Genomic DNA, 54,597 nt, shown 5'->3' on the forward strand with positions numbered 1-54,597 from the left:
GGGGGACTTGATGTCGTCGACGGGGATAGCGACCTTCTCCTTGACGCGGGGGTTGCGGATACAGCGGTGGGCCTCGTGGAGCACCAGGTGGTGGTCCACGTCCGACACCCACGTCAGGTCGACACGGTCGCCGAGTTGCTTCTCGATGGACTTGACCGCGCCTGCCCCGGCGTACCCCGAGCCGAGGACCACAACGTTCTCAGTCATGTCCACCTGTCCAACCCCATCGGATACAAAGGCTTTGGATAGAGAACGAGTCCCGAAGCCGACGCCTGCGGCCGGCCCGGTGGGGTCGGGAGCGACGTGGGGCCGCCACGGCCCCGTTCCGACCGGTCAGTGGTCGGGTTCTTCGGCGGGCGCGATCATCTCGGTCGTCGAGACGACGAGGACGTTCTTCGACTCGTCTTTCCCGTCGACGACGCCCTCGATGAGCAGTTTCGAGCGTGGCGTCGGGCCGACCCGGACGGTGTCGCCGTCGTGGAAGTCGGTGATAGAGCCGTGGAGTCGAATCTCCGCCCGGCAGAGTTCGGGGTGGTGGACGCTCGTCAGGTCGATCTCCTGGACGTTCGCGTCGGGGACGCGCTCACCGTTGTGGAACAGCGGGACCTCGGCGGGTTCGTCGAGATCCTGAATCTCCAGCGCCTCGTAGGCGTTGGCGGTCGGCTTGTAGCCTCCTTTCGGCCCCGGTACCCCTTCGACCAGTTGGAGCGCCTTCAGTGACTGCATCTGGTTGCGAATCGTTCCCGGATTGCGGTCGGTGCGGTCGGCGATATCCTCGCCTTTGACCGCACGCTCCGACGAGCCGTACAGGTTGATGAGTTCCTGCAGTATCTTCTTCTGGCTCGACGTAAGCTCGATTGATGACATGCAGTAGGCTTCGAAACTCCCGTTCATAAGTCCGACGGTGGTGCCACCGGTCGGCGGCGGGGTGGAGGGACCGACAAACCTTTGACACGGCATCGAGGCCTTCCGACATGGAAGACAGACGAGTCCTCGTCACTGGTGGGGCCGGGTTCATCGGCTCGAACCTCGCCAACACGCTCGCGGCGGACAACGACGTGGTCGCACTCGACGACCTCTATCTCGGCACCCCGGAGAACCTCTCCGACGACGTCGAGTTCGTCGAGGGGTCGGTCCTCGACGACGACCTGCCGACGGACGTCGACGTGGTCTACCACCTCGCCGCCCTCTCCTCCCGTCAGATGCTCGAAGAGAACCCCCGCGAGGGCGCACGCGTGAACGTCGAGGGGTTCGTCAACACCGTCGAGCAGGCACGACGCGACGGCTGTGGCACCGTCGTCTACGCCTCGACCTCCTCGGCGTACGGCAGTCGGACCGACCCCTCCCCCGAGGACCTCGACCTCGAAGCCTCGACGGGGTACGACGCCTCGATGCTCGGCCGCGAGCGCTACGCCGAGTACTACAGCGACTTCCACGGCCTCTCGCTCGCCGGGATGCGATTCTTCTCGGTCTATCAGGGCTACGGCGGCAACGAGGAGCACAAGGGAACCTACGCCAACACCGTCTCGCAGTTCGCCAGCAAGGTCGCCGAGGGCGTGGCTCCCGTCCTCTGGGGTGACGGGACCCAGACCCGCGACTTCACGCACGTCACCGACATCGTCCGCGGTCTAGAACTCGCCGCGGAACACCGTCTCGACGGCGTGTTCAACCTCGGCACCGGCGAGAGCTACACGTTCAACGAGACGGTCGCGCTCATCAACGACGCTCTCGGCACCGACGTCGAACCGGAGTACGAACCCGTCCCGCTGACGAACTACGTCTACCACACCTGTGCGGACCCGACGAAGATGAAGGAGGCGACCGGCTGGGAACCGGAAATCGAGTTCGAGGAGGGCGTTCGACGCGTCTGCGCGGCGTATCAGTAAGCGAGTGAGCGAGCCATCGCCGGCGATGGAGCGTCGAACGTCCCCGCCAGCGACCCCGACGGCGTCGCACGCGAGCGGTCGTTGTACTGCACCTCGACGACGACCTGCTCTCCGGTCGTCTCCTCGATACGTGTCGCCAGTTCGTCGGCCAGGTCGGGGAACTGCTCGCCCGACGGCCGCGAGACGACGACGCTGACCGTCGGTGTCTCGTCGAGCAGCTGGAGCGTGCTGACCTCCGTCTGGACGCTCACGAGCGTGAGTTGGTCGTACTCGTCGCTCTCGACGGTGTCGGTGACGATGCCGTTGACGTCGTTCTCCAGTGCGACGGTCCCACCGACGAACCCACCTGCGAGCGCCAGGACACCGACGAGGACGACCAGCGCACCGGCGGTGGGAGCGTAGCGGCGAATCGCTCCCACTTCGGCGCGGTTCCACGAGTCGGGACGGTAGCCCAGATACCAGAGGACGAGGAACGCCGAGAGGTTGACCGCGACGGCGTTGACCGCCAGCAGCAGGAACGCGCCGATGGCGACGGCCGGCAGGCCCCACGCGATGCCGATACCGACCGCGGCCGCGGCGGGGACCAGTGCGGCGGCGATCATGACGCCGACGAGCGAGACCGGCAGGGCGGTCGCCAGACCGAACGCGCCGGCCGCCCCCGCACAGAACGCGACCGAGACCGACAGCAGTCCCGGCGAGATACGCTTCGATATCTGCCCGACGGTCGTCACGTCGAGCGCGTTCGGTACGAACCCGCCCGCTTTGAGGAGGAAGCCGAACCCGATGGCCCCGACGATGGCGATGGTGAAGCCGACGATCTGGGTCCGAATCCCCATCAGCAGCATCCGCCGGTCGTCGAGGACCATCCCGACGCTGGCGATGAGTGCGGACCCGACCTGCGGGGCGATGACCATCGCCCCCACGACGACGGCGGGCGAGTCGAGCATGAGGCCCGCCGCGGCGACGATGGCCGAGAACGCCGTCAGCGAGTAGTAGGTGAGCGCGTTGCGGTACATGTCGAGGGCCTTCGCGCGAATCTCCTCGGGGGCGACCGAGTCGTCCTCCTCGACGCCCGCGACGAACCGGTCTTCGAGTTCGTGGTAGTGTTCGGTCTTGGCCGTCTCCGCGCTCCCGATGATGGTGTACTCGTGGTCGTCGATACCGGCGTCACGGAGTTTCCCGAGGACGAACTCGACGGCCTGTGTCGGGAGCGGGAACTCGATGAGCGACCGGTTTCGCTGCTCCGTCGCGTCCTTCGTCACGACGAAGTCGATGTTCTCCCCGTCGAGGATGTCGAGAGCCGTGTCGAGTTGCTCCTCCGGGACGAGGAGCTTGATGACGCGCATACCGTCACGGCGGCGGCCTGTGGCTTAGCCTTGGTGCCCTCTCGTGTCGCTCGAAACGAAGCCGAGCGTGGCTCGGTCGGCGGGGGTCGAACCGGCGACACTTTACCGCCGGGTAGAGCACGTTCGAGCATGACCGGACCACTGCGAATCATCGGCGTGCCGATGGACCTCGGCGCTGACCGACGTGGTGTCGACATGGGTCCCTCCGCGATTCGGTACGCGGGACTCGGTGACGAACTGACCGCGCTCGACTACGACCCCTCGGACGTGGGTGACCTGCCCGTCACCCACCCCGAGGTCGGCGACCCGGACGCGGTCGAACCGGCGACCGGCCACGCGAAGTACGTCGCCGAGGTACGGGACGTCTGTACGCGACTCGCCGACGAGGTGAGCGAGACGCTCGCCGACGGCGCGTTCCCGCTCGTGCTCGGTGGCGACCACTCCATCGCCATCGGGTCGGTCAACGGGAGTGCCCGCGACGCCGATATCGGTGTCGTCTGGTTCGACGCGCACGCCGACTTCAACACGCCCGCGACGACGCCCTCGGGGAACGTCCACGGGATGCCCGTCGCCGCCTTCCTGGGCGAGGGGGAGTTCGCCGACAGCGACTGGGCACCGGCCGGTGTCGACCCGTCGAACGTCGCGCTCGTCGGCATCCGTAGCGTCGACGCGTCCGAGCGCGCAGCGCTCGCCGACAGCGACGTCACCGTGTTCACGATGAGCGACATCGACGAACGGGGTATCACCGACGTCACGGAGGACGCACTGGACGTGGCCAGTGACGGCACCGACGGTATCCACGTCAGTCTCGACCTGGACTGGCTCGACCCGAACGAGGCCCCCGGCGTCGGGACGCCCGTCCGTGGCGGCGTCACCTACCGCGAGGCCCACGCCGCACTCGAACGGACCGCCCAGCGCGACGTGCGCTCGATGGAGGTCGTCGAAGTCAACCCCATCCTCGACCGCTCGAACCGGACGGCCGAACTCGCCGTCGAACTCGCCGCCAGCGGCCTCGGAAAGCGTATCATCTGAGATGCCCGATGCCGACCCGGACGAACCGGAGGACTCGCTCCCCGGCGACGCTCCGTCTCCCGACCCGGACCGACGCGGCGTCCACGAGACCTACGACCGTATCGCGGACCACTTCGCGCGGACCCGCGCTCACCCGTGGCCCGAGGTGCGCGAGTTCTGTGAGACCGCCGACCGCTGCGGGACGGCACTCGACCTCGCGTGTGGCAACGGCCGACACGCCGAGTTGCTCGCCGCCCCCGCCGAGCGCGTCGTCGGCCTCGACGCCAGTCGTAAGCTCCTCCGGGTCGCCCACGAGCGAGCGGTCGAACGGGGGTACGCCGACAGCCTCTCGCTGGTCGCGGGCGACGCCGCGAGACTCCCCCTCGCGGCCGACAGCGTCGAACTGGGGGTGTACGTCGCCGCACTTCACCACCTCCCGACCCGCGAGACCCGCCGAGCGAGTCTCGACGACCTCGCACGCGTCCTCGCGCCGGGTGGCCGCGTGCTCGTCAGCGTCTGGGCGGTCACGCACTCGAAGTTCGACCGCGAGTCGGGGTTCGACACCACCGTCGACTGGACCTTGCCAGGGGGTGAGACGGTAGGCCGGTTCTACCACGTCTACGACCTCGCGGAGTTCGAGGCCGACCTGCGAGCGAGCACACTGACCCTCGAGACGGTCTACGAGAGCGAGGGCAACTGCTACGCCGTCGTCGGTGGCGCGTAGCACAAAGGGAAACGCACATAGGGAGCGGCGAGAAGTAACGAACGAACTTCGAGGGCACCGGTGTCTCACCGAGCGAAGCGAGGTGGGGCACGGGGCGCGAACGGAGTGAGCGCACCGGTGGTCTAGTGGCAGGACCTGAGCCTTCCAAGCTCATGGCCCGGGTTCGAATCCCGGCCGGTGCATTCTGTTCGGACCGAACACGACGAGCGAACGCTCTACGGAGGCCTCGACCCAGCGAGCACGCAGCACCGAGCGAAGTGCTGTGGTCGGTCACGTCGGAGACACCGGATCCGTCACAGGAGGCAGGTGGGACGGTCCGTGCGTCGGATCCCGGACTCGCCGGCCGTCCATCGCCGAGTTCGTGCCGGAACCGATAGCTCGTCGGTAACGACCTCCTGAACAGACTATATTGTCTGACAAACATTCATTACCCTGTGGTTGATGTTCTCGAAAGAGGCTCCAGATGAGCACTATCGAATCAGCAGACGGGCGGATGGAATCGCTACCCAGTTCCGAGTTCGACCACCGTGTCCGGTACGACCCGAGCGCCAGCGGCTCGCTCAGCGTGACGGTCGCCGCCGCAGTCGGTGAGGCGCTCGACACCGACCCGATGGCGGTCGCACCGCTCTACCGGAGCGTCGACCCGGACGCGCTCGACTCGCTGTTCGTCGAATCGAACGTCACGGCGGAGGCACAGCTCAGCTTCGTCCACGACGGCTGTTCCGTGACGGTCCGGGGTGACGGCGACGTGCTCGTCACCGTCCTCGACGACTGACCGATTCTCGCCACACAGTGGCTCAGGTCCGTGATATCAGCAGTCTCGCAACCGTTAATATCTGAGCAGTCCCTACTGTATCCTGTTCGATTATGACTACCCGACGAACCCCCTTCGACGAGATGGACCGCATGTTCGACCAGATGCGCCGGTCGATGCTCAGCCCGTGGCCGGGCAGCGTCGCCGAGTGGGACCGCCCTGCGATGGAGTCGTGGCGGAACCACAGCGACTCCAACATGACCGTCGAGCGCCGTGAGGGCGGTTACGTCGTCCTCGCCGACCTCCCCGGCTTCGAGAAGGAGGAACTCGACGTCCGCTTCGACGACGGCGTCCTGACCGTCCGCGGCGACCACGAGGTCAGCGAGGAGTCCGAGCACGGCCGCTCGATGCGCTCTCGGTCGGTGTTCGAGCAGGTCCACGTCCCCGGCGACGTCGTCGAGGGAGACATCGCCGCGACTTACCGCAACGGCGTCCTCGAAATCGACCTCCCCACGACGACCGAGGCCGAAGACGACGACGCTCACCGCATCGACATCGACTGACCGGCTTTCGTTCGCTCTTGATTCTACGAGAGAAACTCTCAGAACACGTAAAATGTATGGCTGTCTGTCGGTTCGGCCCCGTGTTCGGGGACACTTGCTAGTACACGACAACATTCATAAGCGGCACTTCCAATCTATCGTCAACGATGAGTAGAGACGCACCCGGAGCATCCACCCCATCGTGGTTGGAGCACGAACGGGAGTACGACGACGAGGTCATCGGTGACGACACGCTGGGCGAGATGTTCGAGGAGAGCGCCGAGCGACATCAGACGCGCACGGCACAGCGGTACAAGGGCGGCATCTACGACCGTTCGCTGGTCGCCGAGGGAATCGTCGATGCGGCACCGCGTGGTGACTACGCGTCGCTGTCGTACGGCGAGATGCGCGACATCGTCCACAGCCTCGCCGCGGGGTTCCGTGACCTCGGCCTGACCGCGGGCGAGCGCGTCGGCATCTTCGCCGACACCCGAATGGAGTGGGCACAGACCGACTTCGGCGTCCTCCAGGCGGGTGGCGTCGTGACGACCGTCTACGCCGAGTCCTCCCCCAGGCAGGTCGAGTACCTGCTCGACGACCCCGGCGCGTCCGGCGTCGTCGTCGAGAACGAGGAACTGCTCGAACGCGTGCTGGAGGTCGAAGACGACCTCGACCTCTCGTTCGTCGTCGTGATGGACGAGACGTCGTTCTACGACGGCCGGGACGACATCCTCACGCTCGGCGAACTCCACGACCGCGGAGCGGAGGCGTTCGACGCCGACGAACACGCCTCGTGGCTCGACGAGCAGTCGTCCGAGGACCTCGCCAGCCTCATCTACACGTCGGGGACGACCGGGCGACCGAAAGGGGTCGAACTCACCCACCGTAACCTCAGAGCGAACGTCAACCAGTGCCGTCGTCGGATGGGGCCACGCCCCGACAAGCCCGCCGACATGCCCGCACTGACCGCCGGCAGCGAGACGCTCTCGTTCCTCCCGCTGGCACACGTCTTCGAGCGCACGGCGGGGCACTTCCTCACGTTCGCCTCGGGGGCGACCGTCGGCTACGCGGAGTCGTCGGACACCGTCGCCGACGACATCCAGACGCTCGCGCCGACGACGGTCACCTCCGTCCCGCGTATCTACGAACGCATCTACGACTCGATGCGCGAGCAGGCCGGCGACGGCGCGAAAGAGCGCATCTTCGAGTGGGCCGTCGACGTCGCCCGCGAGTACGCCCGGACCGACTCGCCCGGCGCGGCGCTGAAGGCGAAACGCCGCGTCGCCGACCGTCTCGTCTACTCGAACGTCCGCGAGAAGATGGGCGGCAACGTCGAGTTCTTCGTCTCGGGCGGTGGTAGCCTCTCGAAGGACCTCGCCGAACTGTTCATGGGGATGGGCCTGACCATCCTCGAAGGCTACGGCCTGACCGAGACGGCACCCGTCCTCACCGTCAACCCGATGGAGGATATCCGTCCCGGAACCCTCGGCGTTCCGCTCGTCGACGTCGAGAGCCGCGTCGACGACTCACAACTGGACGACGACCAGAGACGTCGTGCCCGCCCCGGCAGCGACATCGGCGAACTCCAGGTCAAGGGGCCGAACGTCACGAGAGGCTACTGGGAGCGCCCCGACGCCACCGAAGCGGCGTTCACCGACGACGGGTTCCTCAAGACCGGCGACATCGTCGAGGTGACCGACGACGGCTACCTCGTCTTCCACGAACGTCTCAAGCAGATCCTCGTCCTCTCGACGGGCAAGAACGTCGCCCCCGGCCCCATCGAGGACCAGTTCGTCACCAGCGAGCGCATCGACCAGGTGATGGTCATCGGCGACTCCCGGAAGTTCGTCAGCGCGCTCATCGTCCCGAACTTCGAGGCCATCGAGAAGTGGGCCGACAAGTACGACGTCGACCTGCCCGAGGACAGAGCGGCCATCTGCGACCACGACCGCGTGAAGGCGTACATCCGAACGGTGGTCGAGTCGGTCAACGAGGGGCTAGAGAAAGAAGAGTCCATCAAGCAGTTCGAACTCGTCCCCGACGAGTGGACCGCCGAGAACGACCTGATGACGCCGTCGTTGAAGAAGAAACGCCGCAACATCCTCGAACGCTACCGCGGGGAGGTCGACCAGATCTACGCCGACGCCGAGAGGGAGAAAGCACAGGCGTAGAGCGACGACTAGCGGCCTTTTTATCCACGAGTCGAGGTCGCTACGCGACCCCGACAGGGTAAAAGCTCAACCATCACCAGAACGGCTCCACCGTTCTGGTTAGTAGCCAGAAATCGCCGATTTCTGGCGACAAGAGCATCTCCTCACCCCCTCAGTCGCTACGTCACCGGCGGCGAAGCCGCCGGTTCCGTGCGGGACCGGAGGTCCCGCTCTCGCTCCTTCGACGGTTCAGTTACCCCGCTTGCTCACTGCGTTCGCTCACGGCGCAGCGTCTCGACAGCACTGCACCTTGTTCGGCGGGACCCCTACGTCTTCACTTCACTCTACGAGAAAGTACTTGCATCGCGTCGCTTCAGTGCTACCATGAGACGCCGTCAGGTCCTCGCGGCACTCGGTACTACAACACTCGCGTCGATAGCGGGGTGTGCGACGATAGAAGCTGAACTCGGGGTGCGTCAGGAAACACTCGGTCCCGTCACAATAGAGAACACAGAGACGGAACCGTTCGACGTTCGTCTCGAAGTGCTCCGTGACGGAGAGCAGGTTCACACATCGATGCACGAACTCTCCGCAGTGTCGGCCTCGGAGTATTCTCCTGTGGTCGTCAATGACTGGGAAGACAATCCCGATGCTCGACGCTGGATTGTTCGAGCCAAAAACGATGGGCACGACTGGGTTTATGCCACGCTTGACGCTGCACGACCCGAGAACTGCCATACGGTCAACGTTCAGGTCGTTGATATCGGTCCGAATCCGATAGTCGTCCTTCCGATGATGTGCCCTTCAGGGTAGCGTCGACACCCCGCTCCCTGTTAGACTCGCGGCACGCGTCTACCACGAGCACGTGACGGAGGAGACGAGTGATGCCTCCGCCGAGTACTACAACCGCTCGTCTTGCAACTCGGAGTGACGCTGGTCGACGTCGATGACCGGTCGCGGGTAGTCGAGGCCCAACTCGACGCCGTACTCCGCTTGCTCGTCTGGCGAGAGCGTCCACGGTTCGTGGACCTGCGCTCCCGGAACCCCGTCCAGTTCCGGGAGCCAGTGACGGACGTACTCGCCGTCGCCGTCGTAGTCGGTGGCCTGCTTGACGACGTTGAAGTACATGTTCCGCGAGTCGTTGCCGACGCCCGCTTGATACGCCCAGTTCCCCCAGTTCGAGCAGACGTCGTAGTCCACGAGGCGTTCCTCGAAGTACGCCGCACCGCGTCGCCAGTCGACTTCCAGCCAGTCGGCGAGGAAGGAGGCGACGTTCTGGCGACCACGGTTACTCATGAAGCCCGTCTCGTTCAGTTCGCGCATGTTCGCGTCCACGAACGGGACGCCCGTCTCGCCGGCCGCCCAGCGCTCGAACCGATCGTCGCCGCCCGGCCACTCCCGTTCGACGTCGCGGATGCCGGTCGCCGAGAAGAACTCCGCGCCGTGTTTGACGAACTGGAACTGGAAGAAGTCACGCCACATGAGTTCGAACAGGAGCCAGTACGTCGACTCGTTGGAGACGTGCCGGTCCTCGTAGCGTCGCACCTCGTCGTGGAGGTAGCGTGGCGAGAGCGCACCGACCGCGAGCCACGGCGAGAACTTCGAGGAGTAGTCGCTTCCGAGCAGGCCGTTGCGCGTCTCCTTGTACTCCCGGAGGTAGTCGCCCGCCCAGACGTAGTCGTGGACGCGCGCTCTCCCGACGGACTCGCCGCCCTCGAAGGGCAGGACGGAACGGTCGTCCACCGTGGCGTCGGCCTCCGCCCACGGCCCGAACTCGTCGATAGCCGGGAGGTCCCCCGATTCGAGGGGCGCCGCCTCCTCGGCGAGCGTCAGCGAGTCCGGCGTCGGGACCTGGTTCCTGACCGGCCGTGACTCGGTGGCCTTCCGCCACGACGTGAACGTGTCGTCGATGGCCGTGACGTCGCTGGCGAGGTCGTCGAGGTGGTAGAGCGTGTGCGTCCAGTAGCGGTCCGTCTCGACGTCCGCGTCGTGGAGGGCCTCCCGCGTCGCGTTCTCCACCTCGAACTCCTCGGTAGCGGGCGTCGTCTGGAGGGTCACGGTGTCCGCCCCGACCGCCTCGGCCAGGTCGGGGAGCACGTCCTCGGGACTGCCGCGTCGGATCAGCAGGTCCGCGCCCTTCTCTCGGAGGGACTCGCGGTAGTCCGCCAGACTCTCGCGGAGGAATCGGGCGCGGTACGGGCCGACGCGCTGGGGACCGTAGCGAGTCTCGCCGACGAACCGCGGGTCGTGGACGTAGACGGGAACGACGTCACCGGTCGCGGCGCTGGCGAGCGTCGGGTTGTCGTGGACCCGCAGGTCACGGCGAACCCAGACGAGCGTGGTCATACCGGGGGTACGGCCGCCGCTGAAAAAGTGCTACAGGTGCCGGTGAGCGGTGCCGGTGGCTCAGAGCAGTCCGTCCTCGTCGTGCGGGTCCGCCATGAACGGGAGGCGGCCGTGCTGTGCCGTCGTCTGGACGACGGCCGAGACGCCGAGCAGGACGAAGAAGCCGACCGCCCAGACCGTCGGCCGGAGCGTCCCGACGAGCGGTGCGGAGAGGTCCGCGGCGACGGTCGCACACGCCCCCAGTGCGGCCAGCGAGACGTAGTACGCCCCCCAGTCGAGGTCGCGCGACGGCACCCCCATGTACGCCTCGATGTCCCGGATACGGTCCTCGAGACGGACCACCTTCTCCTCGGCGTCGTAGTCGACGATGCCCAACTCGTCGAGTTTCGGCAGATGGGTCTGATGCAGCGAGACGTACGCGCTCTGCCGTTTCTGTCGTGGCGGCGGCGTCTCTCCGGTCTCGGCGGCGGCGACCTGCTCGGACAGTTCGCCGACGCTCAGTCGCTTCCCGTCCGCCTCACGGAGACGCTCCAGCGCCAACCGACGTCGGTCGTTCCGCAGTACGTCGTATATCTCCCCCTCTTCGAGTGGTTGGTGTGCCTGTATTGCCATTCTCTCACCGGACCTGACAGGTCGTCAAACGAAACTATTCTTGCGGATGCAAAAACCTGTGGGATACCACCGTCGACCCGATAGGCTATCGTTACTCTATCACCGAAGAAAGAATAACTCGAATTCGGTTCTTTCGAGCGTTCCGGCCGCTCAGGCGAGCCACTCGTCGGGTTTCGTGTCGTAGTCGACGTCCGTCGCCGCGAGGTGCTCGACGGCCTCCCACGGGAGTTCCTCCGTGGTGATACGTTCGCCGTCGTAGCGGATGAGCAGTCCTACCTCCTCCGGGACCGGTTCGCGGTCACGGCGGCGGGCGACCTCGACGTCGTGGTCGTCTAGCTGCTTCGAGATGGTCTTGAGGTTCACCGGGCGGCCCCACAGCTCGAACACCCGCTTGAGGACCTGTTTCGCCTGTCGGGCGTCGACGATGACGCCGTTGTACTGGTGGGAGAGGAGCAGTTCGTTCCGGTTGTTGTAGTTCCCGTCCTCGACGACCACCGTGGGCTTCCCGAAGTTCGTGAACTGCAACATCAGCTTCTTCTTCACGTCCTCGACGTCGGTGCTGGTCGCGCGGTAGTCACGCGTCGAGTGGGTGAACTCGTAGGTGAAGTAGTGGTTCTGGTCGACGAACTCCTGACTGAGGAACTCGTCCAAGAACGTCACGTCGTTGTGGCTCTCGCGGATCTCTCGCATCCGGTCCCAGCCGGCACACCGGTCGACGTCCGCCAGCGCCTCCTCGACGTCCGCGTACCGCGCGTCGTCGAACATGTACCGGGCGATCCGTTCGAGGTCCGACTGCGAGAGGCGCTTGAGGAACCCACGGTGCTGTGGCTTGACGAGCGAGTAGTGGCGCTCACACAGCCCCTCGTAGGTCAGCACCTTCCACGGGTAGCGGTTCACGTCGACGTCGTCCGCCCGTGCTCGCGCCAGTTCCTCGGCGTCGACCCGCGGGTCGTCGGCGTCCAGCAGGTCCAGTCGGTCCGCGGCGATACGGTCGAGTGCCGGGTCGGGTTCGAGTGCGGTCTGTACCTCGTCCAGGTCGATACGCTCGTGGAAGTTCCGCCACGTCACGCCCTCGACGCGCAGGAGTCGTTCGGCTACCTCCCGGCGGTTGGTGGCGTTCTCGATGTACTCCCAGAGCTCCTTGCCGAGTTTGTAGGGGTTGAACCCTGGCGAGTTCAGCACCCGTGCCTGGTGGTCGGCGTAGTGGAGGAACTCGTCGGCCGCCGCGAACCCCTCCTCGCCCATCATCATCGACTCCCAGTAGGCGGCCCACCCCTCGTTCATCACCTTCGTCATCTTCTGAGGGGCGAAGTAGTACGACTCCCGGCGCAGGAGTTCGAGCGTCTCGCGTTGCCAGTCCTCGAACTCGACGGCACGCTCTGCGTCCTCGTCGTAGGCCATCCCGTGTCTCCGGAGGAAGGCAAGCACGTCGAGTTCCGGTTCCTCGGGGAACGACCCCGCCTCCTCCTCGGGACGCTGTGACTCCACCCACTCCTCGTCGAACACCTGCCGGCGCACCTCGTCGCTCAACCCGAGACTGTCGAGTTGGTCGGCGATGTCCGCCAGGTCGCGCTCTACGCCCTCGCCCTCCACGGTCGAGAACGGACTGTGCTGGTCGATGCAGTCCTCCAGACAGAGCACGTGGTCGATCCACCGCTCGACGGCCTCCCGGTCGACCTCCGGGTCGTCCATGAACGCCTCGATGGCGTCGGCGTGGTTCGACAGCATCGCGGCGGCGTTCGGGTCGTCGGCGAACAGACCGAACCACTGGTTGTTCTTGAAGAAATCGGCGTGGGCCTCGACGTGCGTGATGACCGCCTTCTGGTCGGCCAGCGCGTTCGACTCCTGCAAGAAGGCGTGGGAGGGGTTGTCGTTGTTGACGATCTCGAACGCCTTCCCGCCGAGGAACTGGGTCTGTTTCTGCTGGCGGTCGTAGGCCATCCCCCACCGCCAGTGGGGGTACCGCTCCTGGAACCCGCCGTAGGCGATGAGTTCGTTCATCTCGTCGTAGTCGATAATCCAGTACTTCACGGGGAACGGGTCGAGACCCAGCTTTCGCGCGAGGTGGTTCGCCTCCCGCACTGGCTCTTCTAACTCCCCGGCGATGCGCTGTTTCTGTCTGCGTTCGGTGTCCGAATCACTCATCGTTGCTCTCCGTGCTGAGGATGGTGTAGATGGCGTCGACCACGTCCTCCGGCCCGGTGACGTAGGCGACGGCCACGTCGTCACTTCCCTCGAAGTGACGTTCGACCTCCTCGGCGTGGGTCGCGTTGATGGCGTTGCCGCTGGGTTGGGTCTCCACGTACGCGTGGAGGTTGGCCGGAATCCGCTCCATCAGCGGGATGACGCGCTCCTCGGTGTCGTTCGAGGAGTTCTCCGAGTCACCCGCCGCGAAGACGTAGCGGTTCCACTCGTCCCAGGGGTACTCTTCGAGCAACTCCGCGGCGAGTTCGTACGCACTGGAGATGCGCGTCCCCCCACCGGAACGGATGCCGAAGAACTCGTCGCGTTCGACCGACCAGGCGTCGGCGTCGTGGGCGATGTAGACGAACTCCGCGTTGTCGTACTTACCCGTCAGATACCAGTCGAGCGGGGTGAACGTCCGCTCGACCAGTTCGCGTTTCTTTTCGCGCATGCTCCCCGAGACGTCGCGGATGTTGACCACGACGACGTTCTTCTCTTTCTCCTCGACGATTTCGGGGTAGCGGTAGCGCTCGTCCTCCCGTCGGAACGGGACCTGCTTCAGCCCCTTCCGTCGGATACGCTCGACGGGCGACTCGCGCTCGACGTGCTCGGTCATCTCGTCGATGCTCGTCCAGCGGTCGCGCTCGTCGTCGGGCAGGTTCGAGTCGGCGTCCACGATCCACGCGTGTGAGACGGGGATGTTCTGCTGGCGGGCCCACGCGTACACCTCGTCGGGGCCCCAGTCCTCCACTCTGAGGGCCTCCTCGATGTAGTTCTCGTCGAACTCCATCGCCAGTTTCCGCTTCAGGCCCTGCTTGAACAGGCGCTCGAAGTCGAGCGTGCTGGCCGGCCCCGTCCGGGTGATGTCGGTGTAGTCCCCTTCCGTCTCCTCGATGACTTTCTTCCCTTTCGGGTCCAGGTCGAGACCCAACTCCTCGTCGAGTTCCTGGGCGAACTCCTCGGGGTCCATCTCGTAGTACTCGTGTTCGCCGCCCTCCTCGCCGGGGTCGCCCTCTTCGTCGCCGTCGCCGGGCTGGGGCTGTGGCTGGCCGACGGGGTCGCCCGGTTGGGGGGTGCCGCCGTCGCCCTGGCCGACGCCGCCCTTGTCGAGTTGGTCGTACTCGAAGGCGGGGAGGTCGACGATCTTGATGGGAATCTTCACCTCGCCAGGGAGGCTCTGGCCCAGGTCGCCGTACTGGATGAACTCCGAGAGGTCCTGCCGGCGCTGTTCTCCGACGTCACGGTACCGTTCGAGGTCGTCTCTCAGTCCCATCGGTAGCTCACCTGGCTCATGACGTGTCTGCTGGTCAGTTCCGCCGACGCCTCGCTGTAGCCGAACAGTTCCTGCATGTTCCCCACCGTCCGTTCCTTGACGCTCGCCGTCTCCGTCCCGCTCGGCGGGTCGTCCCACAGGCGGGGGTCGAAGTCCTCGAACGCCCGGCGGACGTCGTCCCAGTCGTGACTCCCGAGGATGGTCGAGATGATGGGAATCTCCTTCAGGTCGACGTCGCCGACGCGGAACTCCTCGTCGCGGTTGCGCCACGCGTGGCGGTTGAGCGCCGTGATGACCTTCTCGGTCCGGAAGTCCGTCACGGCGGGGCCGGCGTCGGTGCCCTCGTAGTACGTCTCGTCGAACCGGCCGAGCTGTTCGATCTCGAACACCTTCATCTTCAGCGGGTCGGGCTCGACGCTCTCGCCGCGTTCGTTCTCTATCTGCTCGTTCTCGACCCACGCGTAGACGTGCTCGACGTACTCCTCGACCGTCTCCTCGTCGACGCGCTTCTCGCGCATGATGCCCGCCAGCACGTCCTCCTCCTGTCTGGCGAAGACGCGGTTTTTCACCTGCACGACCCGGTTCTCGTACTCGGTGCGTTCGGAGTCCGAGAAGACGGGCGCGTCGACGAACCCGCGTGCCATCGTGTTCAGCACGTCCCTGGGCATGATGACGTGCTCGACGGGGAGGTCCGGGTGGTGGCGTTCGGACTCCTCGTTGAGCAGGTCCGCCACGGTGTCGCGGGTGTAGGTGACGGGGATACCCTGCTCGCCGTCACGCGAGTTCGGCCCGAAGTCGAAGTCCTCCTTCTCGCGGCGCTCGTCGCCGTCGCGGATGAACCCCGCGTCGAACAGGAGCGCCTTGTCCACCAGGTCCAGCCCCGTCGGCAGGTCCTCGGTGTCCAGCCTGCTGACCACGTCGTACAGCGCCGCCGCCTCGATGGCGTGGGGGGCGAGTTCCTTCGTGTTCACCCGCCGGTCGCTGTCGCGGACGTCGAGGTGGACCGGCTCCCTGATCTTGGCCTCCAGTTCGCCGTAGCTGTCGGCGGTCCAGACGGACGTCTCGTTGGTCAACTCGCGGCGGAGTAGCTCCGCTTCGAGCGAGAGGTTCGTCAGGTAGTGGAACTCGTGTTTGTCCAGCCGACGCTTCAGGGCCTTCAGCGGGTCCTGTCCCGCCCGGTCGGCGTGCTGGTTGAGTTGGGCTTCGAGGTCCGGGTTCGAGATGATGATCATCTGGGTGTCGATGTCCATCCCGATCCCCTTGTCCAGTTTCACGTGTGCCTCGTCGGGCACGTTCAGCAGTTTCTGGAGCAGGTCGGCGTGCTGGGCGGCGTCCTCGACGAGCGTCAGCAGGCCGTTGCCCTGCGAGAGGACGCCGTCGTAGCTGAACGCCTGCGGGTTCTTCCGGCCCCGCGAGTCGAGCACCTGCAACATACCGTGCATCCACGACCCGACCAGTCGCTCCTTGGGCGACCCGTCGTCCTCCGAGTGGAGGACGCCGATACCCTGGCCCACGTCCATCACGACGTTCTTCACGCGGAGGTGCTGGGGGTCGGTGACCGCCGAGAACAGGTCTTCGCGGCCCTCTCGCCGGTACCGTTCTTCGAGGAAGTCGTACGCCTCCCGGCAGAACGGGTCGAGCGCCGTCTCGACGACGATCGGGATGTGGTCGTCGTGGCGCTCGTTCAACTCGTCGAGGAGGCGCTGGCGGACCTCGCGGGGGAAGACGCTGAGCGGGTGTGCCTGGACCGGACTCTCGTACCACTCGTCGTCGTTCGTGCGCGGCGCGTCGTCGTAGGTCAGACCACCGCCGCCGTCCGTACCGGAGACGTTCCACTCGACGGTGTAGCGCCGTCCCGCGTCGGTCTTCGAGAACTCCCGCAGACCGTTGATGAGACAGCGCTTGAGTTCGGACTTCCCCGTGGCGGTGGGGCCTTCGAGCCAGACGATTTTCTCTTCTTTCCCGCGTTTGGCGGCGATAGAGCGCAGGTCGTCGACGAACTCGTTGAGCACTTCGGTGTTGCCGAGGATGGCGTGTTCGCCGTCGTTGTACGGGTCGTCGAAGAACCGGTAGCGTTCTTTCTCCTCGCCCTCCTCGACGACGCTCCGGGTGCCGGAGGCCTCGATGGCTTCGAGGAGGTACTTCGAGGCGTGAGCCGCCAGTTGCGGGCGCTCGAAGAGGCGGTCGACGTACTCCGCGAGGCTCATCGGTTCCTCGTACGTGTCGGTCAGCGCGCGGTCGGCGTCGGTGATGAAATCGTGGGTCATGGTGGGTCTGTCGTGGCTGTCACCGGGCCATCAGTCCTCCATCTCCGTCTTGGCCACCTCCGCGCCGGCGAACTCCAGCACCTCGCGGGCACCCTCGGGGGAGTAGCCCTGGTCGACGAGCGCGTCGATCCAGGCGTTGCGCTCGTCGTCTTCCATCTCGCCGGAGGAGACCAGCGCCGAGAAGTTGATGTTGTGTTTCTTGTCCTCCCAGAGCTTGCGTTCCAGAGCACGCCGGAGTCGGTCGTTGTCCTGTGGGTTGAACGACGTCCCCTCGCGGGCACGACGGCTGACCCAGTTCGACACCTCCTGGCGGAAGTCGTTCTTGCGGTCCTCGGGGATGTTGAGGCGTTCCTCGACCGACCGGAGGAACTGCTCGTCCGGTTCGGTCTCCCGACCCGTTATCTCGTCTTCGATGGTGTCGTCGTCGATGTACGCCATGACGTGGTCCATGTACTTCTCGCCCTGGCGCTGTATCTCGTCGACGTCGTACGCGAGTGCGTGGCGGACGTCCTCGATGGCACGCTCCTTGTACTCCTCGCGGACCATCTCCAGGTAGCGGTAGTAGCGCTCGAAACGGTCCTCGGGGATGGAGCCGTGGTTCTCCAGGTTGCCTTCGAGGTGGTTGAACGTCGTCAGCGGCGAGAGGAAGTCGCGCCCCCGGTGCATCGAGTCCATGATGGCCTCGGCTATCTCGTCGCCGATGAACCGGGGGCTGACGCCCTCCATGCCCTCGCCGATCTCGGCGAGTTCGCCGGCCTCGTCGCGGAGTTTCTTCACGTCGATGTCGTCGGCGTCGTCGACCTCGCCGTTGTAGGCTTTCGCCTTCTGGACGATGTCGACGGTGCCACCCGACGGCTCCTCGATACGCGTGAGGACGCCGAACAGGCCCGCCATCTCCAGGGTATGGGGTTCGACGTTGATGTCGGGGACGTCGGCGTTCTTCAGCATCTTGCTGTAGATGCGCGACTCCTCCTCGTACTGGAGGACGTAGGGGAAGTCGATGCGTTTCGTCCGGTCGTTGAACGCCTCCATCTTCTCGTCGCCCTTCTTGTCCTTGTACTCGGGCATGTTGGTGCGTCCGACGATGACCTGGTCGATGTCGATACGGGGGTTGTTCTTCGGCTTGATCGTCTGTTCTTGGGTCGCGTGCAGGAAGTCGTAGAGGAACTCCCGCTGGAGTTTCAACAGCTCCTCGCCGGAGAACAGCCCCCGGTTGGCGTTACAGAACGCTCCGGAGTAGTCGAACGCGCGCGGGTCGGACTCGCCGTAGATGGCGATTTTCGAGTAGTTGACGTCGCCGGTGAGTTCGGTCTCGTCCTGGTTCTTCTTGTCCTTCGGCTCGAACGTCTCGACGCACTGCCGTTTGTTCTCGTCGGCGACCAGCCGGATGATCTCGACGTGGTTCTCGAGGACCTGCTGGAGGTCGTCGTCGTAGTGGTCGAGCAGGCGGTCCATGTAGAACTCGCTGGCGGGGTCGAGCGCCTGCTCGTTGCGGATGGTGTACGGTGCGTCGAGGTGGTCGTTGAGTTCGTCGATGATGCGGTCGCGCTGGGCCTGGGGTACCAACACGAGCGGGTCCTGGTTCATCGGACTGCGGACCACGTCGTCGGCCGGGTCCTGGTCTCTGATGACGTCACAGAGGTTCGTCCAGCGGAAGGTGTACATCCGACCCTCGTCGAGGGCGGTGTAGTCCTCGAAGTAGGTCCGGACCTGCCGGTCGAAGTCGGACTTCCCGGAGCCGACCGGCCCGAGGAGCAGTTTGATGCGTTTCTCGGGACCGAGCCCTCTCGCGCCGGATTTTACCTTGTTGACGAACTCGTGGATGGACTCGTGGATGTTGCGCCCGTAGAAGGTGTTCTCACCCTCGTTCAGGGGGTCCTCGCTGGCGAGGCGGTACTCGACGACGCCGAGGTCCTCGTCGTACTCGGTGCCGTAGTGATCGAACATGTCCGCCACGCGCTGGTGTGCGTTCCGCGCGATGTGCGGGTCCTCGAAGACCTCTTCGAGATACCAGTCGAACGTGTGTGTCTGACGGAGATCCGACGGTATCGAATCACGGTACTCCTGGCTGAGGTCTGCGAGCGTTTCCATGTCGCCTTTCATGCTATCACGGAGACGGATGTCTCAGTTCCCCCGGTGGGGGACCGGGCAGCGTCGCTGCTCGGTAGCGTCGACGACCCACCGTCCGTGACCGACATCGGCCACGACAGCACCGCCTCCCCCTGCGACACCCACGATCCGGTGGTTGGTGCGGGGGCGGGCAGAGAAAAGCGGCGAGCGGGTGGGACCACCGATACTGTGAATAGTGTGTTATCGCTTGTCATTGATAAGCCTTACCACACCGACAGGAATTCCGACACGTTCGGGTGGAGCTTCCGGTCGACAAATCGCTACGCGTAACCAGTTTCGGATAACCGTTCCGAGTTCGGAGGAGTCGTTCGTTTAAGAGTGGGAGCGTCGGGGGGACCGCACGACTCTTGGCTGCGTCGACAGAACGGACGGTATGGACGGTGACGCCAACCCGACGGACGACGGTCCGCCTGTAACCGTCGACGACGACTCGCTCGCCGAGGGATGGCGGGTCTGGAGCGACGCGGACAACCGCCTCGTCCTCGCGTACCGACCGGACGTGTTCGACGGCGACGAGTACCCCCCCGCCTGTCTCCCGACCATCTACGTCACCCACGGCCGGCGGAGCAAGCGTCCCGGAACGCCCCGGAACCCCGCACCGGGCGACCCCTGGGTCCTCACGCTCTTCCTCGAACCCGACGTGAAACGCGACCCGGAGTTCTTCGACGGACGGGAGGACGCCATCGAGCGGGCGCGCACCCTCGCCGCCGAGTTCGCCGCCGGCGAGGTGGACTACCGGGCGCTCTACCAGGTCCCCCGCGAGACGTACTTCGAGGCGCTCGACGAGTTGACCGGGCGGACCGACTGACCACCGGCGGACCGTCTCCCCTCCCTCCGCCCACGACGGACCGACACCTGCGGCCGGTCCCCGCGACGGGAGGCTTAACACCGCCGACGGCGCACTGTCGCGTATGGCCAAAGTCACCCTCATCGGTCCTCGTCTCGCCGAACCCGGAACGGAGTTCGTCTTCGAGGGCGAGTCGACGCGCTGTGAGGGCTGTCCGTACCGCGGACAGTGTCTCAACCTCACCGAGGGCGTCCGGTATCGCGTGACGGGCGTCCGGGACTCGGGGCTGCTCGACTGTGCCGTCCACGACCAGGGCGTCACCGCCGTCGAAGTCGAACCGGCCCCCGTCCGCGCGAACGTCGCCGCCACCGGCGCGTACGCCGGGTCGAGCGCGACGCTCGACGGCCCCTGTCCCTACACCGAGTGCCCGAGCCACGAGTACTGCGAACCGCTGGGCGTCGAGTTCGACGAGTCCCGGAAGATCCGAGAGGTGGTCGGCGAACCGCCACACGACCACTGTGCGCTCGACCGGGACCTGAAGCTCGTCGAGTTCGAACCGAGCAGCGACTGACCGGTCTGCCGCCCACGGCTATCGTCTCTCCACCCCCACGGATGCCCCTCCCCGACCCGACGACGCTCGACGACCGGACGCTTCGCTGTGCCGACGCCGACGTCCCAGACGTGCTGGTCGCACTGGTCCGCGCGCTCGCCCCCGACTGTGAGGAGGCGTTCGCTCTCCTCGAACGACCACCGGCGGCCGTCGACGAACCGGGCGTTCCGAACCCGCGAGCGGTGTGGGCCGACGTCCGGGCCGCGTGTGTCCCGACGTGGACCGGGTGGACGAACGAGGACGCCACGCGACGGTGGCACCGCCTCGCACTCCCCGACCACACCGAGGAACTCACAGCGCTCGCCGACCTCACGAGGACCGGCGTCGGCCAGTGGTTCGTCCACACGCTGGCGCTCGCCCGCGACGACGAGTGGGTACTGGTCGCCGTCCCACACTCGCAGTTCGTCGCACTCGCCGACGGGCGGACCGTTCGAGCGACGGTGAGCGAGGCGCTCGCCCCGTTCCACGCTGCGCTCGTCGACCCCGAGGTGAGCCTCCGGTGGACGGACGGCGACGAGACGTTCCGTCTCGAAACGGGCACCCTCCGCGTCCGGAACGGCCGCACACGGGGCTGGCCGCTCGCGCGTGTCGAAGGGGTCGAGCGCGTCGGTGAGCGCACGGTCCGCCTCCGGTGGACTCCGCCGGACCACGGCACGGTTCGCCGCGTGGCCGGGCGACTGCTCCGGACGCCCGACCCACCCGAGGGACTCGACTGCCCCGACGAGGCGACTCGTGAACGCGTCGCCGACGCTATCGAGTCGTACCTGTCCGCGTACCGACCGTCGACGTAGCGCTGCGCTATCCGGACGAAGAACGGGTCGCGCTGTCGCGCTGGACCGGGTCGCCACCCAGTTGGCCGGAGAGTTCGCCGGCGTAACCGAACTCCTCTTCGTAGCCGTAGGGTGACATCAACACGGGGTAGAACGGCTCGTCGGCGACGAGTTTCTCGCCGTCGATGGCCGCGAACGGTTCGCCCGCCGCGACGCGCTGGAAGTTGGCGGCGAAGACGGCGTACTCCTCGGCGGTCCGTTTCGGGACCAGTTTCCGAAGTCGGAACACCGGCACCTCCTCGGCAGGCGTCCGTTCGCTCGGGAGCGCACCGACCGCCGCGAGGAACTCGTAGGCGAGCGTGACCGCGTTCTCGGCGGCCTTCGAGGTGCCCTGGAGGCCACACTCGACTTCCACCACGTCGGCGTACTCGACGAGTCGGCCCTCGGTGAACCCCGTCGCCTCGACGACGGCGTCGACCGAGAGGTACGGACAGATGCTGTCGGCGAGCGCCCCGGCCTCGTCGACGACGGCGAACGGTTCGTCGTAGGACTGCGTCGAGTGCATCGAGAAGGTAGTCAGGCCGCGAAGTTCGTTCAGCAGGTAGTGTGCCAGTCGCTCCTCGTGAGAGTCGGCGTCGGGACTCCCCGGAAAGACGCGGTTGAGGTCGGACTCGGTGTAGCGCACCCCACGGGCCAGCGCCCGCTCGTTGGCGACGACGAACTTGACCGGTCGCTCGACGGCAGGGTCGTCGGCGAGGAGCCGTTCGACAGCGTGGACGCCACACGGTTCGTCGCCGTGGACGGCCGCGAGTATCGCAATTTCCGGTTCACCGTCGCCCAACTGCTCGATTCGCATTCGTCCGACTTAGACGAGGGGGCGTTATCAGTGGCGCGGTCTCTCTCGTCAACCGACCAATGCGTCCTCTCCGTCCCGCCCGCTTCGAGACGGCCGTTCAGTGCTCCAGCGACTCGGCGTACAGGACGTCCTCCTCGCGGGCCGTGGGGGTCCCACCGTCCAGCCGAATCCGCCAGTCGTGGAGCGCTTCGGGGTCGTTCAGCGCGTTCGTCAGGACGGTCCGCACGTCCAGCAGGTCGACGCCGTAGAAGTCGTTGGGGACGCCGTGGAAGTACTGGAGCGCCGTCTCGAACAGCGAGCGCATCCCGGCGTCGCCGCCGGACTCCGTCCGGCTTCCAGAGGCGCTCTGCGCCTCGCTGTCCTCGAAGTCGAAGTGCTTGTACGCGCCGGCGGCCACCTGCACCATCCCGTGGAGGAACTTCGACTCGGTGTTGCCACGCCCGTAGTTGTACCACTCGTCCTCGAAGCAGTCGTGTGACTCGTGGAACTCGCCGGAGTTGTAGAGGCGGACGCCGTGGACCGTCGCGCGCCTGAGAGTGGCGTGCTCCCACACGTCGCGGTCTGCGTGCCAGCCGGTCGGCGCACCGGCGAGTGGCGGGCCGACGCTCGGGTCGCGGGTGTGGTCGTCCATCGTCCGGGGTTCGAGAGCGAGGCGGTTGAATCTGCCGTCGAGTCCACGCGGAAGCCCCGATTTGTCGCACTCGGCGACTGACCGCCTGCCACGCCGATAGCCACCGGCCGGCGGACAGTCGGTCGACGGTGTACTCACGCCGTATTCGGTTCGGTCGCCTAACCGTGTGTCACGATGGCACGGACCACCGACTACCCCGAAGCGTGGCTGTTCGGCGAACACGACGGCGACCCGTACTGGTCACTCGACTCGCTCACCGTTCTCAAAGCGACCGCAGAGAACACCGACGGCCTGTTCTCGATGATCGAAGAACTCGTCCCCGCCGGTGTCTCACCCCCACGTTACCGTCACCGCGAGGAGCGGCGGCGATGGCCCTGTCGGCTGAACGACGGACCGACCCGCTCAGAGGTCGCGTACGATGTCGTTGAGCGACCCCACTTTCTCGGTGCGCCCGCGCAGTTCGTCGGGGTCGAGATACTCCGAGAGGCGCGTCCGTTCGACGTGTTCGCGGAGCGTATCGAGCGCCCGGTCCTCGACGGTCAGTCGTCGCAGGTAGGTCGCCAGTTCCCGCAGGTCGTCGTCGGTGGCGTCGCGGCCGCCGTCCGCACCTTTGATGGCCCACGTGGTCTCGCGGGCGTCGTTACCCTCCGGGAGGTGTGCGCCGCCGACGATGACCAGCGCCTTGGCGACAGTCCACGGGACGACGTCGGCCTTCTCGTACCCGCAGTCCCGCAGCAGGTTCTCCGCGCCGTCGGTGAGCCGAAAGCGTCGACGTCGATGTCCGATGCCGAGGTCGAGTTTCAGTTCGGCTTCGCTGGCTTCTCGGGACGTCCTCGACGTCCCACCCTCTTCGACGAGGTGCGGTGGGGTGGCCATGTGCCACGTTGGAGCGCCGGAAGCAAGTGCTCGGCGGTGTGTGACGCTCGACGGCGAGGAGTAGCCCGCCCTCAGGAGGAGTCCGCCGCCAGCGTCTCCTCGACGTTCTCGACGGGGATGACCGAGTAGTCGACGCTCAGCGTGTCGCGCGTGGCACGAATCTTCCCGACGAACGTCGAGATGTCCGCGAGCGTCCCTTCGAGGATGAACAGTTCCATGCAGTAGTGGTCGCCGACGTGGTTGTGGACGTTCGAGGCGACGAGGTCCTCGTGTTCGTGGCGGAGCTGCATCATCCGCTCTTCGACGCTCGTCGTCTCGTAGTTGAACAGTACCGTGACGACGCCGATGAGCTTCCGGTCTTCGAGCCGTTTGTCCTCGAACTCGCCCAGCAGGTTGCGAGCGGCCTCCCGGACCACCTCGCTCCGGCCGGTGTAACCGTGCTCGTCGGAGAACTCGTCGAGACGCTCCAGCAGGGAATCGGGCATCGAGACGCTGACGACTGCCATGTATTAACTCAACCGCGCTGAATTGATAAGGATTGATATTGTGGCCAGTGCCTCGGCGAAACCAGCGCGTTTAACACCCTCTCTTGCGTCGGTCCGACCGCGTGCGAGGGTAGCCAAGTCTGGAAACGGCGGCGGATTCAAGCTCCGCTCCTGTAGAGGTCCGTGGGTTCAAATCCTACCCCTCGCATGGCCGCGCTCACCGCGCGACACATGCGGAAGACCGCAGGGCGGTCTTCCCTCGCAAACTTCTCACGACGTCACGACCGAGTAGCCACACCCGGAAACGGCGGCGGATTCAAGCTCCGCTCTGGAGAGGTCCCGCGAGCGAAGCGAGTGGGAGCAGGGAAGACACAGCGGACGAGCGGAGCGCGTCCGACCGTGGTTCCACGTACCGCAACGCTCGTAGCGGCGCGTTCACTGTTCTACTGCATGACCGACGACACCCCGCGACTCGCGCGACTGACGACGTACCCCCTCAAGTCACTCGACCCGACAGACCACGAGTCGAGGGCCGTCGAGTACGGCACGCTCGCGGGCGACCGGGAGTACGCGATGGTCGCCAAGCCCGCCGACGCGGCCCACGACCCCGAGACGGCCTCCGTCGGCGGGCAGGGCGACTACGTCAACGGGAAGCGGACGGCGGCGGTCCACCGCCTGCGCTCGTCGGTCGACCGCGAGGCGAGTACCGTGACGCTCCGCGAGCAGGGCGGTGACGACGCTCGGACCTTCTCGCTCGACGCACCCGGAGAGCTGAACGCGTACCTGAGCGACTACTTCGACGAACCGGTCAGCCTGCGACACGAACCGCGTGGCGGCTACCCCGACGACCGGGAGTACGACGGGCCGACGCTCGTCTCGACGGCCACACTTCGGGAGGTGGCGTCGTGGTTCGGTATCACGGTCGACGGTGCCCGGCGACGGTTCCGCGCGAACCTCGAAGTCGACGGGGTTCCGGCGTTCTGGGAGGACCGCCTCTACGCCGACCGCGGCGAGGCCGTGGCGTTCCGGGTCGGCGAGGTCGAACTGCTCGGTCTCAACCCGTGTCGGCGCTGTGTCGTCCCGTCACGCGACCCCGACACCGGCGAGGAGACCCCCGGCTTCCGCGAGGCGTTCCTCCGCGAGCGTGAGCGGACGCTCCCGCCGTGGCTCGACAGCGACCGGTACGAGGGGAACTTCCGACTGATGGTCAACACGCGTATCCCCGAGTCGGAGTGGGGAGCGGGACTCTCCGTCGGTGACCGCGTCGAGGTGCTCGGAACGCGTCAGTGCTGAGTCCCCGAGCGAGAAGTCGCCAGTCGGTCGAACCGACGCCGCACCGACCGCGACCGCTGCCGTGTCGCGCTCGCGTCGTACTCGGCACTCGTGAGCGTGCCGTGCGCGAGACTTACCCGGAAGACGGCGTCGACGTGCCGGCCACGCTCCGGGAGTCGCGCTCGCTCGACGGTGACCTGCCGACCGTCGTCGGTGACGAGCACCGCGTCGTCGCCCTCGAACCGGTCGACGACGGCAGTGGTCAGTGGGTGGCCGAGCGGGGTGACGAGCGTCAGTACCAGGAGCAGGCCGAGCGCGTACGGGGGAGTGGACATACCGCAGGCTGGTCGCGTTCCGGTACAAGAAGCCTCGGCGTCGGTCGGGGGCCGTCGTGCTCCGCGGTCGCTACTCCCGGTCGTCCTCGGGGGCCGTCGTCTCGTCGCGCCGTCGGGCGAGTCGGTCGAACCGCGACTGCACGCGCTCACGTCGTCGCTCGGTCGCTCGCTCCTCGAAGCGCACCTCGGCCAGTCGCCCGTCCTCGACCGTGAGGTCCACCACCGCGTCCGCCTGTCGGGCACCGTCCGGAAGGGAGTCCGGAGGAATGTCGACCCGTCCGGTCGTCGTCTCGTCGTCGAGGATCAGGGTGGCGAGTCCGTCCTCGATGCGGTCGACGACCGCACGATACTCTCCGTCGGGGACGCCGTCACCGGCCCCGCACTCCGCCGGGTCGTCACTCATACTGTTCCTCCAGGACGCGCGTTCCGTTGGCCCTTTCGACGACGACGGTGTCGCCGTCGTTGTTCCACAGCGGGGCGTCGGCGTTCCAGTAGACGTCGGTCGCGGTGTCGTCGCCCCGTCCGGTGTGGAGCGTCAGGCGCTCGCCAGGGTCGAGCGTCACGTCGCCGAAGGTGTACTCGTGGGTCGCCGCGTCGCGCACGGTCCACCCCGAGAGGTCGAGCGGCCGGTCGCCGGCGTTCTCGAAGACGACGTACTCGTCGTTCAGGTTCTCGCCGTCGCGGCCGGCGGCGTCCGCGTTGACTGTGACGAGTCGCAGTTCGCCGGCCCCGTCGGCCGTGGCCGTCTCCACCGTCCCGCCGTCGGCCGCGACGGCCGACGTACCGGGGCCCCCGCCAGCGGCCGCTCCGAACCCGAGGCGCGGTTCGACGGGGTCGCTCGCGCTCGGAGCGACGGCCTCGCCGGACCGAAGCGTGGCCGCGTCGGTCGGTGCGGCCCGCTGACTGGCGACGACGACGCGCTGACCGTCGGTCCTGACGACGACGTCGCCGTGTGTGCCGGTCCAGAACGTCGGAATCGAGCGCGCTACGAGGCGGTCGAGCACCTCCTCGTGGGGGTGGCCGTACTCCGAGTCGAAGGCGCTGGAGACGACCGCGACACGCGGCGAGACGGCGTCGAGGAACGCCGCCGTACTCGACGAGGAACTCCCGTGGTGGCCGACTTTCAGCACCGTCGCGTCGAGGCCGTCGCCGTAGCGGTCGAGCAGCCACGACTCCGCGCCCGCCTCGACGTCGCCGGTCAGCAGGAACGACCGCTCGCCGTGTCCGAGTCGGAGGACGATGCTGTTCTCGTTGCGGTCACGGCCGTCGAGATACTCCTCGGGCGGGCCGAGGACCGCGAGTTCGACGCCCGCCAGCGGGACGTCGTCGCCCGCGTGTGTCTCGTAGAGCGGGACGTCGTAGCGTTCGACCGCGTCGAGATACTCCTCGTAGGTGCGCGTGCTGGCGACGATACCGGGGTCGTACACCGCTCCGACGCCGTCGCCTTCCGTCTCCAGGTACTCGATGACGGCGGCGTGCCCGCCGACGTGGTCCGCGTCGGCGTGGGTCGTCACGAGGTGGTCGATACGGTCGATACCGTGGGCGCGGAGGTAGTCGACGACGTGCTCACCGTCGTCTTCGTAGTCGCCCGTATCGACGAGCATCGTCTCGCCGGAGGGAGCGACGACGAGCGTCGCGTCGCCCTGCCCGACGGCGACGAAGTGGACCGCGAGCGCCCCGTCGGCGGGAGCGTCGAGCGTCCCGACGCTGTCACCGTCTCCGGTGCCGCCAGCGGCGTCGTCACCGCCCGGTGTCGGTGCGACCCCGGTCCCCGAACAGCCGGCGAGCACGACGAGGAGACAACAGCAGACCACTCGAAGCGCCGTCTTCATCGTCCCTCCTCCGACCGCTCGGGACAAGAGGCTACGGGTGGCGACGCGGGTCGCTCAGGCGGCCTCGACGGTCTCGACCTCACCGAGCATCTCCCACCCGGTGTCGGTCTCGCGGGCGACGACCAGCGGGTCGTCCTCGCCGTCGGTCACCATCCGGTAGGTCGTCCCGTCGGCCGTCCCCTCACCCTGGAACGACTCCTGGAAGAACTCCGCCGAGCGCATCTCCAGCGTGAGCGACTCGCCGCCGGCGAGCGTGAGTCGGACGGCTCTCGGCGTGATGTTGTGAATCCGCTTTGCGAGCGTGTGCATATCCTCGGGGTCGTCGCCGTCGCTCTTAATCGGTGGCACTTTGGGGACGCCAGACCCGCTCTCGGTATGAACGACGACACCAGCGTCCGTCTCGCGGTCGCCGAGCGAGCGGCCCGCGCGGGCGCTGCCGTCGCGGACGACCGCTTCCGGGACGGTATCGACGTGGAGACCAAAGACGGGAAGACCGACGTCGTCACCGAGGCCGACCGCCGGACCCAGCGGCGAGTGGTCGAGGTCGTCCGCGAGACGTTCCCGGACGACGCCATCGTGGGAGAGGAAGACGAGGAGTTGAAGCAGGTTCCGGAGTCGGGCCCGGTCTGGATAATCGACCCCATCGACGGCACGAACAACTTCGTCCGTGACTCGCGCATCTGGGCGACGAGCGTCGCGGCCGTCGTCGACGGTGAGGCCGTCGCCGCGGTCAACGTCTTCCCCGCCCTCGGCGACACCTACGTTGCGGGTCCCGGCGAGCGGCGCGAACAGGGAGCAGGGAGCGCCAGTGACCGTGACGCGACCGGCGTCACCCGAAACGGCCACCCCGTGACGGTCAACGACCAGTCCGACCCCGAGCAGTGTGCCGTCGTGCCGACCATCTGGTGGGAGTTCGACGCACGCGACGAGTACGCCGCCGCCTGCGAGGCCATCGTGACGCGCTTCGGCGACATGCGCCGGTACGGCTGTGCGCAGGCCGCCCTCTCGCTCCTCGCGGGCGGGAGCGTCGACGGCGTCCTGACGAACGTCGACCCGAACCCGTGGGACAGCGTCGCCGGCGCGTTCATGGTCGAGCAGGCCGGCGGGACCGTGACGGGCCTCGACGGCGAACCGTGGCGGCACGACTCGCCCGGCCTCGTCGCCTCCTCGGGGGCGTGTCACGACGCCGTCCTCGCGGCGGCCCGCGACGTCGACGACCGGACGTGGTGAGGCCGGCCGGGCGTGAGCCGCGACCGCACCGACAGTGCGGGGCGTCCGGGGCCGTGTCCTCGCGGCGCACGCGACCGGAACCCTGAACACATCGGGGAGTACCGTTTCCAGTATGAGCATCGAAGACCGCGCGACCGGCCTCACGCCGGCGCGCGCCTGGCTGGCGGCGTTCGCCGCGGCGCTGGCCGCCCTCGTCGGTGGGTCGCTGGTCCTCCGCAACCTCGTCTACGACCGTTTCGTCTGGCAGTACTTCTGGGGACCGGTGTACGCCGACGCCCACAACGCCGCCTGTGCCGTGAAACAGGGCGGGGAGACCCGACTGCTCGGGAGCGACGCCTGCGCCTCGGTGGCCGCGGACGCCGTCGTCGCCCGTCCCGGCTACACCGTCGTCTCCGAGATCGGCTACGCCGTCACGCTCATCTTCATGCTGGCCGGCGTGCTGTTCCTGCTCCGTGGACTCGAGTTGGGTGAAGACAGGACGTTCTTCTTCGCGCTCGTCCCGTTCATGTTCTTCGGGGGCGCACTGCGTGTCGTCGAGGACGCGAACAACGTCGCCGCCGCCACCGAGGGCGTCGAACAGGCCATCACCTACCCCCTGAACGCGCTCATCATCAGCCCGGTCATCTACTTCGTCGTCTTCGCCATCACGCTGGCGACGCTCGTGGTCGCCGTCTTCCTCGACCGGCGGGGCGTCGTCGACAGCTACGCTCCGCTCGTCTTCGGGGCGGGGACCGTCTACCTGCTGGCGACGGTCGGGTACATCTACGCCCTCGTCACCTCGGGGCTGGCCAGTCGGACCGACGCCGGCTTCTACCCGCAGGTCACCGTCGCCGTCGTCCTCCTCTCGTTGCTCATCGCGGTGGCCGTCTTCGGTGCGCTCCGACGGTACGAACCGGGCGTCGTCGCCGGAGTCGGTCTCATCGGGTTCGTCGTCCTGTTCGGCCACGCGCTGGACGGCGTCGCCAACGTGCTCGCCGCCGACTGGTGGCAGGTACTCGGCCTCCCGTTCCAGTACTACCCGAAACACCCGGTCAACTCGTTCATCATCGACGTCACCGACCGGGTGCTCCCCCCGAACGTCAGCGACACCATCGGCGACGCGTGGCCGTTCCTGCTCGTGAAGATACTCGCCGCGACGGCCGTCATCTGGCTGTTCGACGAGGAGATATTCGAGGAGAGTCCACGCTACGCCATCCTCCTGCTCGTCGCCATCCTCGCGGTGGGTCTCGGTCCCGGAACACGCGACATGCTGCGGGCGACGTTCGCTATCTAGCACCGTTTTCTTCGTCGAGTGTCCTCGCTCGCGCTTCGCGCTCGCTGTGGGCACCACTCCTCGAAAACCCTGCACGAAAAAGGCCGAGAGTTCGGCTTCGCCTCACTCTCGGTGAACCGCGCTTATTCGTTTCACTCACTCGCGCGGATGCTACGTCGTACTGTTCTCTCGCCCTATGTCGTCTCGTTCAGCCCGTCACCTGTCCCGAGAATCGACCCGTCGTAGGTGTCGGTCGCGGCGAACCGCTCGCCGTCGAGTTCGACCACGACCCGGTCGGGTGGGGCGTCGACGTCGACGGCCGCCCGGAACTCCCAGAGCTTCGCGCTGTCGCCACAGCCCCCGCCGATACCGGACGTGTCCGCTCCGGGCGTGACGCCGACGACGAGCGTGCCGTTCTCGCGGGCGGCGGCGACGTCCATGGTGAGACACGACTCGTCGCCGATTCCCGTGACACGACCGGTGACGACGACCCGTCCGTCGGCGTACTCGACGGCTGCGAGGTGGCTGTACTCGCTCCCGTTGTCGTCGAGGTAGTCGCCGGCGTACTCCAATGTGGCCGACCCGTTAGTCGTCACGTCCGAGTCACTCTCGGGGAGGCCGAGACAGCCAGCGAGAACCAGCAGAGCGACGAGCACCGCGACACCGCGTCCGATGGAGGGCATGACGTATCGAACGACGAGACTGTCAGGAATACCTCTTCCGGTGGTTCGACCCGCCGCTACGGGAACGGGTGGTGTTCTCGGTCCAGTCGTGGCTCGAACCCGAGCGACTCCGGGACGGTCGTCGCCCGCTCGCCGAAGTACGGACCGTCGATGAACAGGGGCTGGGCCTGCGGGACGAGCACGCGGACGGCCTCGAACCCGAGGACGTCGAGGTCGCGTGTCGTCAGCCGCGCGGCGTAGGCGTCGAGGTCGACCTTCCCCAGCGCCTCCAGCAGGGCGTCGAGTTCCTCCTCGGCGTCCGGCACGTCGCTGGCGACGCTCCCGATGGGGATGGTCGTCTCGGGGTCGGTGAACGCCCGCGCCGAGTCGGGCAGCGAGGCGAAGTGACCGATGCGACCACCGGCGTCCGTCGCCCCCGCCTTCCCCATCCGCCGGAGCTCCGTCCAGTTCTGGAGCGCCTCCGCGCAGGCGCTCTCGGCGGCGGCAACGGGGTCGAGTGCCGCGGCCGTCCCGAGTGCGAACTGCGGCCACTCCCTCTCGCGGTGGACCGCACACGCGACGACGGGCACGTCGACGTTCTGCGTCAGGAGCGTCGCACTCACCGTCAACCCCTCGGCACGGGCACGTCTTCGCAACGTCCCGAATCCGGGGTCCGAGCCGTCGCCGGCCTCCCCGGCCCCCGTCGCGCTCGACACCTCCTCGTCGTCGATTCGGAGACCGAGCGGGTCGAACGTCGAGTACCACGCCAGCATCGCGGCGTCGCGCTCGACGACCTCGGTGAGGCCGGCGACGAGCGCCTCGACGCCGGAGTTCCCGAGGCCGAGGCCCGTCGTGATGGTCGGACCGGCCCCGGCGAGCGGGAACTGGACGCGCGGAGCGGGGAGGTGGACCGACTCGCCGGTGTGGAGGCTCTCGCCGGGCACCCACGCGAGCGGACCGCCCGTGTCGGCGTCCTCGGGCAACACGAACGACGAGAGCGGGACGGCACCGTCGACCTGTTCGGCGGGAGCGCGGACGAGTTCCGCCTCGCGGAAGACGCCGGCGGCGTAGCGCTCGAACCCCTCGCCGACGGCCTTCATGTACGCCGCGTTCCAGTCCGCCGAGACGCCTGCGGCCTGCTGTGCGGCCTGCACGTCGCTGAACGCCTCCGTCCCGCTCAGGACCGAGAGGTAGTACGGGAGCGGAAACGACTCGACCTCACCCACCTCGGAGACGATACCGACCCGGTCGTCGACGGCCACCTCCGCACGGCCGAGCGACGCTTCGAGCGGCCGGTCGACGTGGTCACGTCGGATCTGCCGGTCGGGGGCATCGCTACACGAACAGTGCGGGAGCGGGAGCACCCGGCGGTCTGCGTACGGAACCTCGACGAGTCCACCGAAGACGTTCGACGTTCCCTCCAGGGCCCGGACGGCCTCGCGGCCGGCGAGCGCCCCCGCGAACCGGGCGGTCGAGGCCCCGACGCTCCCGTCGTCGGTCCCCTCCTCGCCGAGGTTCGCGGCGACCCGCCCCCGCAGGCAGTCGAGGCAGGCGGTGTCCGGCGAGAAGCCGGCGACACTGGCCTCGACTCCCGCGACGGCGTGGCCACCGACACCGCCGAGTTCGAGCGCCAGCCACGGCGTTTCCGACCGATTCGCGGCCGCGAACGCCTCGTCGCCGACGGCTCCGACGACGACGCCGAGCGTGCAGTCGCCCACCGTCTCACGCCACTCGACCTCCTCCTCGACGTCCTCCAGCGCGGCGGCGACGGCCTCCGCGGCCGGCCCCTCCCCGACGAGCGCGACAGTCATGGCTGGTGGAACGGCCGACCGAAGTAAAAACGATAGTGGTTACGCGGTGACGCGTGCCGGTTCGTGCGTACGAGCGAGGGCCGAATCAGCTGGCCATCAGCGACTGCGCGACGTTGGCGAGTTCGCCGCTGTCGGCTCCGCGCAGACGGTCGTCGCCGAGCACGAGGCGGAGACGCGGGCGGCCGACGTCGATGGGCACCTTCTCGGTGTCGATGAGACCGAGCTCCTCCAGACGGGTCTTCGTCCGGGAAAACGTCGCCTTCGAGGCGATACCGACGTCCTCGCCCCACTTCGAGATGTCGTAGAGCAGTTCCTCGTTCTTCGCGGCGACGAGCAGCGAGATGGTGACCTCGTCGAGGCCGTCACCGTCGCCACGGGCCGTCTCCATCGAGGCGAGCACGGTGTCGAAGTCCTCGGCGACGTCCGGACCGATGTCGTCCGAGAGCGACTGGCGGACGCGCGTGATAGCCGGCGTGCGGAGGTTGAACTGGGACGCTTCGTCCCACGCGGCGGCGTACTGCTCGGTCGCGCTCTCGACGAAGGCGTCGTCGTCGGTGGTCAGGCCGGCGACGTGGTCGCCGGTGTCGACGATGGCCATCACGTGCTCGCCGGTCACGAGGAGCGTGTTCGACGGTTCGTCGAGCACGCGCAGTTCGAGACGCCCCGCGTCCATCAGGTTCGCGGCGGTGCTCGCCACGATGAAGTCGTCGAGCACGTCCTTCAGCATCCGTTCGTCACCGAACAGACGAACGGAGACGTCGTCGTCCTCCTCGACGCCCTCGACGAGCGCCTCGAACGTCTCCGCGTCCGGATTGACGAGGTACGCCGTCCCGTCGACGTCCGCCAGTGCCGTGGTGAGCAACGACTCCACACTCGACTCCAGTACGTTGGAACTCATTGGTAAATCTATAGGGGAACCTGGTATTTAATTTCACCGCTCGTGCAAACCGCAAAACGTGTCTACCGTTTATTCAGACGATTCGGCCGCAGGATTACGGTTTCAGCGGCTCTCCCGCCATTTCTGTCCGTTTCGGCGAACTTCCCGTTCGTGAACTAGTTGGTGTTACCGGTTCGCACGCTCTCGTGGCGGACTACCGACCCGCACTGTCGAGGACCGGTGCGAGGTCCGTCGACCAGCGGAGGTCACCGTCGAAGATGACGGGTCGCTGGCGGTCCGCGAGGAGCGCTCGCGTGCCCTCGGCGTCGAGGGTGTCGCTCGCCGTCGTCCCACGGAGGCGGCGACAGGACTCGAACGGAGCGACGAACGTCCCGCCGACGCGTCCCTCCGCGGGCACCGAGTAACGGACCGCGTAGTCGCCGTCGCTCCTGGGGTCGACGTGGAGCAACGCGGGGTCGGTGTCCGGGGTGAGCGCGAACGTCCCGTCGCCGACGACGGCGTAGTCCGTACTCATCAGGACCTGTCGCCGTGCGAGGCGCATCGCCCGTTCGATGCCGAACCCTCGGACGAGCAGGCGGGCGAAGGCCGTGCCGACGGCCGCGGCCTGTTCGTCGAGCACCGTCCGGATGGTGACCGCGCCCGCGACGCTCCCGCGCTCGACGAGGGTCCGACCCTGGTGGTACGAGCCACAGGCGTTGAGGAAGAACGTCCGTGCCCCCGACTCCGAGAGGCTCGAACAGTCCAGTCCGCCGTCGGTACAGCGCAGTCCCGACACCTCACAGTGACCGATGTAGTGGACGAAGTCGTGGTCGGCCTCGAAGACCCGTGCGAGTTCGTCCGTCGAGAGCGACTCGTGGACGCTGACGCGGGCGGGAAACGAGTCGGCGTTCTCCCGGTAGGTCCGGGCGACGGCGTCGTGTTCGGCGCTCATCCGGTCGTCGTTGAGGACGACGGCGACGTCGAGGTGGTCGTCGGTGCGGTGGTCGCCCGAGGACGCCGCGAGTCGGTGTTCGTAGGCCGCCCGCGAGGGCGTGAACGCCGAGACGGGGACGCCCTCGGCCAGCCACGCGTGGAGGTCGCCGTCGTGGAGTTCCGGTGCGAGCACGTCGACCGACGCCACGTCGCCCTCGGGGCGTGCCCGATAGAAGTCGTCCAGTGAGTGTTTGAGTAGCCCCTGTGCGTCGATGGCCGAGGACTGCGGTAGGTAGACGAGACTCATCGCGTCGAGCAGGTACGGCAGACAGCGGACCTCCTCGTCGCCCTGGTCGGTGTAGGTCGCCAGGTGCCACTCCGGGCGCTCGTCGGCGACCCGGCCGCGGTCACAGTCGAGGTACTGCGCGACCCGTTCACCGGGGGTCGCCGAGGCGAGGGCGTACGGACAGCCACCGGTCGACGGGAGGAGGTCTTCGAGACACGCGTCGGCCTCGCTGGGGAGTTCACGGACCAGTCCGTCGAGGAAGAACGTGTCGCCGAGCAGCGTGGCAACCTCGTGTTGGAACGCCGGAAGCGGCGAGAACTCGTGCTCTCGGTCGGGAAGCACGAGCGTCGGTGGTCCGTCGTGGAGTTCGACGTGCGCACCGAGGTAGTAGACGAGCGGTGCCGCGACGAACAGCGTCGCACGGTCGGCCGGAAGCCGGGCGGTCACGTCGGTCTCCGGTCGACTCGTCGACACCTCGTCGGGAATCGACACCTCGCCGAACTCGACGAGCGGGGGGTGTGGTCTGCAGTCGGGGTGTGACCGGTCCGGACCGGTCACGGCGATGCCTGCCCCCGAGTACGTCAGTGCGGTGGCGAGACCGTCGACGGTCGCGGGGACAGTGAGCGCTGGCAGGGTGTCCGGTCCTGTCGGCGAAGCGTCACCAGCACGCTCACTCATCCAACGGCCATTCGACGGGAGTCGTAAAGACCTATCGCCACCGGACGAGGTTCCGAGCGCTCCGTGTCCCTCCGGAGAGGTAGATTATTGGCGTGGCCCTCCGCACCACCGCACATGGACTTCGAACACGTACGGGCGACGGACCCGGCCGTGGCCGACGCGCTGCTCGCCGAGCGCGACCGCCAGCGGGACTCCCTCGCCATGATCGCCAGCGAGAACCACGTCAGTCGGGCCGTCCTCGAAGCACAGGGGTCGGCGCTGACCAACAAGTACGCCGAGGGCTACCCCGGCGAGCGCTACTACGCCGGCTGTGAACACGCCGACGAGGTCGAGAACCTCGCCATCGACCGTGCGAAGGAGCTGTGGGGCGCGGAACACGTCAACGTCCAGCCACACTCCGGCACGCAGGCGAACATGGGCGTCTACCTCGCCATGCTCGACCCCGGCGACAGGATTCTCTCGCTCGACCTGACCCACGGCGGCCACCTGAGCCACGGTCACCCCGCGAACTTCACGGGCAAGACCTACGAGGTCGAACAGTACGAGGTCGACCCCGAGACGGGCTACATCGACTACGACGCTCTCCACGAACACGCCGAGGCGTTCGACCCCGACATCGTCGTCTCGGGCTACTCGGCGTACCCCCGCGAGGTCGACTTCGAGCGCGTCCAGGAGGCCGCCGAGGCCGCCGACGCCTACCACCTCGCGGACATCGCGCACATCACCGGTCTCGTCGCCGCGGGCGTCCACCCCTCGCCCGTCGGCGTCGCCGACTTCGTCACCGGGTCGACGCACAAGACCATCCGCGCCGGGCGGGGCGGCATCATCATGACGACCGAGGAGCACGCCGACGCCGTCGACTCGGCGGTGTTCCCCGGCGCACAGGGCGGTCCGCTGATGCACAACGTCGCGGGGAAGGCCGTCGGCTTCGAGGAGGCGCTCCAGCCCGAGTTCGGGGAGTACGCCCAGCAGGTCGTCGACAACGCGAAGGCGCTCGCCGGGCGGTTCCAGGAGCACGGTTTCGAGGTCGTCTCGGGGGGTACTGACACCCACCTCGTGCTCGTGGACCTGCGGGAGTCCCACCCGGAGACGACCGGCGGCGAGGCCGAGGAGGCCCTGGAGGAGGTCGGCATCGTCCTCAACAAGAACACCGTCCCCGGCGAGACGCGCTCGCCGTTCAACCCCTCGGGCATCCGCGTGGGCACGCCCGCCCTGACGACCCGCGGGTTCGACGAGGAGGCCTGCGAGCAGGTCGCGGACGTCATCTACCGCGTCGTCGACGCCCACGACGACGAGAGCGTGAAAGCCGAAGCCAGCGACGAGGTCGACGCGCTCTGCGAGGAGTATCCGCTGTACGAGTGAGCCAGCGGCCCCGTCGGCCGTTCGGCACTGACCGTCCCACCTCGACTGTCCCGCCCCGACCGTTCAGCGCCCCGACCGTTCAGCGACCCCGACCGTACCGCATGTCCTGCTGGACGCCGGTCCAGATTTCGACCACGACGACGAGTATCGTCCCGCCGACGAGGACGACCGGCCAGAGCCACGGGTCGACCAGCGCCAGCACGTCGAGGACGCCGACGGAGTCCCGTGCGACCACCGTCATCAGCGCCTCCTGTCTGAAGACGAGCAGGTACGCCCCGACGAGCATGACGATGCCCGTGACGACCTTCAGCCCCGTCCGGATGGGGTGTCCCAGCACCCGTCGCGTGTGGTACGACAGCGAGCGAACGAACGGTAATCGCCCCAGCGCCCCCGGCCCCGGTCCCCCTGGCAGCCCTCGTGACATGGTATCGTATCGCACTCAGTCGAGATAGTCGTATCCCTCCGGCGGAGTTTCCCCTCCGCAGGTCGTACACGGGGCATGGACCGACCGACGCGACGACGACTCCTCGGCAGTGTCGCGGCAGGCGTGACCGTGCTCGCCGGATGTGCCGACGGCGGGGAGAGTGGAGCGACCACCGCCGCCGACCCCACGGTGACCACGGACCCGTCGGTCGAGGGGCCGACGGTCACGGCGAGCGGTGAGGGAGAACAGTCCAGTGGCGGCGAGACACCGGCGGAGTCGTCGCGTACCGGGTCCGCGACGACCACGACGACCACCGACCTGGACCTCCGAGAGGCCAACGTCACGGCCGTCACCGTCGACCCGACCGAGGAGGGGAGCTACGAGTTCTCGGTGACACTCTACCACGACGACTCGGGGGAGGACGGCTACGCGAACTGGTGGCAGGTCGAGTCGCTCGACGGCGACCGACTGGGTCGCCGCGAGTTGCTCCACGCCCACGGGACCCAGGAGTTCACGCGCTCGGCGACCGTCGAGGTGCCCGACGGCGACTGTGTCGTCGTCCGCGGACACGACCAGACCCACGGCTACGGCGGACAGGCGATGACCGTGAACGTCGAGACGGGGGCGACGCGCGTCGTCGCACAGGGGAGCGAGCGGCGACCGGTCACGACCGAACGGTGCCCGTGACCGACTACACGAACGTGCATAGAATCTCTTTCTGCACGTTTCAGATAGACACGTACCCGAGGGTTGAAGGTCTCCGGCCTCGCCCCTTCGAGTGATGACGGACATCATCGACGGGAACGCGGTCGCGGCCGACGTACGCGACGGTCTCGGGGCGGCCATCGGGACGCTCACCGACGCGGGTCACACGCCGGGGCTGGCGACCGTGCTGATGAGCGACGACCCCGCCAGCGAGACCTACGTCTCGATGAAACAGCGCGACTGCGCGGAGGTCGGTATCGAGAGTCGCCACGTCGAACTCGCCCCCGACGCGCCCGCCGAGGACCTCTACGACACCGTCGACGATCTGAACGCCGACCCCGAGATACACGGTATCCTCGTCCAGATGCCGGTCCCCGACCACGTCGACACCCGCCGCGTGTTGCGCTCGGTCGACCCCGCGAAGGACGTCGACGGCTTCCACCCCGAGAACGTGGGGCGGATGGTCGCCGGCCACGCCCGGTTCAAGCCCTGTACCCCGCACGGCATCCAGAAACTGCTGGAAGCGTACGACGTCGAGACGGCGGGGGCGGAGGCCGTCGTCGTCGGCCGCTCGGACATCGTCGGGAAGCCGATGGCGAACCTGCTCATCCAGAAAGCGCCCCTCGGGAACGCGACGACGACGATCTGCCACTCCCGTACCGAGGACCTCGCGGCACACACGCGAGCGGCGGACGTCGTCGTCGCCGCCGCCGGCGTCCCGGAGTTCATCACCGGCGACATGCTCTCCGAGGGCACCACCGTCGTCGACGTGGGTGTCAACCGAGTCGAGGCGGACACCGAGAAGGGCTACGAACTCGTCGGCGACGTGGCGTTCGAGAGCGCCGAGGCGGTGGCCGGAGCCATCACACCCGTCCCCGGCGGCGTCGGGCCGATGACCCGCGCGATGCTGCTCTGGAACACCGTCAAGGCGACGAGCGAGCAGACGGGTGTCGACGTGACCCTGCCGTGAGCGGGAACGAGGGCGACGACGATGCGGTGGCGGGCACGTCGAGCGGCGTGCCCGACTCGACCGGCGAGGGACGTGACGACCGGACACTCGACCCGGACACGCTGGCGGCCCGCTACGAGGGCGTCCAGCGCCGGGCGAACCGTATCGAACTCTCCCCGGAACAGTGGACGGGCCTCGTCACCGACGAGGGGCGGTGGGGCGTCGGGGCGCTCGTCAGGCACGACGGGGCAGCCCTGCTCGTCCGCGAGGACTCGAAGGACAGCGACTGGGTGCTCCCCGGCGGGAAACTCGAGGTCGGCGAGACGCACGCCGAGGGAGCGGCCCGCGAGGTCCGCGAGGAGACCGGTATCGGGGTCGCTGTCGACGGACTGCTCGCCGTCTCCGAGCAGACGTTCGTCGACGCGACGAGCGGTCGGGAGTTCGTCTACTACTTCGCCACCTTCGGCGCGACGCCCGTCGCGGACGGGCGACCAGTTCCCGACGCCGACCCCGGCCTCACCGAGGAGGCCATCGCCGAAGTGCGCTGGCACACCGACCCCCCCGACGACGTGCTGGACCGCGAGCAGCTCGTCGACCTGATGGGCTGGTAGTCCGGAGTCGCCCGGCTACCGGCCGGCCGGTCGAGCGCTTCGGGACGACCCAGGAGAGGGACGCGTCGGTCGAACGTGTCTGCAACCGGACGGTACCGTCGCCGCCGACCTCCGCGACCGACCCCCGCCGCTGGCGAGCGTCGACGTCAGCCCACCGAGACCGTCGATGTCGGAGGGAATCCGACGGTCGGGGGCCCCTCGGTGGTCGGTGGACGTCGTGGAGGTGTCGTCAGTCGATGTCGTCGAGGCGGCGGCGGGCGGTCGACAGGACGCTCTCGTCGCCGTCGCGGAGGTAGTCGCCGACGTCCTGCGTGGCGCGGGCGAGTCGTTCGCTGTCCGCGGGCGAGACGGCCCCGTCGAGGGCCTCGAACCGGCGGACGTGCTCGCCGACGCTCTGGAGGACGGCGCTCGCCGCCTGGTCGGGGTGGTCGTCGAGGTAGGTCCGCAGGTCGCTCCGGTAGTCGTCGACGGCCCGAGCGTACGCGAGCGCTCGCGGGGCCCGCAACGACTCGGGGACGTCCGCCGGACCGGGCCGGTCGTCGAGGTCAGCGCCGCGGAGCAACGACAGCAGGTAGAGTTCCTCGGCGTCGGAGACACGCATCGACCGGTCGAGACTGCGAGCGACGGCGCTCAACTCGGCGGCGGCGAGGTAGGTGTCCGTCAGTGGTTTCAGTTCGCCGCCGTTGATGAACCCGGCGCGGCGGACGTACTCCCGACACGCTTCGGCGGCGTCCGTCGCGGCGTCGAGCAGGCCGTCGTCGACCCGGTTCCGTGCGGCCGTCAGGTCGAGCGTGACCGGCGCGTCGGTGTGTTCGGTCCGGTCGTCGAGACCCGTCGAGCGGAGACTACCGCAGTTCGGACACGCCACCTCGCCGGTCTCGTAGTACGACCAGCGGTGCCCACAGTCGCCACACTCCCGGCGACCACGAATCTTCATACCCGACGGTCGGGCCCGCGGCGGCAAAACCGTAGGTGGTCGGGTGCCGATGCGTCGAGCGGAGTCCCCGCCGGCTACCGGGTCCGACAGGTCGACCTGTCCGACCGTCGGGGTTTATATCGATGGCGTCGCTCTGTCGGGTCGTAATGGCACGAGCAGGCCTCACCGAGGCAGCCGAGGATAGAGGAAGTCGCCGCAAGGCGGCTGGTCGAGAAATTCTCCGATGCGGATAGCCCGCTGCCTCCACACACCGTCAGTGACCGTTCGGACCGTTCTTCCGAAGTAGACGCGACAGCCACCCGCAGTGGCAACGACGATGCCACGCCGCGCGACGACACCGCCGACGGCGACGACCACGCCGTCGACACCGACGGTCCGCTCGGCGTCGCCGTCGACGGCGTCGAGGTGACGCTCGCGCTGGGCGAGGACCGGCACGTCCTCTCACACGAGGACGCCCGACAGTTACGGGCGGCGCTCGACGACGCGCTCTACCGGGTCCGGGAGTTCACCCACACGACCGGTGAGCACCGTCCCGACGGGAGCTACGTCGTCGCCCGACGACGGGCGTCCTCGGCGGGTCACCGCAAGGTGTTCGAGGACGCCCACGCGGTCCAGTCGTGTTACGACGCGCTCCCCGAGGCGTTCACCGCCGAGGACGTGACCTGTGCGTCGGGCGGGCGTCGGCACATGCTCGTCTGGCACTTCGCGGAGCATCCGGGCTACGACTGCGAGATAGTGTCGAGACAGCCACTGACCGCGAGGAAGGGGTGAACTGACGCGCACCGACGGCCGTCGAGCGGGGCAGGCAGCACCGACCGCACAACCAGCCGTGACTGCCGCCATCGCCCGCGTTTTTGTCGGTGGCGACCCTCGCACCACCATGCAGCCACGGCCGAGTACGTTCTCCATCGTCGCCCGAGACCCAGAGACGGACGCCGTCGGCGTCGCCGTCCAGTCGAAGTTCGTCGGCGTCGGGGCGGTCGTCCCGTTCGTCAGTGCGGACGCGGGCGCCGTCGCCACCCAGAGCTTCGCCAACGTCGCGTACGGCCCGGACGGCCTCGACTTACTCCGCGAAGGTCACAGCGCCGCGGCGGCCATCGAGGAACTGACCGAAGACGACGAGGAACGCGCTTCCCGACAGGTCGGCGTCGTCGGCACCGACGGCACCGACGGCTCCGTCGCGGCGTTCACCGGCGAGGAGTGTTTCGACTACGCGAGCGACCGGCAGGGCGAGCACTACACGGTCCAGGGGAACATCCTGGAGAACGCCGAGACGCTCGACGCGATGGCCGAAACGTTCGAGGAGAGCGAGGGCGGCCTCCCCGAGCGCCTCATCGCGGCGCTCCACGCGGGCAACGATGCGGGCGGCGACAAGCGTGGCGAGCAGTCCGCGGCGCTCTCCGTCGCCAAACCCGAGGGCGGCTACGACGGGAAGAACGACCGTTGGGTGGACGTGCGCGTCGACGACCACAACCACCCCATCGACGAACTCGAACGGGTGTTCAAGATATACGACGTCACACTGCTCGCCCGCGAGGAACCCGACGAGACCCGCGAACTGTCCGGTGAGACGGCGACACAGGTGCAGGCCGCGCTCGCCGCGCTGGGCTTCCTCGACGCCGAGACGGAGACCACCAACGGCACGTTCGGCGGGACACAGCGCGACGCGCTGGAGGACTTCCGCGGGATGAACAACTTCGAGAACCACTCGCTGACGGTCATCGAGGACGCGCTGACACGGGGGTGGGACGAGGCCGACGGCGAGGCCGTCCCCACCGACGCGCGTGCCGCCGAGGACCGGCTGGTCGACGCCATCTGGCACGGTCTGGCTCGACTCGACCGGCTCTGAGTCCGTTCGCGGGCCACGCACCTTTGGTCGCCGCGTGCGTAGCCCGAGCCATGCGAGACGAAGAGGAGATCCGAGAGCAGTACGAGTTCCTGAAAGAGGAGTTGGAGAGCGACGAGATGCGCCACGAAGGCGTCAGACAGATGTTCACGTACTACAAACGGGCCATCGGCTGGGTACTGGAGGAGGAGCACATCTGAGCCGGTGCCGGTAGGTTTATGCCCCTGTGGCGATTTGTAGAATTCGACGCTTCGCTTGGAGGGCCGAAGCGTCAGCGGGGACCAATTTCAGGGCGGCGGGCCCGGCCGTGTTTTCGGCTCGGCCCGCTTCCTTTCCTACGTCACGACACGGAGCGACCGCTTCGTCGTTCTCGTCGACCGCTTCGAGACGTCGAGCCGACGGCCCGGAGCGTCCGGTGTCGACCGACCGGTCGACACACGAACGGCAGAGTCAGAGGTAGTCGCCGGCGGGGACGGAGCGCGGTCTACTCGACGGAGAACGACCCGTCCGTGCCGCCGTCGTCGTCCTGTCCTTCGTCCCACTCCAACTCGAACTCGACGCTCAACTCGGGCGCACCGGACCCCGTCTCGCGTTCGGCTTTCACCTCGAACGTCGGGCGGGCGGGGACGTCCATCGTCACGGACTCGCTGCCCGCCGAGAGGACGACCGGGTCGCCGGCTTCCAGCTTGTCTGCGACCGCTCGGAGGTGTTCGGCGATGGTTGCACGGTCGAGTCGCGTCTCGGATTCGAAGAGCACTTCTTCCATACCACACCTACTCGTCGGAAGCGAGATAAGTCAGTCGTTCGCTCCGGGGCCTGCGGGTGAGAGATGGGCACCCGGTGTCGCCCACGTGGCCGGATTTCTCCCGACGCCCCGCCGACGGTGCCGGTCGTTCGTTGCTACCCGGATGCCGACATGTTTATACATCCGTCCGTGATAGTTTCAAGAAGACATATGTACGACTTGACCGGGTTTCAACGTGACCTGCTGTACGTCATCTCCGGGAGCGAGCGACCACACGGTCTCGCGATCAAAGACGAACTGGAAGAGTACTACGAGAAGGAGATCCATCACGGCCGTCTCTACCCGAACCTCGACACGCTCGTCGAGAAGGCACTCATCGAGAAGGGTGAACAGGACCGCCGGACGAACTTCTACACGATGACCGCTCGCGGGCGGCGTGAACTCGAAGCGCGCCAGGAGTGGGAGGCACAGTACGTCGACCGGGAAGTCGACGTCGAGGCCTAATCGGTCCCGTCCGCCGAGGCTCCGCCTGCGGGCCCCTCCCCGGTCGGGTCGTCGGTGAGCGGTTCCGTCGTCGTTCGTTCTTCGAGCGACTGCGCCGTCATCGCACCGGGGTCGACGGCGTAAGGCGTCATCTCCTCGCCGGCGAGCAGTTCCGGGAGGACGAGGCTGGCGAAGTTGTACGCGAGGACGAGGACGATGGGGCCGAGGAAGATGCCGTACCACCCGAACAGCAACGGCCCGAAGATGTACGCGAACATCACCATCCCGATGTGGAGGTTCCGGCCGCTGACGTAGGGCCGCAACAGGAAGTCGGGGATGGAGTCGACGACGACGAACGAGACGGCGAAGAAGACGGCGACGAACCAGAGGTTGTCGAGTTCCGGGAGACCGCTGTAGACGAGGTAGCCCGTGACGGGCAGGTAGACGAGTTTCATACCGACGACGGGAATCAGGCTGGCGACGCCGGTAAGCAGACCGAGGAGCGTCGGATACGGAACCGGCGTCCCCGGTGCGACTTCGTTGAGGAGCGTGTAGGCGATGGCCCCGATGAGGCCGGTCATGATGGCGTTGAGGATGTTGCCGAAGAAGACGGAGGCGAAGTCCGTGTCGACGGCCCGCGCGTACTGCTCGAACACCCCCCGGTCGTCGGCGAAGCGGTTGCGGACCCACCGAGAGAGGCGGGGGCCGTCCCGCAGGAGGTAGAACGCCAGTGCGAGCATGATGAACAGGTGGAACAGGCCGTTACCGATGAACCCCACCGAGTCGAGTAGCTGTCTCGTGCCGCCCTCCAGCAGCGACAGGTTGTTCGGGTCGTTCAGGAGTTCCTGTGGGTTCTGGAACTCACTGGAGAGGTCGAAGTACGGTGTGACGTACGGTTCCAGCGGGCCGAGGTCGGCGTTCTCCGCGCTGGTGAAGCTACTGACCTCCTGTAACGCGATGAGGACGACGTACACCAACAGCAAGAGCGCCGGGAGCGCGAGGACGAAGATGGAGACGGCCGCGGCGAGACTCGGCGGGTAGATGTGCCGTTTCAGTCGGCGGTAGACGGGTCTCGTGGCGTAGTAGAGGAACAGACCGAACACGAACGTCCCGACGAACGAGTAGAACACCAGGAGGAGCGAGACGGCGAGAACGAGACCGAGGAGCGCCCACGCGGCCCGTCCCCGGTCGAGAGCGGACCAATCCATACCGCTCCGTGGGAACGAACTGTTAAAAACCCCGTCGCAAGCTACCGAGTTAAGTACTGTTGAGTGCTATGTAGAACTACGTATGTCACAACAGCTCGCCACGCTCGACGGGGCACTCCTCCGGGTGCTCGTCGCCGGGGCACTCGGTCTGTTCATGGGGATGGAGCGGGAGTGGTCACACCGGTCTGCGGGCGTGCGGACGTTCTCGCTCATCACGCTCATGGGAGCGGTCTTCACCGTCGTCGAGCGTGACGGACTCCTCACCGTGGGTGCCGTGCTGGTCGTCGTGATGGGGGTGGCGCTCGTCGTCCGTGGTCTACTCGACGAGGACGAGGGGTTGTCGCTGACCACGGCGACGTCGATGCTCGTCGCCTACGGCGTGGGCGTACTCGTCGGGTCGGGCTACGTCAGCGTCGGTGCGACCGTCGCCATCCTCTCGACGCTGCTGCTGGTGTTGAAACGCGAACTCCACTCGTTCGCGTGGGGGTTGAGCCGCGACGAACTCCGGTCGACCGTCGAGTTCGGCGTGCTCGCGTTCGTCGTCTACCCCCTGCTCCCGGCCGGCGAGACGCGTATCGCGGTCGGTGACGTCCCGCTCACCTTCGAGCCACGGACCGTCTGGCTACTGGTCGTGAGCGTCGCCGCCATCGGTATCGTCAACTACGCCATCGTGAAGTCCTACGGCTCTCGGGGAATCGCCGTGACCGGCTTCTTCGGCGGCCTCGTCTCCTCGACGGCCGTCGTCGGGACGATGCTCGACCACGTCCGCCAGCGTCCGGACGCCGTCTCCTACGCCGTCGCGGCCGTCCTGCTCGCCGACGCCGCGATGGCCGCACGGAACCTGCTCATCGTCCTCGCGTTCACGTTCGGGGGGGACCCGCTGTACGGTCTCGTGCTCCCGCTGGGGGTGGTCATCCTCGGAAGCGTCGGTATCGCGGCGTTCACCGCCGACTGGACGCAGTCGGTCGAGGTCGACCTGGAGAGTCCGTTCTCGCTCCGGAACGCGCTGGGGTTCGGTGCGCTGTTCGCCGTCGTCCTCGTCGGGAGCGCCATCGCACAGGCGACGCTCGGCGACCAGGGGTTCTACCTCGCGGCGGCGCTCTCCGGACTCGTCTCCAGTGCCGGCGCGACCACTTCGGCCGTCGTCCTCTACACGGGTGGGACCGTCTCGGCACAGACCGCCGTCGTCGGCGTGATGGTCGCCACCATCTCCAGCATCGCCGTCAAGGCCGCACTCACGCTCGCCGGGCCGACCCGCTCGTTCGGCTACCGCGTCTCGATGTGGAGCGGCGGCCTGACCCTCGCTGCGGCGGGGGTGAGCCTCGTCGTCCTGCTCTGACGGCGGGCGGCCGACGGATAACCCCCCGGCGTTCGCAAGTTTCGTCCCGAACCCGTAGCCTTATTTAGTGAGTTAGTACCAAACGGCGGCATGAACCGAGAGACGGCGGAACCACAGGTGCGCTCCATGCCGGGCGAGAAGGCCCGGCGATGGGCGGCCGAACACCGAGAGTACGCCGCACGGAGCACGTACGTCTACGACTTCGTCTGGGACCTCACGGGCGACGCGGCCGGACCGTTCTGTACCGACGTCGACGGGAACGTCCTCATGGACTTCACGAGCCACGTCGGGGCCGCACCGCTCGGCTACAACAGCCCCAAGATCCTCGACCCGCTCGCGGAGTTCGACCTCGTCGACCCGATGAAGATCGCCGGCCAGGACTTCTACGTCTCCGGCGAGGACGTCACCGAAGACGGGATGCCCGGCCCAGCGGGTCTGATGCGCCGACTCACCGAGGCGACGAGTCACTACGACATGGACACCGTCTTCCTCTCGAACTCCGGCGCGGAGGCCGTCGAGAACGCGATCAAGATCTGTTACGACCACACCGAGGGGCAGTACGGCATCACGACCCACGGCGCGTTCCACGGCCGGACGCTCGGTGCGCTCTCGCTCAACCGCTCGAAGTCCGTCTACCGCCGCGACTACCCCGAGGTGGCCGGCATCCACGACGTACCGTACTGCGACGATAGCGCGTGTGACGCCTCGACCTGCTCGTGTGGCTTCTTCACCGACGACGGTTCACAGCTTCGGCGGATGCTCGACCCCGACACCGGGTTCGTCGACCCGAACGAGGTGGCCTACCTCATCCTCGAACCCATCCAGGGCGAGGGCGGCTACCGCATCCCCAGCGACGCGTTCATGGACGAGGTCGCCGCCGTCACCGAGGAACTGGGTATCCCCATCGTCGCCGACGAGATACAGTCCGGGATGGGCCGGACCGGGAAGATGTGGGGCGCGGACCACTACCCCATCGAACCGGACGTCATCACCGGCGCGAAGGGTCTGCGTGTCGGAGCGACCGTCGCCAACGAGGACCTGTTCCCCGACGAGGGGTCGCGCATCTCCTCGACGTGGGGCGCGGGCGACATCCTCGCCAGCGCGCAGGGGGCGCTCACCATCGACGCCATCCACGAACACGACCTGCTCGACAACGCCACCGAACGTGGTCGGCAGATGGTCGAACGCCTCGAAGACGCGAGCCTCGACTGTATCACCGACGTTCGTGGCCTCGGGTTGATGCTCGCACTCGACTTCGAGACGAAGGCGCTCCGCGACGCCGTCATCGAGTCGGCGCTCAAGCGTGGGTTCCTCACGCTCGGCTGTGGCTACCGCACCCTCCGTCTCCTCCCGCCGCTCGACGTGACCGAACGGGAAATCGACCTCGCGGCTGACCTGCTGCTGGAGTCCATCGCGGACGTGAGCTGAACCGGACATCCGTTTTGCCGGTATTGATAGACACGTGCCGCGTGTGTATCTCCAGCCAGCTATCAGTAACGAGATGATTCTATTCGTCGCGCCGAGCACGGAGGGCGCGTTCAGCAACCACTCGACTCGAACAGTCGAGGTTGCGAAGCCATAACCGTACGGACCTGCGCAACGCTCATCGCCTAATCAGGCGTGTAGGACCATGTAATGGACGCTCACTACGATGCCGTTGTCATTGGCGGGGGACAGGCGGGGCTGGCAACGAGTTTCCACCTGACAGAGGCAAAAAGTAACCACATCGTCCTCGAACGAGATCGCGTCGGTGAGCGGTGGCGGACCGAACGCTGGGACTCGTTCACGCTCGTCACCCCGAATTCGTGGAATCGACTCCCCGGGTTCCCGTACGATGGGGACGATCCGGAGGGCTTCCTCTCACGCGAGGAGGTGATCGCGTACCTCGAGGAGTACGCCGAGCGGTTCGACCTCCCGGTACGACTCGGCGTCGAGGTGACGGCGGTTCGAGCCGACACCACAGGCTTCAGCATCGAAACGACGGACGGGACCTACGAGGCGGCGAACGTCGTGGTGGCGACGGGATCATTTCAAGAACCCCGGACTCCCGACGTTACGGACGGGATTCCTATGGCAGTTCATCAGCTACACTCCAGCGAGTACACCAACCCCGACGCGCTTCCCAGGGGTCCCGTCCTCGTGGTTGGGTCCAGTCAGTCCGGCGCGCAGATTGCGTCGGAACTCCACGAAAGCGGTCGTGACGTCTACCTCTCGGTAGGTTCTGCACCCAAACTGCCACGTCGCTACCGAGGGCGGGACGTCGGGCACTGGCTGGAGATGATGGGTGGCTTCCAGACTACGGTCGATGACCTCGAATCACCTGCTGCCCGGTTCGCTCCGTCGGCGTACGTCTCGGGAAAAGATGGAGGTCAAGAGATTGACCTCCTCGAACTCGCAGACGATGGGATGACCCTGCTCGGACGAGTGGTCGGCGTCGAGGACGGCCGAATCCATCTTGCGGACGACGTAGAAGAGAACCTCCGTAACGCCTACCTGTTCTACGTCGAACTCGTCGAGGGCATCGAGCAGTTCCTGGAGACGGCCGACGTGGACGCTCCTGAGCCAGAGTTCACACTACCGGCTCCCAACGAGATTGCTGTCGAATCGGTTCCAGAACTTGACCTCGTCGCGGCGAACGTTCGGAGCATAGTCTGGGCGACCGGCTACCAGGCCGACTTCTCGTGGATCGAATCCGTGGACCGTGACGAGTTTGATTATCCGGTGCACCGACGAGGCGTAACCGATACACCAGGACTGTACTTTGTCGGCCTCCACTGGCTCTACACTCGTGGATCGGGCCTCCTCTACGGCGTCGGTGAGGACGCGAGATACGTCGTCGAACACCTCATAGAGCGGCTGGAGAGTACCAAGGGTCGCCCGTGAAGTGACCAGAAACGTACTTCGAATCACCGCCAGCGGACTATTTGGCCACTCTCCGCTGTAACCAACTCGCCCCCTATATGCAAGCACGACGAAGCTGGCAGAATCGTGGGAGATTGAGCCTCTTTTTGACACACTTACGCTCTGTGTCTAACAGTTGAATCAGCTGAGGTCGGCTGGAAAAAACACACTATCCGCGCGAGTGTAACGAGCGCGGTTCGCCGTGAGGCGCACCAGCGCCGAGCGGGGTGAGGAGCGAACGGAGCGCTCGGAGAGCGCGAAGTGAGTGACGAATCCTTTTGGTCGAGCTTTTACCCTGTGGGGCGGCTTCGCCGCCCCACTCGTGGATAAAAGGTCGGTTAGAACTGATACCGGCGTCCGTCGTTCTCGGGCGGGTCCGGCGCGCCGGTCATCTCCTCGTAGGTCATCCCCGAGAGGTACTCGTCGTAGGTGACGCCGTACTCGCGGCGGAGGTGGGCGTCGAGGCGGCCGGTCTCGACGGTCGACTGGAAGAGCAGGTGGACCGCACGCTTGAGCAGGTCGTCGGTCTCCTCGGGGCCGAGACCGGCTTCGAGGAGCGCGAGTTCGGTCTTCGTCTCCCGGTCGAGGGCGAGCGCGTGGCCGTCGCCGAGGTCCGCGTAGGCGGCGTCGACGGCGTCGGTGAGGTCGTCGAGACTCATTCCCCCTGACGTGGTGTGGCGTGGGTCAAACCGGTTTCGCTCGGGGCCGGTGCGCCAGTCGAATCACCACCGCTAAACCGCCCGCGAGCGACACACGGGTATGACAGAGACGGCGTTCGCCGACGGCGAGCGTGAGGGCGTCAGGCGGGCGCTCGTCGAGTGGTACGAGGCCGACCACCGCTCGTTCCCGTGGCGCGAGACGACCGACCCGTACCGCATCCTCGTCAGCGAGGTGATGAGCCAGCAGACCCAACTCGGCCGCGTCGCCGAAGCGTACCGCGAGTTCCTCGCGGAGTGGCCCACCGTCGAGGACCTCGCGGCCGCGGACCGCGCCGACGTGGTCGGGTTCTGGACGGACCACTCGCTGGGGTACAACAACCGCGCGAAGTACCTCCACACCTCGGCCAACCAGGTCGTCGACGACTTCGACGGCGCGTTCCCCGAGACACCCGACGCGCTCCAGGAACTCCACGGCGTCGGTCCCTACACCGCCAACGCCGTGGCGTCGTTCGCGTTCGACCGGGGCGACGCCGTCGTGGACACGAACGTCAAGCGCGTCCTCCACCGCGCGTTCTCGGTGCCGGACGACGACGGTGCGTTCGAGGCGGCGGCCAACGACCTCATGCCCGACGGCGAGTCCCGCGTCTGGAACAACGCCATCATGGAACTGGGTGGGGTCGCGTGCGGGCAGACCCCGCGCTGTGACGAGGCCGACTGTCCGTGGCGCGAGTGGTGTGACGCCTACGCGTCGGGTGACTTCACCGCGCCCGACGTACCGACACAGCCGGAGTTCGAGGGCTCCCGGCGGATGTTCCGCGGCCGGGTCGTCAAACTCCTGCGCGAACACGACGAACTGGCGCTCGACACGCTCGGCCACCGTGTCAGGGTGGACTACACGCCCGACGGCGAGTTCGGTCGCGAGTGGCTGGAGGGACTCCTCGCGGACCTCGAGTCGGACGGCCTCGTGGAGGTGACGGCGGGGAGCGCCCGCCTCCAGCGATGAGGGTCGGGTTTCGCCGGGAGAACCTCGGGCGTGCCGTCGTCGGGTTCCTGGCCGCGATGACCGGCGTCGTGGTGGTCGGGACGCTCGTCGGGATGTCGCTCCCGGAGGTGCTAGTGTTCGGGGTGGCGCTGGGCATCGGGTTCTCCCTGGGCGTGCTGTTCTTCGACCAGCGTTAGCGGACCGAGTAGCCCAGCGCCCGAATCGCCTCGGCCGCTCGCTCGACGGCCCCGTCCTCGCCGACGACGTCGACCCAGCCACTACCGAGGTCGATTTCGAGTTCGTGGACGCCCTCGACGCCGAGCACCGCTCGACGAACCGCGTTCTCGGCGGCGACGCCGGTCGCTCCATCGACTCCGAGGAGACGGCGCGTCTGTTCTCGTCTCACGTCGAGAGCGGTTCGGCCGGTCGGTAATCACTGTTCTGGCTGCCGGTCGCCGACGCCCCACGAGTCCGGTTCGGACGACGTCGACGACTGGTCGCGTGCCTCGCGGTCCGGGGCCGTCGACTCGGGAGTGTGTTCGGCGCTCGACCGTCCGAGGCAGCCCGCTAGCGTCACGGTCCGCCCGAGGAGCCCGACCGCGAGCAACCGTCGCCTCGAGATGTCTTTCACGAAATACTGTTATTACAGAAAGCTTATATAACTTTGGTCCGGCGGCCGGCCACGACTCCGGAACCCTCATGCGCCGACCGCTACTCTCTCGACCCGTGACGCAGTGGGTGGAGACCACCGAGGGGGGTCGTGACCGCGGACCGTTCGGCATCGCCCGAGCGTGGGTCGAGGTACTGATTCGCCCCCGCCGCTTCTTCGTCACCGGCATCGCGCCGGGCGACCAGGCTCCGGGGCTGGTGTTCGCCGTCGTCGTCGCGCTCTGCCACGTCGGCGTCCGTCTCACTCTCGAATCCGACCCACTGCCCGGCGTCGACGGCCGGCCGACCGGCCTGCTCGTCTTCGCCTTCCTCGTGGCCGCCCTCATCCTCGCGCCGCTGGCGCTCCACCTCGCCGCGGCGCTCCAGACGCTCGTCTTCCTCGCGCTCTCGGTCGTCGGTCTCGCGGAGAACCGGGGCGGTGTGAGCCAGACCGTCCAGGTCGTCGCCTACGCGACCGCTCCCTGTGCGCTGTCGGGAGCGCCGATACCCGCGCTCCGTGTCCTCACCGCGGCGTACGGGTTCGTCCTGCTGGTCGTCGGCCTCGTCGTCGTCCACGACCTCTCGCCGCCCGTCGCCCTCCTCGCGGCGCTGGTTCCTGGGCTGTTCGTCTTCGGCTACGCCTTCGGCGGCGTCTTCGCGCTGGAGGCGCTCCTCGGCGTGAATCTCGTCGGCCCGGCGACGAACGTGACCGAGGAGACGGCCGCGGCCACGGGGCGGAGGACGGCGCGGCGCGGCGCGGCCGTCGCCGCCGGAAGCTCGTCCACCGGGTCGACGGTCGGCCGCTGAGGGTCGCTACCCCTCGGTCTGGGCCGATACGGCGTCCACACGTCCGAGCGTTCGCACGGGATGTCGGTGTAAGCCAATCCGACAACCGTTTCAAGCCGGGCAGGAACAGTCGAGTAATGGGTAGCTGTATCATCTGCGGCACGTCGACCGACGGCCGCATCTGTTCGAGTCACGAAGAAGACGTCGTCTTCGAGTTCAAAGGCACCACTCCCAACCAGCTCACCAAGGGTCGGTTCTACCGCGGGACCGTCGACGGCTACGCCGAGTTCGGCGTCTTCGTCAACATCGGCGACCACGTCACCGGTCTTCTCCACCGCAGCGAAATCGACCGCCGACTGGAGAGTCTCACGTGGGAGCAGGGCGACGACGTCTACGTGCAGGTGAAGGGCGTCCGTGACAACGGCAACATCGACCTCGGCTGGTCCATCCGGCAGGCCGACCGCGAGTTCCGCGGCGCGCTCGTCGACGACCCCTCCAGCGACGAGGGGACCTACCTCGCCGACGAGGACGACGAGGACGACGACCCCGAGCCGACCGTCACGACCTCCAGCCCCGAACCGTCGAACGCCTCGCACGACGACGACGGGACCGACGACGCCCAGTCGGACGACGCCTCGAACGCGTCCGCTGCGGCTGACGCCGACGCCGACACCGACGCCGACCGTCGTGAGGGCACGGCGGCCGAAACGGCGACCGACGGCTCGGCCGTCGTCACGAAGGAGCGTGACGCCGAGACGAGCGCCGAGTCCGAACCGGAACCCGACGCGACTGCGGACGTCGAGCGTGTCAGTATCGACGTGCTGAGCGACCTGGTCGGCGATGTCGTCCGACTCGAGGGCCGTATCGTCGACGTGCGCCAGACCTCGGGGCCGACCGTCTTCGAGTTGCGAGACGAGTCCGGCCTCGTCGACTGTGCGGCGTTCGTCGAGGCTGGCGTCCGCGCGTACCCCGACGTCGAACAGAGGGACCTCGTCCGACTCGACGGGGAGGTCCGCGAACGCCGCGGCGAACTCCAGATCGAGACGGAGGCGCTGGTCGTCCTCGACGACGACGAGGCCGCGACGGTCACCGGCCGGATGGACGACGCGCTCGACGAGCGTGCTCGGCCGGCCGACGTCGACCCGCTCGCCGCCGACGACGCGGTCGACGCCGTCCTCGACGAGACCCGCGAGGCCGCCACCGCGATTCGTCGCGCCATCATCGAGTCCCGACCCATCGTCGTCCGCCACGACGCGACGGTCGACGGCTACCTCGCCGGTGCCGCCATCGAGCGGGCCGTCCTCCCCCTGCTCCGCGAGGAACACGCCTCCAGCGACGCCGTCTACCACTACTTCGACCGCCGCCCGCTGGAGACGGTCTACGACCTCGACGACGCGACGAAGGACGTCTCCTCGATGCTCTCGAACCGCGACCGCCACGACGAGAAGATCCCGCTGATGGTGTTCGCGGGCGTCGGCGCGACCCGCGACTCGCTCGACGGGTTCGGCCTGCTCGACGTCTACGGTGCCGACCGCGTCGTCGTCGACGCGGGAACCGTCGACGAGGGTGTGTCCGAGGCGGCCGACGTGGTCGTCGCGCCGGCCGGCGAGAGCGAGACGGCGACGAGCGCCACCGCGCTCGCCACCGCCGTCGCCGTCCACGTCGACGACGCCGTCCGAGAGGACCTGCGTCACCTCCCCGCCGCCTCGTTCTGGGAGGAGGCTCCGAGCGAGTACGTGGACCTCGCGGCCGACGCGGGCTACAAGACGGGCGACGTCGAGCACCTCCAGGAGGCCATCGCGCTCGAAGCGTACTACCAGTCCTACGAGGACAAGCGCGAACTCGTCGAGGACCTCCTGTTCGAGGACAGCGAGGCGCTCGTCGACAGCGTCAGCGAGCAGTTCCGCGAGAAACTCGCCACCGAAGTCGAGACGGCCGAGGCCAACCTCGACGAACGCGCCGAGGGGGGCGTCGCCTTCGCCGTCCTCGACACGGACGCGTTCACCCACCGCTTCGACTTCCCGTCGACGGACATCCTGCTGGACGAAGTCCACCGACGCAACCGTGACGGCGCGTTCGTCACGCTCGGCGTCGCGAAGGACGAACTCCGCGTCCGCTCGACGTTCGACCTCGACACCCGAGCGGTGGCCGACGCCGCCCGCGAGCACGTCGAGAACGCCGGTATCGAAGCCCGCGGCGGCCGTGACCGCATCGAGTTCGTGGCCGGCGAACGCGACACCGTCGTCGACGCCGTCGTCGACGCCATCGCGGACCTCGCCTGAGCGGGCCGTCGTCGGCCGACCCGATTGGCCGCCGGCCAGGAGGCGACGCGGCTGACTCGTTGCTCACGACCCCTCGTCAATCTTGGTAACGTGGCTATCGGTTCGTGAGTGGCAGTGTACAGCATCGGGTATGGGAGAGGGAACTCCACCGGGGTCGGATGGGTCTCCCCTCCGGTGCAGTGACGGGGAATCGGAGCGTCCTCAGACAGTGGACCGTCGGCGCGTAGCGTTCGATACCCGCCGTTGCCGACGTCCGGCCCCGACCGTCGGTGGGCGCTGTCGGATCTGGCCCGCGAAGGCCTCCGAACCGACCGGTCCGTGG

56 protein-coding genes, 2 tRNA genes and 1 pseudogene are annotated in these 54,597 nt (G+C 67.4%); 30 read left to right on the forward strand and 29 right to left on the reverse strand.

The window, feature by feature from the left end:
* Together GQS65_RS19815 and GQS65_RS19820 are read right to left on the reverse strand one after the other, a co-directional pair.
* A pseudogene (locus GQS65_RS19815) lies at nt 1-207 on the reverse strand (NAD(P)/FAD-dependent oxidoreductase); the annotation flags it as partial.
* Nucleotides 208-333: 126 nt separating this feature from the next.
* Entirely contained in the window at nt 334-867 is a 534-nt protein-coding gene (locus GQS65_RS19820; protein ID WP_158206356.1) for an HTH domain-containing protein, read from the reverse strand.
* A 107-nt stretch (nt 868-974) separates the two neighbouring features.
* On the opposite strand from GQS65_RS19820, the gene GQS65_RS19825 reads away from it, so the two are divergent.
* Nucleotides 975-1,886, forward strand: a complete 912-nt coding sequence (locus tag GQS65_RS19825) for an NAD-dependent epimerase/dehydratase family protein (RefSeq protein ID WP_158206357.1) — start codon at nt 975-977, stop codon at nt 1,884-1,886.
* On the opposite strand, the gene GQS65_RS19830 is transcribed toward GQS65_RS19825, so the two are convergent.
* Entirely contained in the window at nt 1,880-3,232 is a 1,353-nt protein-coding gene (locus tag GQS65_RS19830) for a TIGR00341 family protein (RefSeq protein ID WP_158206358.1), read from the reverse strand. The genes GQS65_RS19825 and GQS65_RS19830 overlap by 7 nt on opposite strands.
* 129 nt (nt 3,233-3,361) lie before the next feature.
* On the opposite strand from GQS65_RS19830, the gene rocF reads away from it, so the two are divergent.
* The 7 genes from rocF to GQS65_RS19865 all read left to right on the forward strand — a co-directional run bounded on the left by rocF (nt 3,362) and on the right by GQS65_RS19865 (nt 9,226).
* Entirely contained in the window at nt 3,362-4,264 is a 903-nt protein-coding gene (gene rocF, locus GQS65_RS19835; protein ID WP_158206359.1) for an arginase, read from the forward strand.
* 1 nt (nt 4,265) lies between these two features.
* Nucleotides 4,266-4,967, forward strand: coding sequence for a class I SAM-dependent methyltransferase (locus tag GQS65_RS19840; protein ID WP_158206360.1), 702 nt, complete (start codon nt 4,266-4,268; stop codon nt 4,965-4,967).
* 111 nt (nt 4,968-5,078) lie between these two features.
* Nucleotides 5,079-5,149 (forward strand) — tRNA-Gly (locus tag GQS65_RS19845).
* A gap of 281 nt (nt 5,150-5,430) precedes the next feature.
* Nucleotides 5,431-5,742: a HalOD1 output domain-containing protein gene (locus GQS65_RS19850; protein ID WP_158206361.1), complete on the forward strand. Its 312-nt coding sequence runs from the start codon at nt 5,431-5,433 to the stop codon at nt 5,740-5,742.
* 92 nt (nt 5,743-5,834) lie between these two features.
* Entirely contained in the window at nt 5,835-6,284 is a 450-nt protein-coding gene (locus GQS65_RS19855) for an Hsp20/alpha crystallin family protein (protein ID WP_233265219.1), read from the forward strand.
* Between the two features lie 146 nt (nt 6,285-6,430).
* A complete protein-coding gene (locus tag GQS65_RS19860) occupies nt 6,431-8,434 on the forward strand; it encodes an AMP-dependent synthetase/ligase (RefSeq protein WP_158206362.1) in 2,004 nt (667 codons plus the stop codon).
* Nucleotides 8,435-8,797: 363 nt separating this feature from the next.
* Nucleotides 8,798-9,226: a hypothetical protein gene (locus tag GQS65_RS19865; protein ID WP_158206363.1), complete on the forward strand. Its 429-nt coding sequence runs from the start codon at nt 8,798-8,800 to the stop codon at nt 9,224-9,226.
* Nucleotides 9,227-9,313: 87 nt separating this feature from the next.
* Here GQS65_RS19865 and GQS65_RS19870 read toward each other — a convergent pair whose 3' ends face one another.
* The 6 genes from GQS65_RS19870 to GQS65_RS19895 all read right to left on the reverse strand — a co-directional run bounded on the left by GQS65_RS19870 (nt 9,314) and on the right by GQS65_RS19895 (nt 19,198).
* Complete coding sequence (locus GQS65_RS19870; RefSeq protein ID WP_158206364.1) at nt 9,314-10,759, reverse strand: DASH family cryptochrome; 1,446 nt, start codon at nt 10,757-10,759, stop codon at nt 9,314-9,316.
* A 60-nt stretch (nt 10,760-10,819) separates the two neighbouring features.
* Nucleotides 10,820-11,371, reverse strand: a complete 552-nt coding sequence (locus GQS65_RS19875) for a DUF7344 domain-containing protein (RefSeq protein ID WP_158206365.1) — start codon at nt 11,369-11,371, stop codon at nt 10,820-10,822.
* 150 nt (nt 11,372-11,521) lie between these two features.
* Complete coding sequence (locus GQS65_RS19880; RefSeq protein WP_158206366.1) at nt 11,522-13,516, reverse strand: SpoVR family protein; 1,995 nt, start codon at nt 13,514-13,516, stop codon at nt 11,522-11,524.
* Entirely contained in the window at nt 13,509-14,828 is a 1,320-nt protein-coding gene (locus GQS65_RS19885; protein WP_158206367.1) for a YeaH/YhbH family protein, read from the reverse strand. The genes GQS65_RS19880 and GQS65_RS19885 overlap by 8 nt, the downstream gene beginning before the upstream one ends.
* The gene (locus GQS65_RS19890) at nt 14,819-17,095 is read right to left on the reverse strand and encodes a PrkA family serine protein kinase (protein WP_158206368.1); all 2,277 of its coding nucleotides are present in this window, start codon (nt 17,093-17,095) and stop codon (nt 14,819-14,821) included. The genes GQS65_RS19885 and GQS65_RS19890 overlap by 10 nt, the downstream gene beginning before the upstream one ends.
* 30 nt (nt 17,096-17,125) lie before the next feature.
* Complete coding sequence (locus GQS65_RS19895; protein ID WP_158206369.1) at nt 17,126-19,198, reverse strand: PrkA family serine protein kinase; 2,073 nt, start codon at nt 19,196-19,198, stop codon at nt 17,126-17,128.
* Nucleotides 19,199-19,598: 400 nt separating this feature from the next.
* Here GQS65_RS19895 and GQS65_RS19900 point away from each other — a divergent pair, with 400 nt between their 5' ends.
* The 3 genes from GQS65_RS19900 (at nt 19,599) to GQS65_RS19910 (ending at nt 21,413) form a co-directional block, all read left to right on the forward strand.
* Complete coding sequence (locus GQS65_RS19900) at nt 19,599-20,033, forward strand: DUF5820 family protein (RefSeq protein ID WP_158206370.1); 435 nt, start codon at nt 19,599-19,601, stop codon at nt 20,031-20,033.
* 103 nt (nt 20,034-20,136) lie between these two features.
* Nucleotides 20,137-20,583: a UPF0179 family protein gene (locus GQS65_RS19905; RefSeq protein WP_158206371.1), complete on the forward strand. Its 447-nt coding sequence runs from the start codon at nt 20,137-20,139 to the stop codon at nt 20,581-20,583.
* A gap of 41 nt (nt 20,584-20,624) precedes the next feature.
* A complete protein-coding gene (locus tag GQS65_RS19910; RefSeq protein ID WP_158206372.1) occupies nt 20,625-21,413 on the forward strand; it encodes a hypothetical protein in 789 nt (262 codons plus the stop codon).
* Between the two features lie 7 nt (nt 21,414-21,420).
* Here GQS65_RS19910 and GQS65_RS19915 read toward each other — a convergent pair whose 3' ends face one another.
* The 4 genes from GQS65_RS19915 to nikR all read right to left on the reverse strand — a co-directional run bounded on the left by GQS65_RS19915 (nt 21,421) and on the right by nikR (nt 24,261).
* Nucleotides 21,421-22,248 carry a succinylglutamate desuccinylase/aspartoacylase domain-containing protein gene (locus GQS65_RS19915; protein ID WP_158206373.1) on the reverse strand — a complete coding sequence of 276 codons (828 nt, stop codon included), beginning with the start codon at nt 22,246-22,248 and terminating at the stop codon, nt 21,421-21,423.
* Nucleotides 22,249-22,345: 97 nt separating this feature from the next.
* Nucleotides 22,346-22,879, reverse strand: coding sequence for a DUF309 domain-containing protein (locus GQS65_RS19920; protein WP_158206374.1), 534 nt, complete (start codon nt 22,877-22,879; stop codon nt 22,346-22,348).
* Nucleotides 22,880-23,281: 402 nt separating this feature from the next.
* Nucleotides 23,282-23,755 carry a hypothetical protein gene (locus GQS65_RS19925; RefSeq protein ID WP_158206375.1) on the reverse strand — a complete coding sequence of 158 codons (474 nt, stop codon included), beginning with the start codon at nt 23,753-23,755 and terminating at the stop codon, nt 23,282-23,284.
* A gap of 71 nt (nt 23,756-23,826) precedes the next feature.
* Nucleotides 23,827-24,261 carry a nickel-responsive transcriptional regulator NikR gene (gene nikR, locus GQS65_RS19930; protein ID WP_158206376.1) on the reverse strand — a complete coding sequence of 145 codons (435 nt, stop codon included), beginning with the start codon at nt 24,259-24,261 and terminating at the stop codon, nt 23,827-23,829.
* A gap of 103 nt (nt 24,262-24,364) precedes the next feature.
* On the opposite strand from nikR, the gene GQS65_RS19935 reads away from it, so the two are divergent.
* Together GQS65_RS19935 and GQS65_RS19940 are read left to right on the forward strand one after the other, a co-directional pair.
* Nucleotides 24,365-24,448: transfer RNA gene (locus tag GQS65_RS19935), tRNA-Leu, on the forward strand.
* A gap of 242 nt (nt 24,449-24,690) precedes the next feature.
* Nucleotides 24,691-25,533: an MOSC domain-containing protein gene (locus GQS65_RS19940; protein WP_158206377.1), complete on the forward strand. Its 843-nt coding sequence runs from the start codon at nt 24,691-24,693 to the stop codon at nt 25,531-25,533.
* Here the strand turns inward: GQS65_RS19940 and GQS65_RS19945 are convergent.
* The 4 genes from GQS65_RS19945 to GQS65_RS19960 all read right to left on the reverse strand — a co-directional run bounded on the left by GQS65_RS19945 (nt 25,524) and on the right by GQS65_RS19960 (nt 27,988).
* Complete coding sequence (locus GQS65_RS19945) at nt 25,524-25,847, reverse strand: DUF3006 domain-containing protein (RefSeq protein WP_158206378.1); 324 nt, start codon at nt 25,845-25,847, stop codon at nt 25,524-25,526. The two genes, GQS65_RS19940 and GQS65_RS19945, sit on opposite strands and share 10 nt — an antisense overlap.
* Before the next feature lie 70 nt (nt 25,848-25,917).
* A complete protein-coding gene (locus GQS65_RS19950) occupies nt 25,918-26,250 on the reverse strand; it encodes a DUF3006 family protein (protein WP_158206379.1) in 333 nt (110 codons plus the stop codon).
* Nucleotides 26,243-27,679, reverse strand: a complete 1,437-nt coding sequence (locus GQS65_RS19955; RefSeq protein WP_158206380.1) for a lamin tail domain-containing protein — start codon at nt 27,677-27,679, stop codon at nt 26,243-26,245. The genes GQS65_RS19950 and GQS65_RS19955 overlap by 8 nt, the downstream gene beginning before the upstream one ends.
* Before the next feature lie 54 nt (nt 27,680-27,733).
* Nucleotides 27,734-27,988 (reverse strand): hypothetical protein, encoded by a 255-nt coding sequence (locus GQS65_RS19960; protein ID WP_158206381.1) that lies wholly within the window; start codon nt 27,986-27,988, stop codon nt 27,734-27,736.
* Nucleotides 27,989-28,054: 66 nt separating this feature from the next.
* Here GQS65_RS19960 and GQS65_RS19965 point away from each other — a divergent pair, with 66 nt between their 5' ends.
* Both GQS65_RS19965 and GQS65_RS19970 read left to right on the forward strand, forming a co-directional pair.
* Nucleotides 28,055-28,909 (forward strand): inositol monophosphatase family protein, encoded by an 855-nt coding sequence (locus tag GQS65_RS19965; RefSeq protein ID WP_158206382.1) that lies wholly within the window; start codon nt 28,055-28,057, stop codon nt 28,907-28,909.
* A 112-nt stretch (nt 28,910-29,021) separates the two neighbouring features.
* Nucleotides 29,022-30,182: a DUF63 family protein gene (locus GQS65_RS19970; protein WP_158206383.1), complete on the forward strand. Its 1,161-nt coding sequence runs from the start codon at nt 29,022-29,024 to the stop codon at nt 30,180-30,182.
* A 173-nt stretch (nt 30,183-30,355) separates the two neighbouring features.
* Here the strand turns inward: GQS65_RS19970 and GQS65_RS19975 are convergent, their stop codons facing one another.
* The 4 genes from GQS65_RS19975 to GQS65_RS19990 form a co-directional block, all read right to left on the reverse strand.
* Nucleotides 30,356-30,844: a hypothetical protein gene (locus GQS65_RS19975; protein WP_158206384.1), complete on the reverse strand. Its 489-nt coding sequence runs from the start codon at nt 30,842-30,844 to the stop codon at nt 30,356-30,358.
* A gap of 56 nt (nt 30,845-30,900) precedes the next feature.
* Entirely contained in the window at nt 30,901-32,634 is a 1,734-nt protein-coding gene (locus tag GQS65_RS19980; protein ID WP_158206385.1) for a YcaO-like family protein, read from the reverse strand.
* A gap of 85 nt (nt 32,635-32,719) precedes the next feature.
* Nucleotides 32,720-33,532: a transcriptional regulator TbsP gene (tbsP, locus tag GQS65_RS19985; protein ID WP_158206386.1), complete on the reverse strand. Its 813-nt coding sequence runs from the start codon at nt 33,530-33,532 to the stop codon at nt 32,720-32,722.
* 193 nt (nt 33,533-33,725) lie between these two features.
* Nucleotides 33,726-35,408 carry a hypothetical protein gene (locus GQS65_RS19990; protein WP_158206387.1) on the reverse strand — a complete coding sequence of 561 codons (1,683 nt, stop codon included), beginning with the start codon at nt 35,406-35,408 and terminating at the stop codon, nt 33,726-33,728.
* Nucleotides 35,409-35,522: 114 nt separating this feature from the next.
* On the opposite strand from GQS65_RS19990, the gene glyA reads away from it, so the two are divergent.
* A complete protein-coding gene (glyA, locus tag GQS65_RS19995) occupies nt 35,523-36,770 on the forward strand; it encodes a serine hydroxymethyltransferase (RefSeq protein WP_158206388.1) in 1,248 nt (415 codons plus the stop codon).
* Nucleotides 36,771-36,849: 79 nt separating this feature from the next.
* Here the strand turns inward: glyA and GQS65_RS20000 are convergent, their stop codons facing one another.
* Entirely contained in the window at nt 36,850-37,194 is a 345-nt protein-coding gene (locus GQS65_RS20000) for a hypothetical protein (RefSeq protein WP_158206389.1), read from the reverse strand.
* 75 nt (nt 37,195-37,269) lie between these two features.
* On the opposite strand from GQS65_RS20000, the gene GQS65_RS20005 reads away from it, so the two are divergent.
* The 3 genes from GQS65_RS20005 (at nt 37,270) to GQS65_RS21755 (ending at nt 39,459) form a co-directional block, all read left to right on the forward strand.
* Complete coding sequence (locus tag GQS65_RS20005; protein ID WP_158206390.1) at nt 37,270-37,881, forward strand: hypothetical protein; 612 nt, start codon at nt 37,270-37,272, stop codon at nt 37,879-37,881.
* A 94-nt stretch (nt 37,882-37,975) separates the two neighbouring features.
* Nucleotides 37,976-38,869: a tetrahydrofolate dehydrogenase/cyclohydrolase catalytic domain-containing protein gene (locus GQS65_RS20010; protein ID WP_158206391.1), complete on the forward strand. Its 894-nt coding sequence runs from the start codon at nt 37,976-37,978 to the stop codon at nt 38,867-38,869.
* On the forward strand, nt 38,866-39,459 hold the full coding sequence (locus tag GQS65_RS21755) for an NUDIX domain-containing protein (RefSeq protein WP_158206392.1): 594 nt from the start codon (nt 38,866-38,868) through the stop codon (nt 39,457-39,459). Before GQS65_RS20010 ends, GQS65_RS21755 begins: the two co-directional genes overlap by 4 nt.
* A 229-nt stretch (nt 39,460-39,688) precedes the next feature.
* On the opposite strand, the gene GQS65_RS20020 is transcribed toward GQS65_RS21755, so the two are convergent.
* Nucleotides 39,689-40,396, reverse strand: a complete 708-nt coding sequence (locus tag GQS65_RS20020) for a DUF7117 family protein (protein WP_158206393.1) — start codon at nt 40,394-40,396, stop codon at nt 39,689-39,691.
* A 162-nt stretch (nt 40,397-40,558) separates the two neighbouring features.
* The gene (locus GQS65_RS20025) at nt 40,559-40,831 is read right to left on the reverse strand and encodes a hypothetical protein (protein ID WP_158206394.1); all 273 of its coding nucleotides are present in this window, start codon (nt 40,829-40,831) and stop codon (nt 40,559-40,561) included.
* Between GQS65_RS20025 and GQS65_RS20030 the strand changes: the two genes are divergently transcribed.
* The 3 genes from GQS65_RS20030 to GQS65_RS21490 all read left to right on the forward strand — a co-directional run bounded on the left by GQS65_RS20030 (nt 40,802) and on the right by GQS65_RS21490 (nt 42,442).
* Entirely contained in the window at nt 40,802-41,167 is a 366-nt protein-coding gene (locus tag GQS65_RS20030) for a DUF7528 family protein (protein ID WP_368280380.1), read from the forward strand. The genes GQS65_RS20025 and GQS65_RS20030 overlap by 30 nt on opposite strands.
* A gap of 109 nt (nt 41,168-41,276) precedes the next feature.
* Nucleotides 41,277-42,245: a DUF1028 domain-containing protein gene (locus GQS65_RS20035; RefSeq protein ID WP_158206395.1), complete on the forward strand. Its 969-nt coding sequence runs from the start codon at nt 41,277-41,279 to the stop codon at nt 42,243-42,245.
* A gap of 50 nt (nt 42,246-42,295) precedes the next feature.
* Nucleotides 42,296-42,442, forward strand: coding sequence for a hypothetical protein (locus GQS65_RS21490; RefSeq protein ID WP_199268515.1), 147 nt, complete (start codon nt 42,296-42,298; stop codon nt 42,440-42,442).
* A gap of 284 nt (nt 42,443-42,726) precedes the next feature.
* Here GQS65_RS21490 and GQS65_RS20040 read toward each other — a convergent pair whose 3' ends face one another.
* Complete coding sequence (locus tag GQS65_RS20040; protein ID WP_158206396.1) at nt 42,727-43,008, reverse strand: amphi-Trp domain-containing protein; 282 nt, start codon at nt 43,006-43,008, stop codon at nt 42,727-42,729.
* Between the two features lie 189 nt (nt 43,009-43,197).
* Here GQS65_RS20040 and GQS65_RS20045 point away from each other — a divergent pair, with 189 nt between their 5' ends.
* Nucleotides 43,198-43,491 (forward strand): PadR family transcriptional regulator, encoded by a 294-nt coding sequence (locus GQS65_RS20045; RefSeq protein WP_158206397.1) that lies wholly within the window; start codon nt 43,198-43,200, stop codon nt 43,489-43,491.
* On the opposite strand, the gene GQS65_RS20050 is transcribed toward GQS65_RS20045, so the two are convergent.
* Complete coding sequence (locus GQS65_RS20050; protein ID WP_158206398.1) at nt 43,488-44,678, reverse strand: AI-2E family transporter; 1,191 nt, start codon at nt 44,676-44,678, stop codon at nt 43,488-43,490. The two genes, GQS65_RS20045 and GQS65_RS20050, sit on opposite strands and share 4 nt — an antisense overlap.
* Nucleotides 44,679-44,760: 82 nt before the next feature.
* Here GQS65_RS20050 and GQS65_RS20055 point away from each other — a divergent pair, with 82 nt between their 5' ends.
* The 3 genes from GQS65_RS20055 (at nt 44,761) to GQS65_RS20065 (ending at nt 48,900) form a co-directional block, all read left to right on the forward strand.
* Nucleotides 44,761-46,017 (forward strand): MgtC/SapB family protein, encoded by a 1,257-nt coding sequence (locus GQS65_RS20055; protein WP_158206399.1) that lies wholly within the window; start codon nt 44,761-44,763, stop codon nt 46,015-46,017.
* A 90-nt stretch (nt 46,018-46,107) separates the two neighbouring features.
* Nucleotides 46,108-47,445: an aminotransferase class III-fold pyridoxal phosphate-dependent enzyme gene (locus GQS65_RS20060; protein WP_158206400.1), complete on the forward strand. Its 1,338-nt coding sequence runs from the start codon at nt 46,108-46,110 to the stop codon at nt 47,443-47,445.
* Nucleotides 47,446-47,652: 207 nt separating this feature from the next.
* Entirely contained in the window at nt 47,653-48,900 is a 1,248-nt protein-coding gene (locus tag GQS65_RS20065) for a flavin-containing monooxygenase (protein WP_158206401.1), read from the forward strand.
* 356 nt (nt 48,901-49,256) lie between these two features.
* Here the strand turns inward: GQS65_RS20065 and GQS65_RS20070 are convergent, their stop codons facing one another.
* Entirely contained in the window at nt 49,257-49,577 is a 321-nt protein-coding gene (locus tag GQS65_RS20070; protein WP_158206402.1) for a hypothetical protein, read from the reverse strand.
* 100 nt (nt 49,578-49,677) lie between these two features.
* On the opposite strand from GQS65_RS20070, the gene GQS65_RS20075 reads away from it, so the two are divergent.
* Complete coding sequence (locus tag GQS65_RS20075) at nt 49,678-50,580, forward strand: A/G-specific adenine glycosylase (protein ID WP_158206403.1); 903 nt, start codon at nt 49,678-49,680, stop codon at nt 50,578-50,580.
* Nucleotides 50,577-50,756, forward strand: coding sequence for a hypothetical protein (locus tag GQS65_RS20080; protein ID WP_158206404.1), 180 nt, complete (start codon nt 50,577-50,579; stop codon nt 50,754-50,756). Before GQS65_RS20075 ends, GQS65_RS20080 begins: the two co-directional genes overlap by 4 nt.
* Here GQS65_RS20080 and GQS65_RS21760 read toward each other — a convergent pair.
* The gene (locus GQS65_RS21760; RefSeq protein ID WP_158206405.1) at nt 50,753-50,965 is read right to left on the reverse strand and encodes a heavy-metal-associated domain-containing protein; all 213 of its coding nucleotides are present in this window, start codon (nt 50,963-50,965) and stop codon (nt 50,753-50,755) included. The genes GQS65_RS20080 and GQS65_RS21760 overlap by 4 nt on opposite strands.
* Nucleotides 50,966-50,992: 27 nt before the next feature.
* Nucleotides 50,993-51,190: a hypothetical protein gene (locus GQS65_RS20090; protein ID WP_158206406.1), complete on the reverse strand. Its 198-nt coding sequence runs from the start codon at nt 51,188-51,190 to the stop codon at nt 50,993-50,995.
* A gap of 95 nt (nt 51,191-51,285) precedes the next feature.
* Here GQS65_RS20090 and GQS65_RS20095 point away from each other — a divergent pair, with 95 nt between their 5' ends.
* Both GQS65_RS20095 and GQS65_RS20100 read left to right on the forward strand, forming a co-directional pair.
* A complete protein-coding gene (locus GQS65_RS20095) occupies nt 51,286-52,014 on the forward strand; it encodes a YIP1 family protein (RefSeq protein WP_368280381.1) in 729 nt (242 codons plus the stop codon).
* Nucleotides 52,015-52,130: 116 nt separating this feature from the next.
* Entirely contained in the window at nt 52,131-54,275 is a 2,145-nt protein-coding gene (locus tag GQS65_RS20100; protein ID WP_158206408.1) for a DHH family phosphoesterase, read from the forward strand.
* Nucleotides 54,276-54,597 lie beyond the last annotated feature (322 nt).

The organism is Halomarina oriensis (assembly GCF_009791395.1).
GTDB classification, from domain to species: Archaea; Halobacteriota; Halobacteria; order Halobacteriales; family Haloarculaceae; genus Halomarina; species Halomarina oriensis.

Excerpts from the sequence above, each read along its gene's own strand:
- GQS65_RS20005 (WP_158206390.1), top strand. The coding sequence starts at position 37,270 with ATGGACCGACCGACGCGACGACGACTCCTCGGCAGTGTCGCGGCAGGC.
- GQS65_RS19990 (WP_158206387.1), bottom strand. The coding sequence starts at position 35,408 with ATGAGTGAGCGTGCTGGTGACGCTTCGCCGACAGGACCGGACACCCTG.
- GQS65_RS19850 (WP_158206361.1), top strand. The coding sequence starts at position 5,431 with ATGAGCACTATCGAATCAGCAGACGGGCGGATGGAATCGCTACCCAGT.
- GQS65_RS20020 (WP_158206393.1), bottom strand. The coding sequence starts at position 40,396 with ATGAAGATTCGTGGTCGCCGGGAGTGTGGCGACTGTGGGCACCGCTGG.
- GQS65_RS19980 (WP_158206385.1), bottom strand. The coding sequence starts at position 32,634 with ATGACTGTCGCGCTCGTCGGGGAGGGGCCGGCCGCGGAGGCCGTCGCC.
- GQS65_RS19955 (WP_158206380.1), bottom strand. The coding sequence starts at position 27,679 with ATGAAGACGGCGCTTCGAGTGGTCTGCTGTTGTCTCCTCGTCGTGCTC.
- GQS65_RS20045 (WP_158206397.1), top strand. The coding sequence starts at position 43,198 with ATGTACGACTTGACCGGGTTTCAACGTGACCTGCTGTACGTCATCTCC.
- GQS65_RS19865 (WP_158206363.1), top strand. The coding sequence starts at position 8,798 with ATGAGACGCCGTCAGGTCCTCGCGGCACTCGGTACTACAACACTCGCG.
- GQS65_RS19940 (WP_158206377.1), top strand. The coding sequence starts at position 24,691 with ATGACCGACGACACCCCGCGACTCGCGCGACTGACGACGTACCCCCTC.
- GQS65_RS19875 (WP_158206365.1), bottom strand. The coding sequence starts at position 11,371 with ATGGCAATACAGGCACACCAACCACTCGAAGAGGGGGAGATATACGAC.
- GQS65_RS21490 (WP_199268515.1), top strand. The coding sequence starts at position 42,296 with ATGCGAGACGAAGAGGAGATCCGAGAGCAGTACGAGTTCCTGAAAGAG.
- GQS65_RS19905 (WP_158206371.1), top strand. The coding sequence starts at position 20,137 with ATGGCCAAAGTCACCCTCATCGGTCCTCGTCTCGCCGAACCCGGAACG.
- GQS65_RS19915 (WP_158206373.1), bottom strand. The coding sequence starts at position 22,248 with ATGCGAATCGAGCAGTTGGGCGACGGTGAACCGGAAATTGCGATACTC.
- GQS65_RS19960 (WP_158206381.1), bottom strand. The coding sequence starts at position 27,988 with ATGCACACGCTCGCAAAGCGGATTCACAACATCACGCCGAGAGCCGTC.
- GQS65_RS19920 (WP_158206374.1), bottom strand. The coding sequence starts at position 22,879 with ATGGACGACCACACCCGCGACCCGAGCGTCGGCCCGCCACTCGCCGGT.
- GQS65_RS19880 (WP_158206366.1), bottom strand. The coding sequence starts at position 13,516 with ATGAGTGATTCGGACACCGAACGCAGACAGAAACAGCGCATCGCCGGG.
- GQS65_RS19830 (WP_158206358.1), bottom strand. The coding sequence starts at position 3,232 with ATGCGCGTCATCAAGCTCCTCGTCCCGGAGGAGCAACTCGACACGGCT.
- GQS65_RS19895 (WP_158206369.1), bottom strand. The coding sequence starts at position 19,198 with ATGAAAGGCGACATGGAAACGCTCGCAGACCTCAGCCAGGAGTACCGT.
- GQS65_RS20050 (WP_158206398.1), bottom strand. The coding sequence starts at position 44,678 with ATGGATTGGTCCGCTCTCGACCGGGGACGGGCCGCGTGGGCGCTCCTC.
- GQS65_RS19890 (WP_158206368.1), bottom strand. The coding sequence starts at position 17,095 with ATGACCCACGATTTCATCACCGACGCCGACCGCGCGCTGACCGACACG.
- GQS65_RS20070 (WP_158206402.1), bottom strand. The coding sequence starts at position 49,577 with ATGAGTCTCGACGACCTCACCGACGCCGTCGACGCCGCCTACGCGGAC.
- GQS65_RS19820 (WP_158206356.1), bottom strand. The coding sequence starts at position 867 with ATGTCATCAATCGAGCTTACGTCGAGCCAGAAGAAGATACTGCAGGAA.
- tbsP (WP_158206386.1), bottom strand. The coding sequence starts at position 33,532 with ATGAGTTCCAACGTACTGGAGTCGAGTGTGGAGTCGTTGCTCACCACG.
- GQS65_RS19885 (WP_158206367.1), bottom strand. The coding sequence starts at position 14,828 with ATGGGACTGAGAGACGACCTCGAACGGTACCGTGACGTCGGAGAACAG.
- GQS65_RS20010 (WP_158206391.1), top strand. The coding sequence starts at position 37,976 with ATGACGGACATCATCGACGGGAACGCGGTCGCGGCCGACGTACGCGAC.
- GQS65_RS19945 (WP_158206378.1), bottom strand. The coding sequence starts at position 25,847 with ATGTCCACTCCCCCGTACGCGCTCGGCCTGCTCCTGGTACTGACGCTC.
- GQS65_RS19870 (WP_158206364.1), bottom strand. The coding sequence starts at position 10,759 with ATGACCACGCTCGTCTGGGTTCGCCGTGACCTGCGGGTCCACGACAAC.
- GQS65_RS19975 (WP_158206384.1), bottom strand. The coding sequence starts at position 30,844 with ATGCCCTCCATCGGACGCGGTGTCGCGGTGCTCGTCGCTCTGCTGGTT.
- GQS65_RS19900 (WP_158206370.1), top strand. The coding sequence starts at position 19,599 with ATGGACGGTGACGCCAACCCGACGGACGACGGTCCGCCTGTAACCGTC.
- GQS65_RS19860 (WP_158206362.1), top strand. The coding sequence starts at position 6,431 with ATGAGTAGAGACGCACCCGGAGCATCCACCCCATCGTGGTTGGAGCAC.
- GQS65_RS19965 (WP_158206382.1), top strand. The coding sequence starts at position 28,055 with ATGAACGACGACACCAGCGTCCGTCTCGCGGTCGCCGAGCGAGCGGCC.
- GQS65_RS20055 (WP_158206399.1), top strand. The coding sequence starts at position 44,761 with ATGTCACAACAGCTCGCCACGCTCGACGGGGCACTCCTCCGGGTGCTC.
- GQS65_RS20080 (WP_158206404.1), top strand. The coding sequence starts at position 50,577 with ATGAGGGTCGGGTTTCGCCGGGAGAACCTCGGGCGTGCCGTCGTCGGG.
- nikR (WP_158206376.1), bottom strand. The coding sequence starts at position 24,261 with ATGGCAGTCGTCAGCGTCTCGATGCCCGATTCCCTGCTGGAGCGTCTC.
- rocF (WP_158206359.1), top strand. The coding sequence starts at position 3,362 with ATGACCGGACCACTGCGAATCATCGGCGTGCCGATGGACCTCGGCGCT.
- GQS65_RS19910 (WP_158206372.1), top strand. The coding sequence starts at position 20,625 with ATGCCCCTCCCCGACCCGACGACGCTCGACGACCGGACGCTTCGCTGT.
- GQS65_RS20000 (WP_158206389.1), bottom strand. The coding sequence starts at position 37,194 with ATGTCACGAGGGCTGCCAGGGGGACCGGGGCCGGGGGCGCTGGGGCGA.
- GQS65_RS20075 (WP_158206403.1), top strand. The coding sequence starts at position 49,678 with ATGACAGAGACGGCGTTCGCCGACGGCGAGCGTGAGGGCGTCAGGCGG.
- GQS65_RS20040 (WP_158206396.1), bottom strand. The coding sequence starts at position 43,008 with ATGGAAGAAGTGCTCTTCGAATCCGAGACGCGACTCGACCGTGCAACC.
- GQS65_RS19855 (WP_233265219.1), top strand. The coding sequence starts at position 5,835 with ATGACTACCCGACGAACCCCCTTCGACGAGATGGACCGCATGTTCGAC.
- GQS65_RS20065 (WP_158206401.1), top strand. The coding sequence starts at position 47,653 with ATGGACGCTCACTACGATGCCGTTGTCATTGGCGGGGGACAGGCGGGG.
- GQS65_RS19925 (WP_158206375.1), bottom strand. The coding sequence starts at position 23,755 with ATGGCCACCCCACCGCACCTCGTCGAAGAGGGTGGGACGTCGAGGACG.
- GQS65_RS19825 (WP_158206357.1), top strand. The coding sequence starts at position 975 with ATGGAAGACAGACGAGTCCTCGTCACTGGTGGGGCCGGGTTCATCGGC.
- GQS65_RS20035 (WP_158206395.1), top strand. The coding sequence starts at position 41,277 with ATGCAGCCACGGCCGAGTACGTTCTCCATCGTCGCCCGAGACCCAGAG.
- glyA (WP_158206388.1), top strand. The coding sequence starts at position 35,523 with ATGGACTTCGAACACGTACGGGCGACGGACCCGGCCGTGGCCGACGCG.
- GQS65_RS19840 (WP_158206360.1), top strand. The coding sequence starts at position 4,266 with ATGCCCGATGCCGACCCGGACGAACCGGAGGACTCGCTCCCCGGCGAC.
- GQS65_RS19950 (WP_158206379.1), bottom strand. The coding sequence starts at position 26,250 with ATGAGTGACGACCCGGCGGAGTGCGGGGCCGGTGACGGCGTCCCCGAC.
- GQS65_RS20100 (WP_158206408.1), top strand. The coding sequence starts at position 52,131 with ATGGGTAGCTGTATCATCTGCGGCACGTCGACCGACGGCCGCATCTGT.
- GQS65_RS19970 (WP_158206383.1), top strand. The coding sequence starts at position 29,022 with ATGAGCATCGAAGACCGCGCGACCGGCCTCACGCCGGCGCGCGCCTGG.
- GQS65_RS20060 (WP_158206400.1), top strand. The coding sequence starts at position 46,108 with ATGAACCGAGAGACGGCGGAACCACAGGTGCGCTCCATGCCGGGCGAG.